59 protein-coding genes, 1 tRNA gene and 1 other RNA gene (2 of these 61 only partly in view) are annotated in these 54,257 nt (G+C 67.2%); 43 read left to right on the top strand and 18 right to left on the bottom strand.

The features are described from left to right. Positions 1 to 130, top strand: partial view of an FKBP-type peptidyl-prolyl cis-trans isomerase gene (locus OPU70_RS04010; protein WP_042541806.1) — the end only. It extends 239 nt beyond the left edge of the window; only the last 130 of its 369 coding nucleotides appear in the window; the start codon falls outside the window, past its left edge; it ends in the stop codon at positions 128 to 130. A gap of 181 nt (positions 131 to 311) precedes the next feature. Next, positions 312 to 866, top strand: coding sequence for a YceI family protein (locus OPU70_RS04005; RefSeq protein ID WP_042541805.1), 555 nt, complete (start codon positions 312 to 314; stop codon positions 864 to 866). 28 nt (positions 867 to 894) lie between these two features. Here OPU70_RS04005 and OPU70_RS04000 read toward each other — a convergent pair whose 3' ends face one another. Then, entirely contained in the window at positions 895 to 2,187 is a 1,293-nt protein-coding gene (locus OPU70_RS04000; protein ID WP_498557189.1) for an MFS transporter, read from the bottom strand. Between the two features lie 185 nt (positions 2,188 to 2,372). On the opposite strand from OPU70_RS04000, the gene rpsO reads away from it, so the two are divergent. The 3 genes from rpsO (at position 2,373) to OPU70_RS03985 (ending at position 3,976) form a co-directional block, all read left to right on the top strand. Next, positions 2,373 to 2,642 (top strand): 30S ribosomal protein S15, encoded by a 270-nt coding sequence (gene rpsO, locus OPU70_RS03995; protein ID WP_017203073.1) that lies wholly within the window; start codon positions 2,373 to 2,375, stop codon positions 2,640 to 2,642. A gap of 154 nt (positions 2,643 to 2,796) precedes the next feature. Next, the gene (locus OPU70_RS03990; protein ID WP_042541803.1) at positions 2,797 to 3,654 is read left to right on the top strand and encodes a hypothetical protein; all 858 of its coding nucleotides are present in this window, start codon (positions 2,797 to 2,799) and stop codon (positions 3,652 to 3,654) included. Then, positions 3,647 to 3,976, top strand: a complete 330-nt coding sequence (locus tag OPU70_RS03985; RefSeq protein ID WP_042541802.1) for a transcriptional regulator — start codon at positions 3,647 to 3,649, stop codon at positions 3,974 to 3,976. Before OPU70_RS03990 ends, OPU70_RS03985 begins: the two co-directional genes overlap by 8 nt. A 7-nt stretch (positions 3,977 to 3,983) precedes the next feature. Here the strand turns inward: OPU70_RS03985 and OPU70_RS03980 are convergent, their stop codons facing one another. Continuing rightward, positions 3,984 to 4,988, bottom strand: a complete 1,005-nt coding sequence (locus OPU70_RS03980; protein WP_498557188.1) for an isopenicillin N synthase family dioxygenase — start codon at positions 4,986 to 4,988, stop codon at positions 3,984 to 3,986. Between the two features lie 158 nt (positions 4,989 to 5,146). Between OPU70_RS03980 and efeU the strand changes: the two genes are divergently transcribed. From efeU to efeB, 3 genes are read left to right on the top strand one after another with little or no spacing between them, the layout of a single operon-like run. Then, on the top strand, positions 5,147 to 6,097 hold the full coding sequence (efeU, locus tag OPU70_RS03975) for an iron uptake transporter permease EfeU (RefSeq protein WP_311879294.1): 951 nt from the start codon (positions 5,147 to 5,149) through the stop codon (positions 6,095 to 6,097). Then, positions 6,094 to 7,326 carry an iron uptake system protein EfeO gene (efeO, locus tag OPU70_RS03970; RefSeq protein ID WP_498557187.1) on the top strand — a complete coding sequence of 411 codons (1,233 nt, stop codon included), beginning with the start codon at positions 6,094 to 6,096 and terminating at the stop codon, positions 7,324 to 7,326. The genes efeU and efeO overlap by 4 nt, the downstream gene beginning before the upstream one ends. Positions 7,327 to 7,348: 22 nt before the next feature. Then, a complete protein-coding gene (gene efeB, locus OPU70_RS03965; RefSeq protein WP_498557186.1) occupies positions 7,349 to 8,662 on the top strand; it encodes an iron uptake transporter deferrochelatase/peroxidase subunit in 1,314 nt (437 codons plus the stop codon). Positions 8,663 to 8,678: 16 nt separating this feature from the next. On the opposite strand, the gene OPU70_RS03960 is transcribed toward efeB, so the two are convergent. Both OPU70_RS03960 and OPU70_RS03955 read right to left on the bottom strand, forming a co-directional pair. Then, positions 8,679 to 9,542, bottom strand: a complete 864-nt coding sequence (locus tag OPU70_RS03960) for a serine hydrolase domain-containing protein (RefSeq protein ID WP_498557185.1) — start codon at positions 9,540 to 9,542, stop codon at positions 8,679 to 8,681. Beyond that, positions 9,539 to 10,696: an acyltransferase family protein gene (locus OPU70_RS03955; protein WP_079112672.1), complete on the bottom strand. Its 1,158-nt coding sequence runs from the start codon at positions 10,694 to 10,696 to the stop codon at positions 9,539 to 9,541. Before OPU70_RS03955 ends, OPU70_RS03960 begins: the two co-directional genes overlap by 4 nt. A 109-nt stretch (positions 10,697 to 10,805) precedes the next feature. Between OPU70_RS03955 and OPU70_RS03950 the strand changes: the two genes are divergently transcribed. The 3 genes from OPU70_RS03950 to OPU70_RS03940 all read left to right on the top strand — a co-directional run bounded on the left by OPU70_RS03950 (position 10,806) and on the right by OPU70_RS03940 (position 14,109). Continuing rightward, on the top strand, positions 10,806 to 12,029 hold the full coding sequence (locus OPU70_RS03950; protein ID WP_498557184.1) for an LLM class flavin-dependent oxidoreductase: 1,224 nt from the start codon (positions 10,806 to 10,808) through the stop codon (positions 12,027 to 12,029). Position 12,030: 1 nt separating this feature from the next. Next, the gene (locus OPU70_RS03945; RefSeq protein ID WP_042541795.1) at positions 12,031 to 12,675 is read left to right on the top strand and encodes an FMN reductase; all 645 of its coding nucleotides are present in this window, start codon (positions 12,031 to 12,033) and stop codon (positions 12,673 to 12,675) included. Positions 12,676 to 12,756: 81 nt separating this feature from the next. Then, positions 12,757 to 14,109, top strand: a complete 1,353-nt coding sequence (locus OPU70_RS03940) for an FAD-binding oxidoreductase (protein WP_498557183.1) — start codon at positions 12,757 to 12,759, stop codon at positions 14,107 to 14,109. A gap of 70 nt (positions 14,110 to 14,179) precedes the next feature. On the opposite strand, the gene OPU70_RS03935 is transcribed toward OPU70_RS03940, so the two are convergent. Then, the gene (locus OPU70_RS03935) at positions 14,180 to 14,875 is read right to left on the bottom strand and encodes a response regulator (RefSeq protein WP_042541793.1); all 696 of its coding nucleotides are present in this window, start codon (positions 14,873 to 14,875) and stop codon (positions 14,180 to 14,182) included. Beyond that, the gene (locus OPU70_RS03930) at positions 14,872 to 16,152 is read right to left on the bottom strand and encodes a sensor histidine kinase (protein ID WP_079112674.1); all 1,281 of its coding nucleotides are present in this window, start codon (positions 16,150 to 16,152) and stop codon (positions 14,872 to 14,874) included. The genes OPU70_RS03935 and OPU70_RS03930 overlap by 4 nt, the downstream gene beginning before the upstream one ends. 160 nt (positions 16,153 to 16,312) lie before the next feature. Between OPU70_RS03930 and OPU70_RS03925 the strand changes: the two genes are divergently transcribed. Next, entirely contained in the window at positions 16,313 to 17,752 is a 1,440-nt protein-coding gene (locus OPU70_RS03925; RefSeq protein WP_042542145.1) for a cation:dicarboxylate symporter family transporter, read from the top strand. 60 nt (positions 17,753 to 17,812) lie between these two features. On the opposite strand, the gene OPU70_RS03920 is transcribed toward OPU70_RS03925, so the two are convergent. Both OPU70_RS03920 and OPU70_RS03915 read right to left on the bottom strand, forming a co-directional pair. Further along, the gene (locus OPU70_RS03920) at positions 17,813 to 17,989 is read right to left on the bottom strand and encodes a DUF5302 domain-containing protein (protein WP_091232420.1); all 177 of its coding nucleotides are present in this window, start codon (positions 17,987 to 17,989) and stop codon (positions 17,813 to 17,815) included. Between the two features lie 39 nt (positions 17,990 to 18,028). After that, positions 18,029 to 18,601 carry a DedA family protein gene (locus OPU70_RS03915; protein ID WP_311879281.1) on the bottom strand — a complete coding sequence of 191 codons (573 nt, stop codon included), beginning with the start codon at positions 18,599 to 18,601 and terminating at the stop codon, positions 18,029 to 18,031. Positions 18,602 to 18,755: 154 nt separating this feature from the next. Here OPU70_RS03915 and OPU70_RS03910 point away from each other — a divergent pair, with 154 nt between their 5' ends. The 6 genes from OPU70_RS03910 to OPU70_RS03885 all read left to right on the top strand — a co-directional run bounded on the left by OPU70_RS03910 (position 18,756) and on the right by OPU70_RS03885 (position 26,424). Beyond that, positions 18,756 to 20,681: a GDSL-type esterase/lipase family protein gene (locus OPU70_RS03910; protein ID WP_498557182.1), complete on the top strand. Its 1,926-nt coding sequence runs from the start codon at positions 18,756 to 18,758 to the stop codon at positions 20,679 to 20,681. 305 nt (positions 20,682 to 20,986) lie between these two features. Further along, positions 20,987 to 23,263 (top strand): polyribonucleotide nucleotidyltransferase, encoded by a 2,277-nt coding sequence (locus OPU70_RS03905; RefSeq protein WP_042541790.1) that lies wholly within the window; start codon positions 20,987 to 20,989, stop codon positions 23,261 to 23,263. Between the two features lie 215 nt (positions 23,264 to 23,478). Beyond that, positions 23,479 to 24,507: an aldo/keto reductase gene (locus tag OPU70_RS03900; protein ID WP_498557181.1), complete on the top strand. Its 1,029-nt coding sequence runs from the start codon at positions 23,479 to 23,481 to the stop codon at positions 24,505 to 24,507. A gap of 80 nt (positions 24,508 to 24,587) precedes the next feature. Beyond that, positions 24,588 to 25,190, top strand: coding sequence for a histidine phosphatase family protein (locus OPU70_RS03895; RefSeq protein WP_042541788.1), 603 nt, complete (start codon positions 24,588 to 24,590; stop codon positions 25,188 to 25,190). 59 nt (positions 25,191 to 25,249) lie between these two features. Beyond that, entirely contained in the window at positions 25,250 to 25,990 is a 741-nt protein-coding gene (dapB, locus tag OPU70_RS03890) for a 4-hydroxy-tetrahydrodipicolinate reductase (RefSeq protein WP_042541787.1), read from the top strand. Beyond that, positions 25,990 to 26,424, top strand: coding sequence for a hypothetical protein (locus OPU70_RS03885; protein ID WP_052493003.1), 435 nt, complete (start codon positions 25,990 to 25,992; stop codon positions 26,422 to 26,424). Before dapB ends, OPU70_RS03885 begins: the two co-directional genes overlap by 1 nt. Before the next feature lie 6 nt (positions 26,425 to 26,430). Here OPU70_RS03885 and OPU70_RS03880 read toward each other — a convergent pair whose 3' ends face one another. The 3 genes from OPU70_RS03880 to OPU70_RS03870 all read right to left on the bottom strand — a co-directional run bounded on the left by OPU70_RS03880 (position 26,431) and on the right by OPU70_RS03870 (position 27,945). Then, positions 26,431 to 26,856 (bottom strand): OsmC family peroxiredoxin, encoded by a 426-nt coding sequence (locus tag OPU70_RS03880; RefSeq protein ID WP_042541785.1) that lies wholly within the window; start codon positions 26,854 to 26,856, stop codon positions 26,431 to 26,433. A gap of 89 nt (positions 26,857 to 26,945) precedes the next feature. Beyond that, positions 26,946 to 27,509 (bottom strand): DUF4395 domain-containing protein, encoded by a 564-nt coding sequence (locus tag OPU70_RS03875; RefSeq protein ID WP_042541784.1) that lies wholly within the window; start codon positions 27,507 to 27,509, stop codon positions 26,946 to 26,948. Positions 27,510 to 27,531: 22 nt separating this feature from the next. Next, positions 27,532 to 27,945, bottom strand: a complete 414-nt coding sequence (locus OPU70_RS03870) for a thioredoxin family protein (protein ID WP_042541783.1) — start codon at positions 27,943 to 27,945, stop codon at positions 27,532 to 27,534. A gap of 95 nt (positions 27,946 to 28,040) precedes the next feature. Between OPU70_RS03870 and OPU70_RS03865 the strand changes: the two genes are divergently transcribed. The 3 genes from OPU70_RS03865 to OPU70_RS03855 are packed head-to-tail and all read left to right on the top strand — an operon-like array spanning position 28,041 to position 30,084. Next, the gene (locus tag OPU70_RS03865; RefSeq protein WP_042541782.1) at positions 28,041 to 28,850 is read left to right on the top strand and encodes a thymidylate synthase; all 810 of its coding nucleotides are present in this window, start codon (positions 28,041 to 28,043) and stop codon (positions 28,848 to 28,850) included. Continuing rightward, complete coding sequence (locus tag OPU70_RS03860) at positions 28,847 to 29,323, top strand: dihydrofolate reductase (RefSeq protein ID WP_042541781.1); 477 nt, start codon at positions 28,847 to 28,849, stop codon at positions 29,321 to 29,323. The genes OPU70_RS03865 and OPU70_RS03860 overlap by 4 nt, the downstream gene beginning before the upstream one ends. Further along, complete coding sequence (locus OPU70_RS03855; RefSeq protein ID WP_498557180.1) at positions 29,323 to 30,084, top strand: SDR family NAD(P)-dependent oxidoreductase; 762 nt, start codon at positions 29,323 to 29,325, stop codon at positions 30,082 to 30,084. Before OPU70_RS03860 ends, OPU70_RS03855 begins: the two co-directional genes overlap by 1 nt. A 44-nt stretch (positions 30,085 to 30,128) precedes the next feature. On the opposite strand, the gene OPU70_RS03850 is transcribed toward OPU70_RS03855, so the two are convergent. After that, positions 30,129 to 30,668 (bottom strand): NUDIX domain-containing protein, encoded by a 540-nt coding sequence (locus OPU70_RS03850; RefSeq protein ID WP_498557179.1) that lies wholly within the window; start codon positions 30,666 to 30,668, stop codon positions 30,129 to 30,131. Positions 30,669 to 30,704: 36 nt separating this feature from the next. On the opposite strand from OPU70_RS03850, the gene OPU70_RS03845 reads away from it, so the two are divergent. The 17 genes from OPU70_RS03845 (at position 30,705) to OPU70_RS03765 (ending at position 46,412) form a co-directional block, all read left to right on the top strand. Then, a complete protein-coding gene (locus OPU70_RS03845; RefSeq protein WP_082508924.1) occupies positions 30,705 to 31,151 on the top strand; it encodes an EF-Tu/IF-2/RF-3 family GTPase in 447 nt (148 codons plus the stop codon). A 28-nt stretch (positions 31,152 to 31,179) separates the two neighbouring features. Then, complete coding sequence (gene dapA / locus OPU70_RS03840; protein ID WP_042541778.1) at positions 31,180 to 32,157, top strand: 4-hydroxy-tetrahydrodipicolinate synthase; 978 nt, start codon at positions 31,180 to 31,182, stop codon at positions 32,155 to 32,157. Positions 32,158 to 32,225: 68 nt separating this feature from the next. After that, on the top strand, positions 32,226 to 33,902 hold the full coding sequence (locus OPU70_RS03835) for a ribonuclease J (protein WP_042541777.1): 1,677 nt from the start codon (positions 32,226 to 32,228) through the stop codon (positions 33,900 to 33,902). A gap of 73 nt (positions 33,903 to 33,975) precedes the next feature. After that, positions 33,976 to 34,470, top strand: coding sequence for a GNAT family N-acetyltransferase (locus tag OPU70_RS03830; protein ID WP_042541776.1), 495 nt, complete (start codon positions 33,976 to 33,978; stop codon positions 34,468 to 34,470). Positions 34,471 to 34,552: 82 nt separating this feature from the next. After that, entirely contained in the window at positions 34,553 to 37,291 is a 2,739-nt protein-coding gene (locus OPU70_RS03825) for an FtsK/SpoIIIE family DNA translocase (RefSeq protein WP_079112685.1), read from the top strand. After that, the gene (pgsA, locus tag OPU70_RS03820) at positions 37,291 to 37,866 is read left to right on the top strand and encodes a CDP-diacylglycerol--glycerol-3-phosphate 3-phosphatidyltransferase (protein WP_056376621.1); all 576 of its coding nucleotides are present in this window, start codon (positions 37,291 to 37,293) and stop codon (positions 37,864 to 37,866) included. The genes OPU70_RS03825 and pgsA overlap by 1 nt, the downstream gene beginning before the upstream one ends. After that, positions 37,863 to 38,351 carry a CinA family protein gene (locus tag OPU70_RS03815; RefSeq protein WP_042541773.1) on the top strand — a complete coding sequence of 163 codons (489 nt, stop codon included), beginning with the start codon at positions 37,863 to 37,865 and terminating at the stop codon, positions 38,349 to 38,351. Before pgsA ends, OPU70_RS03815 begins: the two co-directional genes overlap by 4 nt. A 141-nt stretch (positions 38,352 to 38,492) precedes the next feature. After that, positions 38,493 to 38,801, top strand: coding sequence for a helix-turn-helix domain-containing protein (locus tag OPU70_RS03810; protein WP_042541772.1), 309 nt, complete (start codon positions 38,493 to 38,495; stop codon positions 38,799 to 38,801). Positions 38,802 to 38,825: 24 nt separating this feature from the next. Then, positions 38,826 to 39,050 (top strand): DUF3046 domain-containing protein, encoded by a 225-nt coding sequence (locus OPU70_RS03805; protein WP_042541771.1) that lies wholly within the window; start codon positions 38,826 to 38,828, stop codon positions 39,048 to 39,050. A 267-nt stretch (positions 39,051 to 39,317) separates the two neighbouring features. Further along, complete coding sequence (recA, locus tag OPU70_RS03800) at positions 39,318 to 40,361, top strand: recombinase RecA (protein WP_042541770.1); 1,044 nt, start codon at positions 39,318 to 39,320, stop codon at positions 40,359 to 40,361. Between the two features lie 309 nt (positions 40,362 to 40,670). Beyond that, positions 40,671 to 41,240 (top strand): regulatory protein RecX, encoded by a 570-nt coding sequence (locus OPU70_RS03795; protein WP_498557178.1) that lies wholly within the window; start codon positions 40,671 to 40,673, stop codon positions 41,238 to 41,240. A 70-nt stretch (positions 41,241 to 41,310) separates the two neighbouring features. Then, the gene (gene miaB, locus OPU70_RS03790; RefSeq protein WP_498557177.1) at positions 41,311 to 42,858 is read left to right on the top strand and encodes a tRNA (N6-isopentenyl adenosine(37)-C2)-methylthiotransferase MiaB; all 1,548 of its coding nucleotides are present in this window, start codon (positions 41,311 to 41,313) and stop codon (positions 42,856 to 42,858) included. 14 nt (positions 42,859 to 42,872) lie between these two features. Continuing rightward, on the top strand, positions 42,873 to 43,811 hold the full coding sequence (gene miaA / locus OPU70_RS03785; RefSeq protein WP_042541767.1) for a tRNA (adenosine(37)-N6)-dimethylallyltransferase MiaA: 939 nt from the start codon (positions 42,873 to 42,875) through the stop codon (positions 43,809 to 43,811). A 59-nt stretch (positions 43,812 to 43,870) separates the two neighbouring features. Beyond that, on the top strand, positions 43,871 to 44,398 hold the full coding sequence (locus OPU70_RS03780) for a dihydrofolate reductase family protein (protein ID WP_042541766.1): 528 nt from the start codon (positions 43,871 to 43,873) through the stop codon (positions 44,396 to 44,398). After that, entirely contained in the window at positions 44,391 to 44,864 is a 474-nt protein-coding gene (locus tag OPU70_RS03775) for a GNAT family acetyltransferase (protein WP_079112690.1), read from the top strand. Before OPU70_RS03780 ends, OPU70_RS03775 begins: the two co-directional genes overlap by 8 nt. A gap of 22 nt (positions 44,865 to 44,886) precedes the next feature. Further along, positions 44,887 to 45,759, top strand: a complete 873-nt coding sequence (gene dapF / locus OPU70_RS03770) for a diaminopimelate epimerase (protein WP_079112691.1) — start codon at positions 44,887 to 44,889, stop codon at positions 45,757 to 45,759. Then, positions 45,759 to 46,412 (top strand): HAD family hydrolase, encoded by a 654-nt coding sequence (locus tag OPU70_RS03765; protein ID WP_498557176.1) that lies wholly within the window; start codon positions 45,759 to 45,761, stop codon positions 46,410 to 46,412. Before dapF ends, OPU70_RS03765 begins: the two co-directional genes overlap by 1 nt. A gap of 18 nt (positions 46,413 to 46,430) precedes the next feature. Here the strand turns inward: OPU70_RS03765 and OPU70_RS03760 are convergent, their stop codons facing one another. Next, complete coding sequence (locus tag OPU70_RS03760; protein WP_042541762.1) at positions 46,431 to 47,072, bottom strand: class I SAM-dependent methyltransferase; 642 nt, start codon at positions 47,070 to 47,072, stop codon at positions 46,431 to 46,433. A 68-nt stretch (positions 47,073 to 47,140) separates the two neighbouring features. On the opposite strand from OPU70_RS03760, the gene hflX reads away from it, so the two are divergent. Then, entirely contained in the window at positions 47,141 to 48,652 is a 1,512-nt protein-coding gene (gene hflX / locus OPU70_RS03755; RefSeq protein ID WP_498557175.1) for a GTPase HflX, read from the top strand. A 9-nt stretch (positions 48,653 to 48,661) separates the two neighbouring features. Here hflX and OPU70_RS03750 read toward each other — a convergent pair whose 3' ends face one another. After that, complete coding sequence (locus OPU70_RS03750; protein WP_079112693.1) at positions 48,662 to 49,330, bottom strand: SIMPL domain-containing protein; 669 nt, start codon at positions 49,328 to 49,330, stop codon at positions 48,662 to 48,664. A 142-nt stretch (positions 49,331 to 49,472) separates the two neighbouring features. Between OPU70_RS03750 and ssrA the strand changes: the two genes are divergently transcribed. After that, positions 49,473 to 49,842, top strand: a transfer-messenger RNA (tmRNA) gene (gene ssrA / locus OPU70_RS03745). Positions 49,843 to 49,936: 94 nt separating this feature from the next. On the opposite strand, the gene OPU70_RS03740 is transcribed toward ssrA, so the two are convergent. Together OPU70_RS03740 and OPU70_RS03735 are read right to left on the bottom strand one after the other, a co-directional pair. Continuing rightward, positions 49,937 to 51,112, bottom strand: a complete 1,176-nt coding sequence (locus OPU70_RS03740) for a GmrSD restriction endonuclease domain-containing protein (protein WP_498557174.1) — start codon at positions 51,110 to 51,112, stop codon at positions 49,937 to 49,939. Between the two features lie 125 nt (positions 51,113 to 51,237). Continuing rightward, complete coding sequence (locus OPU70_RS03735) at positions 51,238 to 52,092, bottom strand: transposase (protein WP_498557173.1); 855 nt, start codon at positions 52,090 to 52,092, stop codon at positions 51,238 to 51,240. 87 nt (positions 52,093 to 52,179) lie between these two features. Between OPU70_RS03735 and OPU70_RS03730 the strand changes: the two genes are divergently transcribed. Next, positions 52,180 to 52,494 carry a DUF7882 family protein gene (locus OPU70_RS03730; RefSeq protein ID WP_056376632.1) on the top strand — a complete coding sequence of 105 codons (315 nt, stop codon included), beginning with the start codon at positions 52,180 to 52,182 and terminating at the stop codon, positions 52,492 to 52,494. Between the two features lie 30 nt (positions 52,495 to 52,524). Here the strand turns inward: OPU70_RS03730 and OPU70_RS03725 are convergent, their stop codons facing one another. Then, on the bottom strand, positions 52,525 to 53,088 hold the full coding sequence (locus OPU70_RS03725; protein ID WP_475123582.1) for a hypothetical protein: 564 nt from the start codon (positions 53,086 to 53,088) through the stop codon (positions 52,525 to 52,527). A gap of 21 nt (positions 53,089 to 53,109) precedes the next feature. Further along, complete coding sequence (locus tag OPU70_RS03720) at positions 53,110 to 53,907, bottom strand: inositol monophosphatase family protein (RefSeq protein WP_056376633.1); 798 nt, start codon at positions 53,905 to 53,907, stop codon at positions 53,110 to 53,112. Between the two features lie 147 nt (positions 53,908 to 54,054). On the opposite strand from OPU70_RS03720, the gene OPU70_RS03715 reads away from it, so the two are divergent. Further along, positions 54,055 to 54,127, top strand: a tRNA-Lys gene (locus OPU70_RS03715). 106 nt (positions 54,128 to 54,233) lie between these two features. Continuing rightward, a protein-coding gene (locus OPU70_RS03710; RefSeq protein ID WP_498557172.1) for a hypothetical protein crosses the window boundary here: on the top strand, positions 54,234 to 54,257 show its start. The gene runs 390 nt beyond the window's last position; the window shows 24 of its 414 coding nt (coding positions 1-24); it begins with the start codon at positions 54,234 to 54,236; its stop codon lies beyond the right edge, outside the window.

Raw genomic sequence — 54,257 nt, 5'->3', positions numbered from 1 at the left:
CGGTATGAAGGAGGGCGGACGGCGTGAGCTCGTCATTCCGCCGCACCTGGCATACGGCCCCGTCGGCGGAGGCCACTTCCTCTCGGGAAAGACCCTCATCTTCATCATCGATCTCGTCGCCGTAGGCTGACCCGATCAAAGCCGGAAGGCGCCGAGACCCTCGTGGGTCCGGCGCCTTCTCCGTTGCAGGAGGTGAATCTGCGTGTTCGGGGAATACATGCATGTGCATGTAAGTTGTAACGCGTGACGCCGTGAACACGGCCCCTCATCCGTTGCCGCGTACTGCGGCTGATGTCTCCCGAGGAGAAACCATGACCAGCATCGACATTCCCGGTTACCGTCCCGGCACCTGGGTGCTCGACCCGTCGCACAGCGAGGTCACCTTCAGCGTGCGCCACATGATGATCTCGAAGGTGCGGGGCACCTTCGGCGTCAAGAGCGCGACCCTGATCGCCCCCGAGAACCCCCTCGAGGCCCGCGTCGAGGCGAGCGTCGACGTCACGTCGATCGACACGAAGGACGAGGGGCGCGACACGCACCTCCGTTCCGGCGACTTCTTCGACACCGAGAACTTCCCGACGATGGAGTTCGTGTCGACCGGTGCGCGCGCCGAGGGCGGCGAGCTCTTCGTCGACGGCGACCTCACCATCCGCGGCATCACCAAGCCCGTCAGCTTCGAGCTCGACTTCGGCGGTTTCGGCTCCGACCCGTGGGGCAACTACAAGGCCGGCGCTTCGGCCAAGACGGTCATCAACCGCGAGGACTTCGGCCTGACGTGGAACGCAGCACTCGAGACCGGCGGAGTGCTGGTCGGCAAGGACGTCACGATCAGCCTCGACCTGCAGGGCGCTCTGCAGCAGGACTGACCGCCTGATCTCGAGAACCCCGGGCCCATCAGGGCTCGGGGTTCTCTGCGTCGTACGCACGGAACCCCGGGCTGCGCCGTGCGAGCAGCGCGACCAGAGCGATCACGAGCAATCCGCCGAGCAGCGGGGGGAACCAGAGAGTGGTGAGGGTCGCGAGCGTGCCGGCGTAGAGGGCGCCGATGCGAGGGCCACCGGCGACGACGATGATGAAGACGCCCTGCAGGCGGCCGCGCATCGCGTCTGGCACCGCCGCCTGCATCATGGTGTTGCGGTAGATCGAGCTCACGTTGTCGGATGCGCCCGAGAGGGCGAGTGCCACGCACGCCGCGACGATCAGCCACACATTCGGAGCCTGTTCGGTCGCCCCGCCGGAGAGGGCCCCGGCCGCCAGGACCGCGCCGAGCAAAAGGATGGATGCGCCGTAGGCCTCGACCGCCCGCTCGATGCCGCGCCCGTGCCAGCGATACTGCACGACCCGTCCGGAGAAGAGGCTCGAAGCGAACGTGCCCGCTGCGACGGCTGCGGTGAGGATGCCGGTCGTCACCGCTCCTCCGCCGAGGAGGACCGTCCCGAGAGCCGGGAACAGCACGAGCGGCTGCCCGAAAGTCATGGCGATGATGTCGACGACGTATTGCATCCGGATGTTGCTCGCTCGGCGCAGGAATCGCCACCCGTCCACGAGCGACGCGAAGCCCGGCCTCACGATCTCACCCTCGGGGCGAAGCGGAGGCAGGCTCCACAGTCCGAGAAACATCGACAGCATCAGGATCACATCGAGGGTGTACGTCCATCCGTACCCGGTGAGTGCGACGAGGATTCCCGCGATGGCGGGTCCGGCCATCACCGTGAGTCCGAATGCCACTCCGTTGAGGGCGGAAGCGGCGGCGAGCTTGTCGCGGGGGATGAGCCGCGGCACGATCGCCGTGCGGGTGGCCATGCCGACCGAATTCGCCGCGGAGTTGACGATGCTCAGCACATAGAGCCACCAGATGGTCTCCGCGCCGCTCCAGGTGAGCGCCGCGAGCAGCGCGGTGGAGGCGAAGGTCACCGTGGCGGCGATCAACGCCACCCTGCGACGGTCGAAGGCGTCGGCGAGCATCCCGCCGTACAGCCCGGCGAGGACCATCGGCACGAGCCCGGCCACGGCGATCATCGAGACTGCGAAGGTGCTCCCGGTGAGCGCGAACACGTGCAGCATCACCGTGACGATCGTCAGTTGCCCGCCGATCCCTGCGAGGACCGAGCCGATCCACATCCGCGCGAACGCCGGGCTGGCCTTGAGGGGGCTGAGGTCGATCAGATGGCTGCGTGCGTCGCTCACGCCGGGTGTCCGTCATGCATGATTCGAGAGTATCCGAGGCGCCATCGCGCGAGCGCAGTCGCGGTCCTCCAGCGGCATCGAGTCCTGGTAGACTCTTCAGGTTGCCGTTTGATCGGCCGCGGATAAAGAGAGCTCACGCATCAGGCGTCGGGCACCGCGCAACAAGCAGAGAGGGGATCGAATCTATGGCACTGGAAGCAGACGTCAAGAAGGCGATCATCGAAGAGTACGCGACGCACCCCGGTGACACCGGATCCCCCGAGGTGCAGGCCGCGATGCTGACGCAGCGCATCAAGGACCTCACTGAGCACCTGAAGGAGCACAAGCACGACCACCACTCGCGTCGTGGCCTGTTCCTGCTCGTGGGTCAGCGCCGTCGTCTGCTCGGCTACCTCCAGAGCGTCGACATCGAGCGTTACCGCTCGCTGATCGCTCGCCTGGGTCTCCGCCGATAACGCAGAGCGCTCCAGCGTACAATCGCGCAGAACATTCTTGAGAAGGCCGCCCCAGGTGTGGGGCGGCCTTCGTCATGTTCCAGGGGTTGACCTCGCGCCAGCTTTCCCGTAGGAAAGTAAGAAGCTTTCCAAATGGAAAGCGCGAGGGGGCATCATGGAGCAGAAACCTGTCGACGGCTACGAGGTGCTCGCGCCTCCCAGTGCCGACATCGCTCAGAGATATCTCGATGAGGCGGCAGCGGTCGCCACGCGTCGCGAACGCAAGGTGGACCGTCGAGCACTGGCATGGCTGCAGATCGTCAATGCCGTGGCGACAGCGGCGTATCTGGCGGTGTTGGCGTTCGCCCTCCGGGCCGACAGCGTGCTCGCGTCACAGACCATCGTCTTCAGCTTCCTCCTGTGGGTTCAGCTCGCGAGTGGCATGGCGCAGCGCAGCGGCATGCAGCGCCGCCCCTCGTGGTCGAAGTGGCCGGCGCTGCTCGCGGGCGGTCTGCTCGTCGCCACGGCGCTCGTCGTCTTCGGCTTCGCCGTCTGGGCGCCGGGCTTCCCAGCCATCGGGGTGCTGATCCCACCCGCACTCGTCCTGGTGGGCTTGGGCGGCTACGGAGCCGTGCAGCTCGCTCGTGCGTCCGGCGACGTCCGTCCGCCGCGCTCGCACCCACAGCCACTTTCGCGCGTCATTCGTTGGGGGACGATCCTCGTCGGCGTCGCGCTCGGGGTGCTCATGACGCTCGCGTCGGCGCCGGACGGAGTGCTCGCGAGTGTTCTGGTCATGCTCGTCCTGCTGATGCTGTTCATCTGGATGTTCGCGTTCAGCAGCGATCTCGGGCTTCCTGCGATCGGCGCATCCTGGCGATGGCCGCACCTGGCGATCTTCGCGGTCGCGGTGTCGGCGCTCTCCGGAGCCGTGCTGCTTCCCGTTCCCCTCGACGCGGGAGCGCTGGCGGGGGCCGCCGTGATCATCCTGTTCGTCGCCGTCTCCTTCGTCCCCGGGCGGGCTCTCCGTGACTGAGTCGCCGCCGGCGCCGCATCCCCGTACCCGGCTCGACGACAACTTCGCGTCACCGATCCGCTTCTCGCTGATGGCCTCGCTCGGGGAGGGCATCGAATTGGACTTCGCGACACTCCGCGAGATCCTCCAGTGCGGAGACTCTCCGCTGAGCAAGGCCATCACGCACCTGCAGGCGGCGGGTTATGTCGTCGCCCGCAAGGGCAGTCTCGGCAGTCGTCCGCGCACCTGGGTGTATTCGACCGCGACGGGGCGAGCGGCCTTCGCCGGCCACCTCCAGGCGCTGCGCGAGATCGTCGCGCTCGGAGGCGGCCCGGCGCTGTAGTCGGTGGTCAGGCCTTCGTGGCGACCAGGTCCGGGTGGTGGATCGCAGCGACGTCGGGGTGGGCGCGCAGCCGTGACTTCATGGCGTTCTCCCCGTACGTCGCGTGGATCGGATTGCTCGGGTCCTCGGTGATGCCGGTCGCCTCTGCAGCGAGATCGGCTGGAAGGTCGAGGAGCGGCAGCTGCTGGTCGAGCGCCGGATTGAAGAAGAACGGGATCGAGATGCGCTCCTCCGGTGCCCTGGGGGAGATCACGCGGTGGTTGGTCGCCTTGAGATAGCCACCGGTCGCGTACTCCAGCAGTTCCCCGATGTTGACGACGAACGCGCCGGGAACGGGCGGAGCCGACACCCACTCGCCGTTCCGCTCCACCTGCAGTCCACCCTTGCCCGGCTCGACCCAGAGCAGCGTGAGCACGCCGGAGTCCTTGTGGGCGCCGACGCCCTGCTGGGGCTCCGGCTCATGAGTGCCCGGGTAGCGGACGATCTTGATGAGCGTCGAGGGGTCACGGAAGGGCTCGTCGAAGTACGACTCCTCCGCTCCGAGCGTCACAGCCCAGGCGCGCAGCAGCTTGTGCGCGACCTCGGTCAGAGTGTCGTGCCATTCGGTGACGACCGTCTTGAGCTCGGGCTGGGCCTCGGGCCAGAGGTTCGGGCCGGTGAGGCGGTTGAAAGCGGGTCCGCCCTCGACGGGTTCGCGCTCGGGGCCGATGTCGATCTGCTCGCGCCAGTCGATCTTGCCCTGCGTGCGTTCGCCGCCGACACGGGTGTATCCGCGAAAGTGGGGGCTGTTGACGTTCTCGATCGCGAGCTTGTCCTGTTCGGGCAGCGCGAAGAAGTCGAGCGCGGCCCGGTGCAGGCGAGCTTCGAGCTCGGGGGAGACCCCCGTGCCCGTCAGGTAGAAGAAGCCCACATCGTGTGTCGCTGCACGCAGTTCGTCCCGGAACAGTGCCGCGGCCTCGGGGCCGGCATCGAGCTGGGACAGGTCGAGGATGGGAAGCGAGAGATCAGCCATGCATCGAGCGTAAATCGGTCGCGAGGTGCGCGGTCGAGTGTTGCGTCGCATTACTCCCGCCGGTTCGAGCACGTGAATGAGGCGACCACGATCTGGTGATAACCTCTCTGAGGTAAGGGATGCCTTACCTCAGTCTTTTCTCAGAGAGTCTCCATTCCGTGCTCGCAACGTTCCTGATCGGTCTTCGCGAAGGCCTCGAGGCCGCTCTCGTCGTCGGCATCCTCGTCGCCTACCTCCGCCGTCTCGGGCGCAGCGACGCTCTGCCGAGGCTCTGGGCCGGTGTGGGGCTGGCGATCGCCCTCGCTCTGGGCATCGGCGCGGTCCTCACCTTCGGTGCCTACTCGCTCACCTTCGAGGCGCAGGAGCTCATCGGCGGCCTTCTCTCGCTGCTCGCGGTGGGCATGGTCACCTGGATGATCTTCTGGATGCAGAAGGCCGGGCGCACCATGAAGGCGACCCTCGAAGGCGGACTCGATCGTGCTCTCACGAACGGAGGCCTGTGGGCGCTGATCGCGATCGGCTTCGTCTCCGTGGCCAGGGAGGGGATCGAGACGACCCTGCTCCTGTGGTCGATGGTCCAGTCCTTCGGAGACGCCCCCTCCGCCCTGCTCGGGGCGATGCTCGGTCTCGTCGCCGCCGTCGTGATCGGATGGCTGCTCGCCCGCGGTGCCGTCCGACTCGACCTCCGCCGGTTCTTCACCTGGACGAGTGGCTTCCTCGTGATCGTCGCGGCAGGCGTCCTGGCATACGCGATCATGGACCTGCAGGAGGCAGGTGCCCTGCCCGGCCCCTTCACCTCGGCGGCTCCCATCGACGCCGTCACCGGCGCCGTGGCGCTCGGCTGGGCGGCGTTCCCGTTCGGATGGGCGTTCGACGTGACGAACGTGATCGCCCCGGACGGAGCATGGGCCACCATCCTGCAGGCGACCGTCGGCTTCATGCCGCGGATGACGTGGCTTCAGGTGACGGCCTGGGCCGCCTACCTCGTCGTCGTCGGATTCTTCTTCGTCCGCGGGCTGCGTTCCCGTCGGCCGACCACGCCTCGCTCGTCCACGTCCGCAGACCGCGACGTCTCGACTCCCACTCTCACCCAGCAAGGAGCAGCATGACCACCTCTCGCCGAATCCTCGGTGCTGTCGCCGCAGCCGGCGCGGCAGCACTCGTTCTCAGCGGCTGCGTCGCCAAGACCGATGTCGCAGCAGGCGCCGCGTTCGACGTCTCGTCGACCGACTCCGAGTGCGCGGTCTCTGCGACGACTGCCGAGAGCGGCACCCTCACGTTCGACGTGACGAACGACAGCGGCCAGACCTCGGAGTTCTACCTGCTCGCCGACGACGGACTGCGCATCGTGGGCGAGGTCGAGAACATCGCGCCGTCCGCCTCCCGCACACTCACCGTGGTGGCGCAGCCGGGCAAGTACTTCACCCTGTGCAAGCCGGGGATGATCGGCGAGGGCGTCGGCAAGTCGGAGTTCACGGTGACCGGAGACCGCGTCGCGGTCGAGGGTGAGGATGCCGACCAGAAGCAGCAGGCCGTCGACCTGTACGCGGCGTTCGTGAAGGACCAGGTCGGACAGCTCGTGCCGTCCGTCGACGAGTTCGTCGCCGCCTACGAGTCGGGCGACGACGAGACCGCTCGCGCGCTCTTCCCGCAGACTCGGGCCTTCTACGAGCGCATCGAGCCCGTCGCCGAGGCTCTCGGCACCCTCGATCCTCGCATCGACTACCGAGAGGTCGATGCTGTGGCGGAGGGGCTCGACTGGACCGGCTTCCACCGCATCGAGAAGGACCTCTGGGTGCCGGCGCAGGACGCCCTCAACGCCGACGGCGAGACGCCCGCCTGGCAGGACTGGGCGCCCTCGACGACCGAGGAGCGCGCCGGTTACGGTGACCAGCTGCTCGCAGACGTTCAGGAGCTCTACGACTACGTGCACTCCGACGACTTCACGACCGCTCTGGACGACCAGGGGATCGGCGGGATCTCGAACGGTGCGATCGCGCTGCTCGACGAGGTCGCGACCGGCAAGATCTCCGGAGAAGAGGACTGGTGGTCGGGAACCGACCTCTACGACTTCGCGGCCAACGTCGAGGGCTCCAAGATGGCCTTCTCCCTCGTGCAGGACTTCGCCACCGCGCAGGGCGATGACGGCGCCGCGCTCGTCACCGAGATCCAGGACGGATACGCGGCTCTCGACGAGTCGCTGGCAGCGCACGGTTCGCTCGAGGCGGGCTTCGTCGGTTACGCGGAGCTGACCGACGCCGACAAGCGCGAGTTCACCGACCTCATCAACGCTCTCGCCGAGCCGCTGTCGCAGCTCACCGGCACAGTCCTCGACTGATTCGAAGGGGACGATCCCGCCCGTGAACGAACGCGCGAACGATGCTGCGACTGCCGACTCCGCGCCGGAGTCGGCAGCCACGGCATCCCCATCAGCAGGCCTCAGCCGACGCGGGCTCCTCGGCCTCGCGATCGGCGGGGGAGTCGCCTCCCTCGCGGTGGGGGTGGGCGGCGGACTGGCCGGCGGCGTGGCCCTCGGCCGCGCCAGAGCCGAGGCGGATGCGCAGATCGCCTACGAGTTCTTCGGCGCGCACCAGGCGGGGATCACGACTCCGGTGCAGGAGCATCTGCACTTCGCGTCGTTCGACATGATGCCGCGGACCGATCGTGACGACCTGATCACGTTGCTGCAGGACTGGACGTATGCGGCGTCGCGAATGACCAAGGGCCTCGAGGTGAGCGCCACGGGCGCAGTCGGGGGCGACGCCGAGGTGCCGCCCGATGACACCGGTGAAGCTCTCGGCCTCCCTGCCGCCGGTCTCACGATCACGTTCGGCTTCGGGCCCAGCCTGTTCGAGAACGAGGACGGCGACCGCTTCGGAATCGCCGCACGCCGCCCGCAGAAGCTCGAGAGGCTGCCCGCTTTCCTGGGCGACGACCTCGACCCGCAGGCCTCGCACGGCGATCTCTGCATCCAGGCCTGCGCAGATGACCCGCAGGTCGCGGTGCACGCGATCCGCAACCTCAGTCGCATCGCCTTCGGGCGTGCTCGGCTGCGCTGGTCGCAGCTCGGTTTCGGCAAGACCTCCCGCACCACCTCCGCCCAGGCGACCCCGCGCAACCTGTTCGGATTCAAGGACGGCACGGCCAACATCCTCGCCGACGACGCCGCCGCGCTCGACGCGAACGTGTGGGTCGGCGAATCGGATGAGCCCGCATGGATGACGGGAGGCTCGTATCTCGTCGCGCGGAAGATCGCGATGCTGATCGAGACCTGGGATCGGGTGCGGCTCTCGGAGCAGAACACGATCGTGGGTCGTGACAAGGGCGAGGGGGCGCCGCTGTCGGGCGGCGACGAGTTCACCGCACCGGACTTCGGCTCGTCTGCGATAGACCGGAACGCGCACGTGCGGCTCGCGCATCCGGATCAGAACGACGGCATCCGCATCCTTCGCCGCGGGTTCAACTACGTCAACGGCAACAATGATCTCGGCCGCCTCGACGCGGGACTCTTCTTCCTGTCGTATCAGCGCGATCCGTCGCAGTTCATCTCTCTGCAGCGACACCTGTCGACCGACCGCATGAACGAGTACATCAGGCACGTCGGCTCGGGCATCTGGGCGATCCCGGCCGGGGCGAAGCCCGGATCGTACGTCGGCGCCGGGCTCTTCGCCTGACGGACGCGGAACGCGGTCAGGCGCTGAGAGTCTCAGCCACGAACGCCGACATGGCGTCTGCGCCGAAGTGGTCGTCAGCGGTGATGGTCACGACGGCATCGCCGTAGAAGATCAGCAGCTGCCCGTAGGCGCCGTGCAGGCGCCAGGCCGCGCCCGGGCCGTCCCATCCCGACAGCGCGTAGCGCTCGTAGCCGGGGTTCTGGCCCGCCGTCACCCAATCGGCGTGCATCGCGTCGATGACGGCGGCGGAGACGAGGCGCCGCCCCTCCCATTCGCCGCGATCGCGGATCAGTCGGCCCAGGCGTGCCGTTTCCTCGGTGCGCAGGGCGATGCCGCTGCCGCCGACGATTCGGCCGCGCGGGCACCGCTCCCACTCGAGGTCGTCGATGCCGAGAGGCGCGAGCAGCCGCGGTCGCAGGTAGTCGACGATGTCGCCGACTCGTGTCGCGAGCACGGCCATGGCCGTGTAGGTGCTCGCGTTCGAGTACTGGAAGACGTGACCACGCGACGGGCGCGAGAGGAACTCGCGCGCGAGGTCGGGCCAGTCGGTCATCATGGTCTCCGACCAGGGAAGGTCGATTCCGCTCGACATCGAGAGCAGGCGTCGGAGCGTGATCCGATCGACGCCGTCTCCGAGCGGGAGATCCGGGACGTACTCGGCGATCGGAGCGTCGAGCGACACGAGACCCTCGTCGGCGGCGATCCCGGCCGCGAGGACGCATACGCCCTTCGCCACCGAGTGGATCTCCTCGCGGACGTCAGCGGTCCACCGGTGCTCTGCGACGTCGGCTCCCACCAGAACGTGAAGCCCGTGGGCTCCGAATCCCGAGGCATCCGCGTGGTCCACCAGGCGGTCGCGGATCATCTCGGCTCTGGTCACTCCTTCAGGCTAGCCGCTGCCCCCTGGCGCGGCCGACGAGACCCGGTCGGGTCGCTGCGGTGGCCTTCGCGTCGAGCGAGCTCAGGATCGCGGAAGAGCCACTGCGGGCGGGGCTCGACCAGAGGACGGAAGAGCCAGCGCACCGGCTTCGTCGCGAGAGCGAGGGCAAGGACCACAGACAACAGGGTCACGAGCGGCAGCCACAGCCACGTCGGATCGAGATCGCGCAGCACGCCGGACTCGCGGAACGGGTAGAGCACGAACGAGTGAAGCAGGAACACGTACATCGTGTACTGGCCGAATCTCGTCCACCAGTATGTGCGTCGGGGGATCAGGGTGAAGAACGCGGCGCTCAGGAGCACCGCCAGCAGCATCAGCGCGATGCGCACGCCGCCGGCCCACCACTGCTCTCCGCCGAGGTCCGCGTACGCATCCTCGTAGAACAGCCAGTGGCGCAGGTCGATCTCTTTCCAGAGGTCTATCCAATGCCAGGCGGCGAAGCCGGCCGCGCCGAGCAGGGCGACACTGGCGACGCGGGTCCACCAGGGACGCGTCTCGAGCAGACGGAGGCGTGCGACCACGTCGCGCTCGCGCAGCCACCATCCGAAAGCGAAGAAGGGCAGCAGGCCGAGTGTGCGCGACAGCGAGAACGTGCTGTCGACGTTGGGGAGGTAGCCGACCCCGACTGAGATGATCACCGTCCACATCAGCGGCCAGCGCAGCAGCGCGAGGTAAGGGAGCACGAGGCGGAAGATGCCGAGTGCGAGCAGGAACCACAGCGTCCACGAGGGCTTTGTGAGGTTCGGGTCGGCCTGACCCTCGACCAGCCACTTCGTCAGAGTCCACAGGAGTTCGAAGATGACATAGGGGAGCAGGATGTCGGTGATCACGCGCGCCATCTGGACTCGCGTCGGCGACCCTGACTTCGAGAAGTAGCCGGAGATGATCGCGAACGCGGGCATGTGGAAGGCGTAGAGCGCGAGATACGCCGCCAGCGCGATGTCCGAATCGTACGTGAGACGCTGGATGGCGTGACCGAGGACGACCAGGACGATGCACGCGTAGCGGGCGTTGTCCCAGAACGGGACGCGCTTGCGAGGCTTCTGGACGGATCCGGTGGCGGGGTTCGTCGTGGCGGCTCCGTCGCTGTGCATCCTCTGAGGCTACTCGGGGAATAAAGTTGTCCGCATCGCGTTGACTCAGATACATTCAAATGAATAGAAACGGATGCAGGGCACCCGATTCGGAGAAGACGGAGCAATCATGAGCGAGCAGGCAGGCGTCCCGGTGCAGTTCGGCATCATGTCGGTCAGCGACATCACCCGCGACCCGACCACCGGTGAGACGCCGAGTGAGCAGGAGCGGATCAAGGCGACCCTGGCGATCGCCAAGCACAGCGAAGAGGTCGGTCTCGACGTCTTCGCGATCGGCGAGCACCACAACCCGCCCTTCTGGTCGTCGAGTCCCACGACCTTCCTCGCCGCACTCGCGGCGCAGACGGAGCGTCTGATCGTCTCGACGTCGACCACGCTCATCACGACCAACGACCCCGTGCGCATCGCCGAGGAGTACGCGATGCTGCAGCACGTCTCCGACGGCCGCATGGACCTCATGCTCGGCCGCGGCAACACCGGACCGGTCTACCCCTGGTTCGGCCAGGACATCAGGCAGGGTCTCCCGCTCGCGATCGAGAACTACGCCCTGCTGCACAAGCTGTGGCGTGAGGACGTCGCGAACTGGGAGGGCAAGTTCCGCACCCCGCTGCAGGGCTTCACCTCGACGCCGCGACCCCTCGACGGGGTCGCACCGTTCGTGTGGCACGGATCGATCCGCACACCGGAGATCGCGGAGCAGGCGGCGTATTACGGAGATGGCTTCTTCGCGAACAACATCTTCTGGCCCAAGGAGCACTACCAGCGTCTGATCGAGCTGTACCGTCAGCGCTACGCGCACTACGGCCACGGCACGCCTGAGCAGGCGATCGTCGGCCTCGGCGGCCAGGTCTTCATGGCGGCGAAGTCGCAGGACGCGGTGAACCAGTTCCGCCCGTACTTCGACAACGCCCCCGTGTACGGTCACGGACCGAGCATGGAGGACTTCACCGAGATGACTCCGCTGACGGTGGGTTCGCCTCAGCAGGTCATCGACCGCTATGCCGCGATGCGCGAGCACTACGGCGACTACCAGCGCCAGCTGTTCCTCATCGACCACGCGGGCCTTCCGCTCAAGACGGTGCTCGAGCAGCTCGACATCCTCGGCTCCGAGGTCGTGCCCGTGCTCCGCAAGGAGATGGCGAAGGACCGCCCGGCCGGCGTGCCGGATGCTCCCACGCACGCGGCACGGGTGAAGGCGGAGTTCGGCGACGGTCCGACGCGTCAGGCACGGCCCGGCGCCAACCGCGGCGACAACCTGACGGGTGACTCGCCCTATCAGGACTCTCCCGCTCCTGCGGGGGTAGCGTTCGGACTCAGCCGGAAGGGGGCCTGAGATGAGCACTCGTCGCATCGCAGTCGTATCCGCCGGGCTCTCGAATCCGTCCTCCACGCGGATGCTCGCGGATCGTCTGGCGGCGGAGACCGTGAAGTCCCTCGCCGGTCACGACATCCAGGCGAGCGTCGACGTGATCGAGCTGCGGGATTACGCGCACGACATCACGAACAACCTCCTCACCGGATTCGCGCCGCCCGCACTCGAGACCGCGATCAACACCGTGGTCTCGGCGGACGCGCTCATCGCCGTCACGCCGATCTTCTCGACGAGCTACAACGGTCTGTTCAAGTCGTTCATCGACGTGCTCGACCCTGATGCGCTCACGGGCAAGCCGGTGCTGATCGGAGCGAACGCCGGCACGGCTCGGCACTCGCTCGCGATCGACTACGCGATCCGACCGCTCTTCGCATACCTGCATGCCGACGCGGTCTCGACCGGCGTCTTCGCTGCATCCAGCGACTGGGGCGGGACTGGTGACGAGGTCGCTCCTCTCGCGAAGCGCGTCGAGAAGGGCGCGCGCGAGCTGGCCGAGGCGATCGCGAAGCGCGAGGTGGCTGCGACCGCCGACCCCTACGACCCTGCGACGTATCTCGGAGAGGGTCGATCCTTCGGTCACATGCTCGGCGGTCTCGCCGGAGAGTGACCCATCCCCGGCTCGACCGGGAAACGCGCACAGGGCCATGAGGCCGTAGACGATGTCCGTAGGGCGTCGTACGGTGACCTCATGGCCCTTCGCTCTGTGCTCGAATCCGCGCGGGATGCCCTGCGCGGCGATCTCATCCTTCCCGGCGACGAATCCTTCGAAGCCGCGCGCTGGCCCTGGAACCTGGCGATCGAACAGCATCCGGCGGCTGTTGCCGTGCCGGTCGATGTCGACGATCTGCGCACGCTTCTCCAAGCCGCCCGCGACGCGGGAGCGACGCTCTCGGTGCAGCCCACCGGTCACGGGGCCGACGGAGATCTGGCCGACGCCGTCGTCGTCCGCATGGCCGCCTTCGACGAGCTGTCGGTCGACCTGGGTTCCGGCGTGGTCCGGGTCGGCAGCGGAGTCCGTTGGGGGGCGGTGGTCGAGGCGCTCGAGGGCACCGGCTGGGCGGCTCCTGCCGGTACGAGCCCCGTCGTCGCCGTCGCGGGGTACACCCTGGGCGGCGGCCATTCCTGGTTCAGCCGCACGGCAGGGCTGGGGTCCGACAACCTCAGGGCCGCGTGGGTGCTGCGCAGCGACGGGACCCACGAGCGTGTCGATGACGACAGCGACCCCGAGCTGATGTGGGCGCTTCGCGGGGCCGGCGGCATCGTCGGAATCGTGACGGCACTCGAGATCGACCTGGTTCCCACCCCGGCGCTGTGGGGCACCGAGCTCACATTCGAGGCCGCAGACGCCGGGTCGGTGATGCGGGCTGTCCGAGACCTGTCCGCAGAGGCCCCGGCGTCACTCAACGTGTTCGTGAGCTCGATGCGCATGCCCGACGCTCCCCAGCTTCCCGAGGAGATCCGAGGACGCAGCTTCCTCACCGTGCAGGCGCTGTCCACCGCCGGAGCCGCCGACGACCTGATCGAGCGCGTTCGGGGAGCCGGCACTGTTCGCCGTGAGGTGTCAGGGGCCACGACGCCGAAGACCGTCGCCGCGTCGAGCGGGGAGCCCACCGAGCCGACGCCCGGCAAGGGCGTGTCGGCAGCGCTCTCGTCGCTGGACGACGCGACGATCGACGACCTCTTCCGCTTCCGCGGGCTGCCGGAGCAGTGGCCGATCATGGGCATCGACATCCGGATGCTCGGTGGCGCCCTGAATGAACCTCGACGCGCCGGGTTCGCGACGCTTCAGGGGGTCGGCTGGCTCCTCCACGCCCTCGTACCCGTCTTCCCGGGGGTGCCGAGCGAACCCGGTGAGGCGAGCATGGCCGGCTTCCGGGACGTGCTGGCGAGGGCCGCCGCACCGCAGACGGTCCCGACCTTCCTCGGTCCGGGGGAGACTCTCGAGCGGTGCGGTGATCCGGCGTCGATCGATCGTCTCCGCGACGTCAGGGCTGCCGCGGATCCCGAGTCGCTGATCCACGAGGGGCGGCTCCCGCGCTGACCGCGGTCCGTGCTCGCGGACGGATTCACGACCGACAGCGCGAGCGCCCGAGAACGGCGCCGGATCGACGTCAGTCCGCGTCGGTGCGGCGGATCCAGCGGTACTCCGTCTCGGGGCGGCCTCGCGCGCCGTAGCGGGCGCTGCGCGAGATGATGCCCGAATCCGTGAGATGCTCCAGATATCGCCGCACGGACACGCGCGACATCCCGAGCCGTGCGGCCGCCTCGCTCGCCGACACCGGGGCACCCGAGGAACGCAGCTCGGAGGTCACCTTCTGCAGCGTGGCCGCTGAGAGGCCCTTGGGAATCGGGATGGTCCCGGTGGTGCGTCCGAGAAGCGCATCGATCTCGGCCTGGGTCGCCTCGCCGGCCGTCGAACGCGCCTGCTCCCGATACGTTCGATAGGCGGTGAGGCGCTCGTGGAACACCGCGAACGGGAACGGCTTCACGAGATACTGGTATACCCCGAGGGCGGCCATCTGTCGCACGGTCGCGGCGTCGCGCACACCGGTGATGGCGATCACATCCACCGCCGCCGCACGGGCGCGGAGTCCGCGGAGCACGTCGATGCCCGAGCCGTCGGGCATCGTGATGTCGAGGAGCACGAGATCGAAGGGCTCGTCCGGTGGCTGTTCGAGCACTGCCGTGAGCGCGGCACGGGCTCCGGTGCACTCGCCGCCGACGACGAAGCCGTCGATCCTCTCGAGATAGGAGCGATGGAGTTCGAGGGTCAGAGCGTCGTCGTCGACGATCAGGGTCCGGATCACGGTGTCCTCCGTCCTCGTGCCGGCGGGAGGACGACGGTGAAAGTGGTCGGATGAGAGGTGAGATCCACGGAGCCGCCGGCCCCGACGACGACCGCCTCCACGAGGGCGAGCCCGACGCCCCGTCCTTGCGCTCCCGTCGGTTTCGTCGAGTACCCGTGGGTGAAGACCCGCTCGTGCAGCGCCGAGGGGATGCCGTCACCGCCGTCCGACACCTCTAGGACGATTCCTCCCTCCGTGGACGGCCGCAGCACGACCTCGACCCAGCGCTCGGTGCCCGCCGCTGCGGCATCCATGGCGTTGTCGATCAGGTTTCCGAGCACGGCGACGCTGTCGACGGGCGAGAGGGGCGACGCGGGGGTGTCCGGGTCGATGTGGACACGCCAGTCGATCCCGCGCTCCCTGGCCTGCGACGCCTTGCCGAGCAGCAGCGCGCCCACGGCAGGATCGCCCGCCTGCCGTGCGGTCACCTGGTCGACGAGCGACTGGCTCTGGCGTGAGGTCTCGGTCAGGATCTCGATCGCCTCGTCGCTGCGTCCGAGCTCGAGAAGCGCGACGGCGGTGTGCATCCGATTGCCGTGCTCGTGCGTCTGGGCGCGCAGAGCGTCTCCGAGTGTGCGCAGCGATTCGTACGACGAGACGGCGTCGCGCACCTTTCCCGGTGGCAGATCGCCGGCGATGCCTCGGGTGAATCGACGTGCGATCCAGGCGCCGAGGCCGCCCAGGGCGACCAGCCCGGCCGTGATGCCGATCGAGAGGGGCAGGCGCCGGATCAGGGTCTCGGAGATCGACTCGATCGTCACTCCCGACGACACCCATCCGACCAGTTCGTCGTCGGCGGCGAGCACCGGCACGATGGTTCTCACAGACGGGCCGAGCGTGCCGGTGAAGACCTCGGTGAGCGTCCGTGGCGAATCCGGGATGGTGCCGAGGTAGTCACCGCCTATCTGGTCGAGATCAGGGTGGGTGAGTCGGAGGCCATCCGGCGTCATGATCGTCACGAAGTCCAGATCGGCGTTGGCGATCACGTCGAGTGCGTAGGGCTCGAGCACCCGGGTCGCTGCGTCCGGCTCCTGGGTCGCGAGTGCATCGATGACGAGGGGTGACGAGGCGAGCGACACCGATGTGGCCGCCGTCACACGCTCCGCTTCCGCGTGTGCACTGCGCTGCGCGTCGACGACGAGGAACACCGCAACCAGTGCGCCGACCACGACGGCGGACGCGAGGAGCACCAGGAAGACCCGGGAAGCGATGCTCCTGGAGTCGCGGGCGGGTCTCATCGCGTCCTTCCGATCGTCGGTGATCGCGGAGCCGGCATATCGGTGGTGACCAATACGACCACAAATGGCGCTGCCGTGTGAAGTCCGCGACGGTGAGCTTACCGAAGGCGAGGGCGCCAGAGGGCATGAGACGAAGACGTTCATGATCAAGGAGGAAAACATGGCCATCACGACAGGGTTCTCGCTTCCCGGATTCCACTGGCGGCGCGGCAAGCAGGCGTGGGACAGGCACACATGGCTGTATGTCTCGGTGATCATCGCGGTCGTGCTCGGAGCGGCGGTCGGCCTCATCTGGCCCGAGGTCGGTCAGAGTCTCGAACCGATCGGCAAGGGCTTCGTATCGCTCATCAAGATGATGATCGCGCCGATCATCTTCTGCACGATCGTCGTGGGTGTCGGCTCGATCGCGAAGGCCGCGACCGTGGGCAAGATCGGCGGACTCGCGCTGCTCTACTTCATGGTGATGTCGACGTTCGCGCTGGCGATCGGACTCGTGGTCGGCAACATCATCCACCCGGGTGCGGGCCTCGACATGGCGAACTCCAGCTACGACGCGACCGAGACCGAGGCGAAGACCACCACGGAGTTCATCCTCGGCATCATCCCGACGACCTTCTTCTCCGCCTTCACCGGCGAGAGCGTGCTGCAGGTGCTCTTCATCGCGTTGCTGGTCGGCTTCGCCCTCCAGGGGCTCGGCGACAAGGGCGCCCCGATCATGGATGCGGTCAAGAACCTGCAGAAGCTGGTGTTCCGCATCCTCGGCATGATCCTGTGGCTGGCGCCGCTCGGCGCGTTCGGAGCGATCGCGGCGGTCGTCGGGAAGACGGGCATCGCCGCCATCTGGAGCCTCGGCGTGCTGATGGTCGCGTTCTACATCACCTGCATCCTGTTCATCGTGGTCGTTCTGGGGACGCTGCTCTATGCGGTGACCCGGGTGAACATCTTCAGCCTGGTGAAGTACCTCGCCCGCGAGTACCTGCTGATCGTGGGCACCTCGTCGTCGGAGTCCGCTCTTCCGCGTCTCATCGCGAAGATGGAGCACATCGGCGTCTCGAAGCCGGTCGTCGGGATCACGGTGCCCACCGGATACTCGTTCAACCTCGACGGCACGGCGATCTACCTGACCATGGCCTCGCTCTTCATCGCCACCGGTATGGGCCAGCCGATGACGATCGGCGAGCAGATCGGGCTGCTGGTGTTCATGATCATCGCGAGCAAGGGAGCCGCCGGTGTCACGGGGGCAGGACTCGCCACGCTCGCGGGCGGTCTGCAGGCGTACCGCCCTGATCTCGTCGACGGCGTCGGCGTGATCGTCGGCATCGACCGGTTCATGTCGGAGGGGCGCGCTCTGACCAACTTCACCGGCAACGCGGTCGCGACCCTGCTCATCGGCACCTGGACCCGCGAGATCGATCGCGAGCGGGTGCAGCGGGTGCTGAGCGGCGCGCTGCCGTTCGAAGAGTCGTCGCTCGACGGTGTGGACGACCACGGGATGGCAGATGAGAGCAAGGCCGTCGACATCCAGGGTCTCAAGGAGTCGGCGCTCGATGAGATGGCCGCGAAGGAGGAGCGAGCGCGGGCTCGAGCAGCGCGGAACTGAGCGGCGAGCGGGTGAGAGGGATGCGGGAGTCGACGCTGGTCGGCTCCCGCATCCGTGTGGTCAACCGCTCTTGCGTCGGAACTCGCGCCGCGTCTGCGGGGCGGGCGCGCCGTGGACGGCGGAGTCGCCATCCAGGTGGGCTTCGCCCTGCCGGTGGTGCGCGTTCTTCTTCTCGAGCGCTTCCTTGAACTTGCGCTTCATCTCCTCGCTGGAGGAGGCGCCTTCTTCGGTGCTCATGCTCGCCAGCCTAGGGCACGCTCCTGACCGGTGGGTGGATCACTTCCGGGACCGGCGGGACACCACGTCGATCACAGCACCGAGTCCCACCGCGATGGCGACCGACACCGCGATCGCGACGACAGGGCCGCCCGGCACCAGCGCGGCGACGACGGCACCGACGGACGCCTGGTACGCAGCCCATCCGAGAGCCGCCACTGCGACGAGCAGCAGGTATCGACCCGGGGCGATATGCGAGGCGCCGGCGACGAGATTGATCGCCAATCGCGCGAACGGCACGAACCGAGCGGTGAAGAGCACCGTCGCTGTCCCGCCTTCGAGGCGGCGTCGGGCCCAGTCGAGGGCCTGGCGCACACGCGGCGCACGCATCCATCGCCAGCGCTCGGTGCCGACGGTGCGACCGATGAGATAGCAGGCGGTGTCACCGACTGCGGCCGCCGCTGCCGCGCACACGATCACCGCCCAGAGCGGGGGAGCGCCCGTGGTCGACGCGATGGCCCCCAGGGCGGTCACAGCGATCTCTCCGGGGACGACGACGAAGAACGAGTCGCCGAGCACGAGAAGGCCCATGATCACGAGGGCCCACGGGCTGCTGAGCAGATCGGACGGCACGCCTCCACAGTGGTCGGCGCAGGTGAACGGGAACCAACGTCCGCATAGCCGGTGACCAGCGCGCCAGCATCCGGTGAACTTCTGGTGCCAGGGGTCGTTTCCCGCGTCTCGCGGCTGACGCTGGCAGCATCCTGAGGTTGTGAGAGTCGCGATCGTGACAGAGTCCTTCCTTCCGCACATGAACGGTGTCACCGGATCCGTGCTGCAGATCCTCGGCCACCTCGAACGCGCAGGCCATGACGCGCACGTGATCGCACCCGATGCGGTAGGCATGCCCGCTCGGGTCCACGGCGCCGCTGTCGAATCCATGCCCAGCCTCGCGCTCCCCGGCTACCGCAACGTGCGGGTGGGCACCTCGCCGGCACGCCAGGTCGCGGCATCGCTGCGCCGTTTCGGTCCGGATGTCGTTCATCTGGCCTCCCCCTTCGCCCTCGGCTGGCGAGGCGCGCTCGCCGCGGAGCACCTCGGCGTGGCATCGGTCGCCGCGTATCAGACCGATGTGGCGGCGTACACGCAGAGGTACCGCATCCCCGCGGCGACGGGCGTCGCGCAGTCGCACATCGCTCGGCTCCACCGGCGGGCGACCCTGACGCTGGCACCATCGGCTGATTCGGCGCAGCAGCTCGCCGAACTCGGTGTCGATCGCATTCGCCGGTGGGGCAGGGGCGTCGATGCTGAGCGTTTCCGACCCGACCGACGCAGCGTGACACTGCGCGCGGAGTGGGGGTCGGAGGTCGTGATCGGCTATGTGGGCCGACTCGCCCCGGAGAAGCAGGTCGAGGACCTGGGTGTGCTGCAGACGATCCCGGGGACGCGTCTCGTGATCGTCGGTGACGGCCCGAGCAGGCCCAGGCTCGAAGCGCTGCTGCCCGACGCTCTCTTCCTCGGGCACCTCGAGGGCGATGCACTCGCGGAAGCGATGGCATCGTTCGACGTGTTCGTGCACCCGGGGGAGAGCGAGACCTTCGGCCAGACCCTGCAGGAGGCGCACGCGAGCGGGGTGCCCGTCATCGCCACCGGACGCGGCGGTCCCCTCGGCCTCGTGCGCATGGGGATCGACGGATGGCTCTATCGGCCGGGCGATCTCGACGACCTGCGCATGCGCGTCGCCGATCTCACCGGAGACGCGCGCAAACGCCGGGCCTTCGGCGAAGCAGGAAGCGCGGCGGTGCAGGGGCGCAGCTGGTCGAGCATCTGCGATCAGCTGCTGGGACATTTCGTCGAGGCACGAGAGCTCCATGCTGTGGATGCCGAACTGCGCGCTCGCCGTCTGACGCGCCCGGAGCCCAGTGTCCCCGTCGACGCGCGTCGCTGGCAGCGATACGTGGCGTTGGGAGACTCGCTCACCGAGGGACTGTGCGACCCTGCACCGGACGGAGCGCTGCGCGGATGGGCCGACCGACTCGCGCTTCTGCTCGCCGCACGAGGGGGGCTCTACTACGCGAACCTCGCCATCAGGTCCAAGCGCGTGCGCGACGTGTGCGCCACGCAGCTTCCCCGGGCACTCGAACTCGAACCGGATCTCGTGTCGATCCTCATCGGGGCCAACGACCTCGTGAAGCCCCACGCCGACGTGGCGGCGCTCGCCGCAGAGCTCGAGGGTGCGGTCACGCGCCTCCGGAGCACCGGAGCGGATGTCCTCCTCGTCACTCCGTTCCTTCCCCGTCGGCGCGCGGCCGCGATGTACACGAAGCGGTTCGCGGCGTTCGCCACGGCACTCACGGGCGTCGCGGCACGCACCGGCGCGATCCTGATCGACACGGACCTGCACCCCTCGCTCCCCGACCGCCCGAACTGGGGTGAGGACCTCGTGCACCTGAGCAGCCGAGGACATAGATTCCTCGCGTACCGGGCGGGGGAGATGCTCGCCGTGCCGCATGCCGACGCCCTCGGAGCCCTGGACGCGGCTCTGCACGAGAACGAGCCGATCGGGGCGGGGCTCTGGTGGCGTCGGCACGCGTTGCCATGGGTATGGCGACGACTGCACGGACGCACGGCGGGAGACGGGCGGGTCGCGAAGCACGACGACTACGTCTATCTCGGGCGATCGAGCGCCCCGAGCGATGTCACGGTCGGCTGACTTCCGGGCTGTCGCGGCGTGGAAGGACAGCCGGAGCGAGGACTTTCAATGCCCCGCTGATAGGCTGGACGCGGTCGGCGTATGTCGACCGGACAATTTCATATCGACTCATGGAGCGATCGGCGGAGAGCTGGTCCCCTGTGGTGGGTTCCTCGGCGCGACGTCGGGTGGCTTTCTACTGGTGGCCAGCGCAGGTGAGATTCGCGGGAATGCCCGCGCGCCCATATCCGTCAGAACCCGCTCCTTCATGAATGCGCTCGCGCGTCACACGGACTCGCGAGTCTAAACAAAGAAGGAGAGACCTCTTGGAAGGTCCTGAAATCACCGCCACCGAGGCCGTTCTCGACAACGGCCGCTTCGGCACCCGCACCATCCGCTTCGAGACCGGCCGCCTCGCGCAGCAGGCTCAGGGCGCAGTCGCCGCGTACCTCGACGGCGAGACCATGCTCCTCTCGGCCACCAGCGCGGGCAAGCACCCCCGCGAGGGCTTCGACTTCTTCCCGCTGACGGTCGATGTCGAAGAGCGCTCGTACGCCGCTGGCAAGATCCCCGGTTCGTTCTTCCGTCGTGAGGGTCGCCCCTCCACCGAGGCGATCCTCGTCTGCCGTCTGATCGACCGTCCGCTGCGTCCGTCGTTCGTCGACGGTCTGCGCAACGAGGTCCAGGTCGTCATCACCGTGATGTCGATCGCTCCGGGAGAGTTCTACGACGCCCTCGCGATCAACGCCGCTTCGGCGTCGACGCAGATCTCGGGCCTTCCGTTCTCCGGTCCCGTCGCTGGTGTGCGCCTCGCGTTCATCCCCGGTCACGGCGAGCACGCCGACCAGTGGGTCGCGTTCCCGAACGCCGAGCAGGTGTCCGAGGCCGTGTTCGACCTGATCGTCGCCGGCCGCGTCGTCACCAAGTCCGACGGCACCGAAGACGTCGCGATCATGATGGTCGAGGCTGAGGCCACCGAGGGCAGCTGGAACCTGATCAAGGCCGGCGCCACGAAGCCCGACGAGACCATCGTCGCGCAGGGACTCGAGGCAGCGAAGCCGTTCATCGCTCAGCTCGTGAAGGCTCAGGCAGAGCTGGCAGCGACCTCGTCCAAGGAGCCGGGCGTCTACCCGGTCTTCCCGGCATACAGCCAGGAGGTCTACGACTTCGTCGCAGGCCGTTCCTACGACGACCTCGTCGGCGTCTACCAGATCGCCGACAAGGTCGAGCGTCAGACGTCGGACGACGCGATCAAGGACCGCGTCCGGGCCGAGCTCATCGAGGCGACCGAGGCGGGCAACCTTCCTGCCGCCGCGCCGCTCGAGTTCTCCGCGGCGTACAAGTCCGTCACGAAGAAGATCGTCCGCGGCCGCATCCTCACCGAGGGCGCGCGCATCGACGGTCGTGGCCTGGCGGACATCCGTCCGCTCGACGCCGAGGTGCAGGTCATCCCGCGCGTGCACGGTTCCGCGATCTTCCAGCGCGGCGAGACCCAGATCCTGGGTGTCACCACGCTGAACATGCTCAAGATGGAGCAGCAGATCGACTCGCTGTCGCCCGTCACGAGCAAGCGCTACATGCACCACTACAACTTCCCGCCGTACTCGACCGGTGAGACCGGCCGTGTCGGCTCGCCGAAGCGTCGCGAGATCGGGCACGGCTTCCTCGCCGAGCGCGCCCTCGTGCCGGTTCTGCCGAGCCGCGAGGAGTTCCCCTACGCGATCCGTCAGGTCTCCGAGGCGCTGAGCTCCAACGGCTCGACCTCGATGGGCTCTGTCTGCGCGTCGACCCTGTCGCTGCTGAACGCGGGAGTGCCGCTGCGTGCACCCGTCGCCGGCATCGCCATGGGTCTCGTCTCCGATGAGGTCGACGGTGAGACCCGCTACGCGGCGTTGACCGACATCCTCGGTGCGGAAGACGCTCTCGGTGACATGGACTTCAAGGTCGCGGGCACCGGTGAGTTCATCACCGCCATCCAGCTCGACACGAAGCTCGACGGCATCCCGACGTCGGTCCTCGCAGGTGCGCTCACGCAGGCCCGCGACGCTCGTCTGACGATCCTCAACGTCCTGAACGCCGCGATCGACGCTCCCGACGAGATGGCGCCGACCGCGCCTCGCGTCATCAGCGTGCAGATCCCGGTCGACAAGATCGGCGAGCTGATCGGCCCGAAGGGCAAGACGATCAACGCGATCCAGGACGAGACCGGTGCGCAGATCTCCATCGAGGAGGACGGCACCGTCTACATCGGCGCGACCGACGGCCCCTCGGCCGAGGCCGCCCGTGCCCAGGTCAACGCGATCGCCAACCCGACCAACCCCGAGGTGGGCGAGCAGTTCCTCGGAACCGTCGTCAAGATCGCGACGTTCGGTGCATTCGTCTCGCTGCTTCCTGGCAAGGACGGCCTGCTGCACGTCACCGAGGTGCGCAAGCTCGCCGGTGGCAAGCGCGTCGAGAACGTCGACGACGTGCTCTCGGTCGGCCAGAAGATCCTCGTGAAGATCACGAAGATCGACGACCGCGGCAAGCTGTCGCTCGAGCCCGTGCTCGATGACGCTCCCGCAGCGGACGCAGCTTCGGGCGAAGAGGCCGCAGCCGAGTAATCGACGGCGCTTCTTGACGAAGCCCGGGTCGTCCTCGCGGACGGCTCGGGCTTCGTCGTATCCGATGTGACCAAACCGTTATCGGAAGTTCTCGCGCCGTTCCCTGGATTGGTCAGCGCGTTCGCGGATCTCGCTTACTCTCGAAAGTACGCACCGGGGGGTGCATTCGAGGCAGTGACGTAGGTCGGTACGCACCGATCGACGGGGGTGAGGATATGCGGTTGTTCGGCGTAGGCGCAGGAGCGTCGGTGGAGCGCGCGCAGCAGGGCACGGCAGAGCACCCCTCCGCGCCCATACCCATCGTCGGCCCGGGAATAGGAGAGAGCATCCGCGTACCTCTCGGCGAGACCGGACTCGAGACCTTCCCGCTGATGCTCGGCGCGGCCGAGTTCGGCTGGAACGTCGATCTCGAGACGAGCCACGGGATCCTCGACCGCTACGTCGAGTTCGGCGGCAACGCGATCCACACGGCAGACGGGTTCTCCGGCGGACGCAGCGAGCACATCATCGGCCAGTGGCTGCAGTCCAGGGGGCGACGTGATCGTGCCCTGTTGAGTGTGCGGATCGGCGCCCACGCAGACAACCCGGGTCTCGGCTCGGTTAATCTCGTGCGCGCGGTCGAAGGCTCGCTCACGCGTCTGGGCGTCGACCGTATCGACGTGCTGTATCTTGACGCGACGCTCGACCGGACGACGAACCTCGAAGACACCCTCGCGACCGTCGAGTGGATGATCGACGCAGGCAAGATCGGCGCCCTCGGGGCGTATGGATTCGCACCCGAGCGGCTCGTCGAGGCGCGCATCCTCGCATCCGCGGGGTACCCGCGCATCGAGGTGATCGATTCCCCGTACAACCTCATCCGTCGTCAGCCGTTCGAGGGCGATCTGCGTCTCGTCGCCGGCGCACAGAGCCTTGCAGTCACGCCGTCGCACGCTCTCGAGCACGGCTTCCTGTCCGGCAGGCACCGCAGCAAGGCGCTCACCTCGCAGGGCGTGCGCGGAGAGCAGCTGCGTGGTCACCTCAACCGTCGTGGCACGAAGGTCCTGCGCGCTCTCGACCAGGTGGCGATCGAACTCGAGGTTCCGGTGGCAGCCGTGTCGATCGCCTGGCTGCTCGCGCAGCGCACCATCGCGGCACCGATCGTCAACGCCTTCGCGAGCGACCATGTCGACGAGCTGATGCAGGGCGCCGGCGTCACGCTCTCGCGCGCACAGGTCGCCGAACTCACCCGCGCCGGCAACTGAGCGTCGTAACGCCTCTGTCACAGACCTGGCATAGGGTGGAGTGAATCCCGGCGGATGCTGTCGATGAAGCGAGCGAGTTTGTGACGCATTACATATATCTGGTCAGACACGGTGAACATCAGGACGCCGAACACGGTCTCGCCGACGGCCCCCTGTCGCCACGCGGCCAGCGTCAGGCCGAACTCATCGCCGACCGGCTCTCCGGACTTCCGCTCGATGCCGTGTGGCATTCGCCTCTCCTGCGCGCGAACGAGACGGCACGGGCGATCGCGCACCGACTCCCGTCGGTCGACCCCGAACCGACCGCGCTCCTCTTCGACTGCGTGCCCACGGGAATGACCGACGAGACGCCCGCAGCGTACGAGCCGTTCTTCGGCTCGGTCACCGAGGCCGAGCTCGACGCCGGCCGTGCCCAGATGTTCGACGCGGTCAACGAGTTCCTGGTGCGCAAGCCGGGCGACGTGCACGAGGTGCTCATCACCCACAACTTCGTGATCTCGTGGTTCGTGCGGGAGGTCCTCGGCGCACCGGAGTGGCGATGGATGACTCTCAATCAGGCGCATTGCGGGCTGACCGTGATCGCGCAGAAGCAGGGGCGTCCGTGGACGCTGCTCACCCACAACGACACCGGGCATCTTCCGTTCGAGCTGCGCACCGGCATCCCTGACGCGATGTCGGTCTGATTCCCGATACCCCGGCCCGCCGCGGCGGTCGTGGTGCCCCCGAGAAATAGACTGAACGCATGACCACGCAGGTAGCACTCGTCGGCGGAACCGGGAAGCTCGGATCGATCATCGGTGCGGTGATCGACGGGCTCGAGGGCTTCGAGGTGAGTCGCGTGCTCACCTCTCGGAGCGACCTCGCTGAACTCGACGGGGCGGATCTCGTGATCGACGCCACCACGCCTCAGGTGAGCGTCGATGTCGTGCGCGCTGCGGTGGAACGCCAGATCAACGTCCTGGTCGCGACCTCCGGGTGGTCCACGGAGCGCATCGCTCTGGTGCGTCCGCTGGTCGAGAACGCCGGAACCGGGGCTGTCTTCATCCCGAACTTCTCGCTGGGGTCGGTGCTGGGCTCAGCGCTGGCTGCGGCAGCTGCGCCGTTCTTCGGATCGGCGGAGATCGTCGAGGCTCATCACGCGGCGAAAGTCGACTCTCCGAGCGGCACCGCGGTGCGCACCGCGGAACTCATCGCCGCGGCTCGAGCCGAGCAGGGTCCCGTCAGTGCTCCGCATGCCGACCAGCGTGCGAGGGGGCAGCAGGTGGGCAGCGTGCCGATCCATTCGCTCCGGCGCCCTGGCGTCATCGCCAAGCAGGAGGTCATCCTCTCAGGGCCGGGCGAATCCCTGACGTTCACTCACGACACGGTAGAGCCGGCGCTCGCGTACGCTCCGGGCATCCGTCTGGCGGTCCCGTTCGCGGCTCAGGCGAACGGGGTCTTCGTCGGGCTGGAGAGCATGATCGATATCGGCATCCGCTCGTGATGTCGCGCATCGGCGTCGGTCTGATGGCCGCGGCGCTTCTGGTCTATCTGGCGGTCTCCGTGTGGCTGGCCGTGATGTTCTTCGCCGTCGGGACACCGGTGTCGATCGGCATGGGCGTGGCGTTGATCGTTCTCGCTCCGATCGGCGCCTGGGCGCTCGTCCGCGAGATGCAGTTCGGGTTCGCGGCCGATCGGCTGGGGCGCGCGCTCGATGCCGAAGGGGGAATGCCCGAGGCGGAGTCCGAACTCACTCCCAGCGGTCGGATCGCCCGAGCCGACGCCGACCCGCTGATCGCGAGGTATGCGGAGGAAGCGGACGCCGCGCCGACTGACTGGCGCGCGCGGTACCGACTCGGTGTGGTTCAGGATGCGGCGGGGCGCCGCAAGGACGCCCGCGCCAGCATCCGCGAGGCTATTCGCGTCGCTCGCGGCTGATCCGATTCAGGCGAGCGTGGCTTCGAGCGTGATCTCGATGCCGGCCAGCGCCTGGGAGACCGGGCAGCCGACCTTCGCCTCGGCGGCGATCCTCTGGAAGTCCTCGGGGGAGAGCCCCGGAACGACGGCGTTGACGTTCAGGTGGCTCCCGCTGATTCCGACCCCGGGCTTGAAAGTGACCGACGCGCTCGTGTTGACGCGCTCCGGCGGAGTGCCGTTCTCCGAGAGTGCGTGGGACAGCGCCATGCTGAAGCACGAGGCGTGAGCCGCGGCGATCAGCTCTTCAGGGGTGGTGGTGGTGTCGCTGCCCTCGCTGCGAGCCTTCCAGTTGATCGGGAAGGTGCCGAGCTTCGACGAGGAGAACGCGACTGTGCCCGAGCCCTCTGCGAGGGATCCGGTCCAGGTGGTGGTGGCTTCACTGGTGACGGGCATGATTCCTCCGTTGTCTCGCGCGCTGCTCGATGTGCGGGTCGCGTGTTCGGCCAGCCTATCGACCGGTCGCTCGCGGCGGAACCGCAGCCTCAGGCGGACGCAGCGCGGCCGATGACGCCTGCTCGTTGCAGCAGCAGATAGATCTGGCAGCCGAGGCAGAACGAGAACGCGGCATTGAGGAACGCCGCGATGAAGGCGGCAGCGGTCGAGATGGGCAGCGCCCAGGGCACGCCGGCGAGATGCAGCAGGAGACCGATCGTCACGACGAAGAGACCGACCCCCTGAGCGAAGCGGGGAGGGCGCGGGTCCTCGAGCTCGCTCGGAGGTGCCAGTCTCGGACGCACCAGCCTTCGGAAGAGCACACCCCAGGGCGCGGTCCTCGGCGACAGCACACCCCACAGGAACAGCACGGCGATCACGACGGTGAGGAGGAACGCCGGGTCCAGTGCGCGCTGTGCGAGCGTCGCCGAGCTGACAGCCCAGGTGTCCGAATCCAGGTCGGCTGACGCCAGCGGTTGATAGGCGAACCAGCCGAACGTCCTGGCGGTCGAGATGCCGATGAGCCCGAGGAACGTCGCGACGAGCAGCAGCACGGTCGTGATCGTCGCTGCGAAGCGCGGCCCTCGCGGGTCGATGCCTGCGGGTGTGGTCATCTGCGTTCCGTCCTCGCCTGTCTCATACGGCGGCCAGCGCTTCGCTCAGTGCGTGACGATGCGGCACTCCGTGGAATCGTGCGCGGACGGCGCCTGAACCGTCGACGACGAATGTCGTCGGTGTCTGCAGGACCCTGTAGCGGGCCGACAGATCCGGCCGATGCGTCAGATCGACCTCGACATGGTTCAGCCCGTCCGTCTCGGCGGCGTAGCCGCTCAGCATCCGCCGCACCTGAGGACAGCGAGTGCACATCTCCGTGCTGAACTGCACGAAGGTCGCTCGGGCGCCCAGCTGCGAGTCACCGGCATCGACGGGATCGAAACGCAGGTGACCGCCGCGGCGACGCCGTCCGTCGAGCAGACGCAGCACGACGCCGATGGCGACGGCGAGCACGAGCAGCGCTGCGGCGATACCGAGGGCCAGCACGGGAGACATGGCTCGACAATACGGCGATCTGAGAGCGTCGAGGGCGATGTGTCGCATCGTGACGATCCGACTCTTCCGTCCTCGGGGCGGGTAGTCTGGCACACATGAGCGCAGCCGTCCCGACGCCGTACGAAGACCTTCTCCGAGACGTGCTGGAGTCGGGCACCCACAAGTCGGATCGAACCGGCACCGGGACCACCAGCGTCTTCGGCAGGCAGATCCGCTTCGACCTCTCACAGGGGTTCCCCCTGATCACGACGAAGCGCGTGCACTTCAAGTCGATCGCGTACGAACTCCTGTGGTTCCTCAGGGGCGACTCGAACGTGAAATGGCTGCAGGACCACGGCGTCACGATCTGGGACGAGTGGGCCGATGCCTCGGGAGATCTGGGCCCCGTCTACGGAGTCCAGTGGCGAAGCTGGCCGACTCCCGACGGCGAGAGCATCGATCAGCTCGCGCAGGTGATCGAGCAGATCCGTCAGACTCCGGACTCGCGTCGACTCATCGTGTCTGCCTGGAACCCGGCGGACATCCCTGACATGGCGCTCGCTCCCTGCCATGCGCTCTTCCAGTTCTACGTCGCAGACGGCAAGCTCTCCTGCCAGCTCTATCAGCGCAGCGCCGATCTCTTCCTCGGCGTCCCCTTCAACATCGCGTCCTACGCCCTGCTCACACTCATGGTGGCGCAGCAGGTCGGACTCGAGCCAGGCGACTTCGTCTGGACGGGCGGCGACTGCCACATCTACGACAACCACCTCGAGCAGGTGAACGAGCAGCTGACTCGCGAGGCATACCCGTACCCGACGCTGCGGTTCGCTCGAAAGCCGGAGTCGATCCTCGACTACGGCTACGACGACTTCATCGTCGAGGACTACCAGCACCACGCTCCGATCCGGGCGGCGGTGGCGGTATGACGTGGGTCGGACTGATCTGGGCGGAGGCCCACGGCGGCGTCATCGGAGCAGAGGGCGGCATGCCCTGGAACGTCCCCGAGGATCTCGCGCATTTCAAGGAGATCACGCTCGGCGCGCCCGTGATCATGGGACGGAAGACCTGGGACTCGCTTCCGGAGCGTTTCCGTCCGCTCCCCGGACGCGAGAACATCGTCATCACCCGCCAGCAGGACTGGTCCGCGGAAGGTGCCCGTCGTGCGGCGGCCGTGACCGATGCGGTGCGAGGCCATGACAAGGTCTGGATCATCGGCGGAGCCGAGATCTTCCGACTCGTGATCGCCGACGCCGACCGCCTCGAGGTCACAGAGCTCGACATCGATGTCACCGGTGACGCCTACGCGCCGTCCAAGGCCGGGTGGCGGCTCGTCGACGAGGGGGAGTGGCAGACGTCCCGCTCCGGCATCCGCTACCGCTTCCTCGGATACGAGCGCTGATGCCCACCGCACTGATCACAGGTGCCAGCGCCGGACTCGGTGTCGAGTTCGCTCGTCAGCTCGCGCGTCGGCGCGCCGACCTCGTGCTCGTCGCGCGGTCGGCGGACGCTCTCGAGAGTGTCGCCGCCGAGCTGCGCAGCGAATACGGCATCGCAGTCGAGGTCCTCGTCGCGGATCTCGCCGAGGTCGCCGATGTGGACCGCGTGGCCGACCGTCTCCGCGACGCCTCCGATCCGGTGGATCTGCTGATCAACAATGCCGGATTCGGCCTGCCGCTGCAGTTCGCCGACAACGACATCGACGACGAGGTGCGTCATCTCCGCGTCCACGTCGAGGCGTCGATGCGTCTCATGCATGCGGCACTCGGGTCGATGCGCGGCCGCGGGGGCCGCATCATCAACGTCGCGTCCGTCGCCGGGTTCATCTCGCGCTCGACCTACTCGGCCTGCAAGAGCTGGCTCATCGGCTTCAGCCGCTGGGCGAACGTCGAGTACGCCTCCGACAAGGTCAGTGTGACCGCGGTGTGCCCCGGTTTCACGCATACGTCGTTCCACGAGCGGATGGGGCTCGCACCCGGGCACGAGGGTGTTCCTGCGTTCATGTGGCTCGACGCACGTGACGTGGTGCGCGAGGGGCTCCGGGACGCGGCGCGGGGCAGGGCGGTCTCGATTCCCTCGCTGCGCTACAAGGCGATCGTGGCGATCGCGAGTCTGCTGCCGAGCGCGCTGACCGCCGGCGTCGCGCGACGAGGCCGCGTCTGATCTGAAGGCCGACGGCATTCCGGCGCGAGCGATCGGTGCGTGGCTCAGCGGAATCTACCGAGGCGGATGCCGGCGTAGGCGATCGCTGCCACGGTCTCTCCATCGGTGATCCGGCCGTCCGCGATCATGCTGAGCGCCTCGGAGAAAGGCACCCAGGTGACGGCGTCGATGCCCTCCTCCGCTCGGGTGTGCGTCGAGTCATCCGCCCGTGTCATGGCGCGGGCGAGGAACACATGCTCGGGTGCGTGGGCGATCCCGTTGAGCGCGTTCATGGTCCCGAGCGACGTCCACTCGTCGGCGACGAACCCCGTCTCCTCGAGCAGCTCTCGCTGCGCGGCCACGAGCAGATCTTCGCCGTCGCTTCCCCCGGCAGGCACCTCGATCGAGATGCCTGTCGTGTAGCGCTCGAGGGAGACGAGGCAGACGCGGTCCTCGTCATCGAGCGCGACCACGAAGACCGCCGGATGCCGCATTGTCACCACGCCGTAGATCCCGTCGCCCGCGGGGCCCGTGACCTGGTCCTCGCGCACCTCGATCCACCGGTTCTCGTACACCGTCGACGACGCGCGTGTGACCCATGCCATGGAGTCGAGCCTATTCGGATCCCTAGTATCGACTGCATGGGATGGTTGTTCGGGCGCAAGCGCGACTCTGAGGATGCCAACGAGATGCTGCGCCGATACAACGAAGCGGAGGCCGCGCGACTCGCTGCGATGACCTCCGGCGTCGCGGGGGAGACGGCGACGGGCGACAGCACTCGCGTTCCGGCGCCCGCTTCGCTGTCGGTGCCCTCGGGGTCGACCGAGTTCCTGGTCGAGGACGTCTTCACCATCACCGGACGCGGAACAGTGGCGACGGGCACGGTCACGTCTGGCGTGCTGCGAGTGGATGACGACATCGTGGTGGTGCGCGACGGAGCTCTGCAGGCGCAGACGCGGATCACCGGCATCGAGATGTTCCGGAAGCACGTGAAAGAGGTGACGGTCGGAGAGCTGTCCGGTCTGGTGCTCCGCGAGAAGATCGAGATCGCCCGCGGAGACGTCATCCGCCCGGCCCCGTCTGGGTGAGCGGCACGCGAACCGATACGCTGGGGGCATGACGCACTCGGGCAACCCTTTCGGACAGGTTCTCGTCGCGCTCGTCACTCCGATGACGGCCGACGGTGAAGTCGATTGGCCCGCCGTCGAGAAGCACATCGATGACGTCATCACCGCCGGTGCTGACGGGATCGTCGTGACGGGAACGACCGGCGAGACCTCGACCCTGACGGACCCCGAGAAGCTCAAGCTCGTCGAGGTCGGGAAGTCGGTGTCCGCCGGCCGCGCCAAGATCATCACGGGCGGCGGATCCAACGAGACCGCGCACGCGATCGAGCTGTACAAGGCGAGTGAGAAGGCCGGCGCAGACGGCATCATGATCGTCACGCCGTATTACAACAAGCCGACGCAGGCCGGCATCCTGACCCACTTCCGGCTCGTGGCCGATGCCACCGATCTCCCGGTGATCCTCTACGACATCCCCGGTCGCACGGGCGTGCCGATCAAGTACGAGACCATCCTCCGGCTCGCGAAGCACCCGAACATCCTCGCCGTGAAGGACGCCAAGGGCGACTTCTCCGAGGTGAGCCGCGTCTTGAATCAGACCGACCTCATGTACTTCTCGGGTGACGATGCCAACGTGCTGCCGCACCTCGCGATCGGCGCGACCGGTCTGATCGGGGTGACCGCGAATGTCGCGGCAGCGCCGTACCGGACCATCATCGATGCCGTCAACCGCGGCGACCTCACGACCGCGACCGCTGAGCACAAGCGGCTCGAGCCTCTCGTGCGCGCCGTCATGACGCACGTGCCGGGCACCGTCGCGGCGAAGTACATCCTGCACGGGCTCGGCCGTATCTCGAGCCCTCGCGTCCGTCTGCCGCTCGTCGGTCCCGAAGAGTGGGAGGCCGCTCTCATCGAGGACGAGCTCGATCTCGTGAAGGACGTCCCCGGCGCAGACTTCTCCAACTTCCGCCCCGACCGCAACGCGGCCGCGGGCGGTGCCCTGCCGAAGGTGCACGGCACGACCCGCTGACACCGGGCGCGGCGAGCCGCGTCACAACGAACGAACGGACGCGTGGAGTGTCCGACTGAGGAGACAGCATGTCCACCCCGATCGCAGAACCCGCAGCACTCGACGAGGGGACGCTGCGGGTCACCCCACTCGGCGGCCTCGGCGAGATCGGTCGCAACATGACCATCTTCGAGTTCGACGGCAAGATCCTGATCGTCGATTGCGGCGTGCTCTTCCCTGAGGAGCACCAGCCGGGTGTCGACCTGATCCTGCCCGACTTCGAGCCGATCAAGGGCCGCCTCGACGACATCGTCGGCGTCGTCCTCACACACGGGCACGAAGACCACATCGGCGCGGTCCCGTATCTGCTCCGTCTGAAGAGCGACATCCCCGTGATCGGTTCCGGCCTCACCCTCGCGCTCGTCGAGGCGAAGCTCAAGGAACACCGCATCAAGGCGTACACGCTCACCGTGAAAGAGGGGCAGCGCGAGAAGGTCGGACCGTTCGACCTCGAGTTCGTCGCGGTCAACCACTCGATCCCCGATGCCCTCGCCGTCGCGATCCGCACCCCCGCCGGCCTCGTGCTGGCGACCGGCGACTTCAAGATGGATCAGCTGCCGCTCGACGGACGCATCACCGACCTCCGTGCCTTCGCCCGCCTGGGCGAGGAGGGAGTCGACCTCTTCCTCGTCGACTCGACCAACGCCGACGTGCCGGGCTTCACGCCCACCGAGCGCTCGATCGGACCCGTGCTCGACCAGGTCATCGGCAAGGCTCCCAGGCGCGTCATCGTCGCGAGCTTCTCCAGCCATGTGCACCGGGTGCAGCAGGTCCTCGACGCCGCAGCGGCGCACGGGCGCCGGGTGGCACTGCTGGGGCGCAGCATGCTGCGCAACATGACGATCGCCGAGGACCTGGGCTACCTGAAGGTGCCGAGCGGCCTGCTGATCGACTACAAGAAGGCGCGAGACCTTCCCGACGACAAGATCGTCTACATGTCGACCGGCTCGCAGGGCGAGCCCATGGCCGTCCTCAGCCGGATGGCCAACCTCGACCACGCGATCGAGCCCGGTGAGGGCGACACCGTGATCCTGGCCTCCAGCCTGATCCCCGGGAACGAGAACGCTGTGTACCGCGTGATCGACGGACTGACCAAGCTCGGCGCGAACGTCGTGCACAAGGCCAACGCCAAGGTGCACGTCTCGGGGCACGCCGCAGCCGGCGAGCTGATCTACTGCTACAACATCCTCAAGCCCAAGAACGTGCTTCCCGTCCACGGCGAGTACCGTCACCTGATCGCGAACGCGAAACTGGCTCAGGACACGGGGATCGACGCCGAGCGCACCATCATCGCCTCGAACGGCACCGTCATCGATCTGAAGGACGGCGACGCTCGCGTCGTCGGTCAGCTCGACCTCGGGTTCGTGTATGTCGACGGCTCGACTGTCGGCGCGATCACCGACGCCGACCTCAAGGACCGCCGGATCCTGGCTGAAGAGGGCTTCGTCTCGGTGATCGTCGTCGTCGACGCCGCGACGGGGCGCATCATCTCGGGACCCGAGATCCACGCGCGCGGCATCGCTGAAGACGATTCCGTCTTCGACGACGTGACGCCGAAGATCATCGCAGCGCTCAAGGAAGCCTCCGGCAACGGCGTGCGCGACACCCATGCGCTTTCGCAGGTCATCCGCCGCACGATCGGGCGCTGGGTCAACCAGAAGCTGCGTCGTCGTCCGATGATCGTCCCACTCGTCATCGAGGCGTGATCGGAGCTGCGTCGCCTGCGGGTTCACAGTCGACCGACACTCGGCTGTAACGCCGGCGGCGTACGCTCACCTCATGCCGGACGTCTTCTCGATCCGACCCGCCGTACAGGCGGACGGGAGCTTCCTCGGCGACATGGTCGTCGAGGCGGCGAATTGGCGTTCGGGCGGAGCACGACCACGCCACGAGATCCTCACCGCGGTCGAGCACCGGCGCTATGTGGCCGGATGGATGCGGCCGGCGGATGCGGGCTTCCTCGCCGTCGATGCCGACGGGCGCCCGATCGGCGCCGCGTGGTATCGCATGCTGTCGCCGGACGACGCGGGTTTCGGATTCGTCGGGACCGCCGTGCCGGAGCTCATCATCGGCGTGCAGCCGATCTGGCGTGCTCACGGAGTCGGTCGCACGCTGCTCCGACGTCTCGTGGTCCACGCTCGTGACCAAGGGCACCCTCGGCTCAGCCTCAGCGTGGAACGGGACAACTTCGCGCGGACCCTGTACCGATCGGAGGGCTTCGTGGTCACCGACGCAGGGAGCGTCCGCGACACGATGGTGTACCGCACGTCCTGAACCATCGCCGCCCGCCGGCGGAAGACCGCGGAATGCCGCGTCATTACGGGCCTATGTCGCCCTCTGGACGTAACGTGAGAGTATGGCCAGGAGTACCACGAAGTCAGCGCGCGCGTCCGAGAGCGCCACGCCTCGCCCGAAGAGGCAGGCTGCTCCGAAGGCTCAGGCAGCGCCCAAGAAGTACATCGACGAGATCGACAAGCCCCCGGTGGCGGTGCGGGCCTGGAACGGGCTCGCCCACGGTGTCGGCGGACTGTTCCGAGCCTTCGGACCCGAGACCCTCGAGAAGGACGATCGGCGCGACGGCTTCCCGTTCCTGCTCGTGCTGCTGGCGATCGCCGGTGCGGTCAACGAATGGTTCTTCATCGGCAACGAGGTCGCTGCCAACATCAGCGCCTACTCGGTAGGGCTTCTCGTCGGACGCGTGGCCTTCGTCATGCCGGTCCTGCTCCTGCTGCTCGCCGGCTGGCTGTTCCGGCATCCCTCGTCGGTTCACGACAACGGTCGAATCGGCATCGGGTTCGGACTTTTCATCCTCGCCCTCGCGGGCTTCTGCCATACCGCGGCCGGCCGCATCGATTCCGCGGGCCTGCTCGTGCGACCGCAGCCCAAGGACGGCATGCCCGCACTCAGCGAGGCAGGCGGGCTGTTCGGGTGGATGCTCGGGGAGCCGCTGTCGTACCTCACCCCGGTGGGCGCGTACATCGTGCTGTCGGTGGTCGCTGCTCTCAGCGTCCTGATCCTGACCAAGACTCCGCCGAACCGCATCGGTCAGCGGCTCGGGGATCTCTATGCGTGGATGTTCGACGCCGAGCGGCCTGAGAAGCCCGCGAAGGATGCCGCTGCGATCGACGAGGCAGACAAGGTCGACGATCCTGATGTCCTGCCATGGTGGCGACGCAACAAGACCGGCCGCGAGGAGGACCCCGACGAGGGCACTCTCGGATCCGACGACATCACCGCTCTGCTCACCACCTCGGAGCCGACTCCTGCATACGACCAGGCCGTCGTCGTGGAGAACGCCTCGGATGCCGCGACGGAGGTGCTGTCCGACGTGCGCTCGGTGACCGAGTCGTTGGCCGGGCAGCAGACCACGGCGCTCCTCGACGACGAGTCCGACACGGGCGAGATGCCCGAGCTGCCGGGACTCGACGGCTTCGGAACCCCGGGGCCGGGGGAGAAGGGGCCGCAGGCGCCCGTGACCCCCTACGTGCTTCCCTCGCCGGGGCTGCTGGTCGAAGGACCGCCGCCGGTCATGCGTTCTGAAGCGACCGACAAGGTGATCGAACAGATCACGAGCGTGCTGACCCAGTTCAAGGTCGACGCGAAGGTCACCGGATTCTCTCGTGGCCCGACAGTCACCCAGTACGAGGTGGAGGTCGGCCACGGTGTCAAGGTCGAGAAGATCCTCCAGCTGAGCAACAACTTCGCCTACGCGGTCGCGTCCAACGATGTGCGTATCCTCTCGCCGATCCCGGGCAAGAGCGCGATCGGCATCGAGATCCCCAACGCCGACAAGGAGATGGTCGCGCTCGGCGATGTGCTGCGGTCGCCCGCGGCGCACAAGAGCACGCATCCGATGACGATCGGCGTCGGAAAAGACGTCGGCGGCAACATCGTCATCGCGAACCTCGCGAAGATGCCGCACCTCCTGGTCGCCGGTTCCACAGGGTCGGGTAAGTCCAGCTTCGTCAACTCGATGATCACGAGCCTGCTCATGCGCGCTCGGCCCACGGACGTGCGGATGGTCCTGATCGACCCGAAGCGGGTGGAGCTGACGAGCTATGCGGGCGTTCCGCACCTGATCACGCCCATCATCACGAATCCCAAGAAGGCCGCCGAGGCGCTGCAGTGGGTCGTGAAGGAGATGGACATGCGGTACGACGACCTCGCGTCGTTCGGATTCCGCCACATCGACGACTTCAACCGGGCGGTGCGCGCCGGTGAGGTCGAGCTCCCTGTCGGCAGCGAACGCGTGCTCAAGCCGTACCCGTACCTGCTGGTGGTCGTCGACGAGCTCGCAGACCTGATGATGGTCGCCCCGCGCGATGTGGAGGATTCGATCGTCCGCATCACCCAGCTCGCGCGAGCATCCGGCATCCACCTGGTGCTCGCCACCCAGCGCCCCAGCGTCGACGTCGTGACCGGTCTGATCAAGGCCAACGTCCCGTCGCGCCTCGCGTTCGCGGTGACGAGCGTCACAGACAGCCGAGTGATCCTCGACAGCCCCGGTGCCGACAAGCTCATCGGCCAGGGCGACGCGCTGTTCTCGCCGATGGGATCATCCAAGCCGTTCCGTCTGCAGGGAGCGTGGGTCGACGAGAAGGAGATCGACGCGGTCGTCAAGCACGTCACCCGTCAGGCTCGTCCCGACTACCGCGCGGACGTGCAGGAAGCACTCGAGCCCACGAAGAAGAAGGAGGTCGACGAGGACATCGGGGACGATCTCGAGCTTCTCCTCGCGGCCGCCGAACTCATCGTGTCGTCGCAGTTCGGATCGACATCCATGCTGCAGCGCAAGCTGCGCGTCGGATTCGCCAAGGCGGGTCGCCTGATGGACCTCCTCGAGTCGCGAGAGATCGTCGGCCCGTCTGAGGGCTCCAAGGCGCGTGACGTGCTGGCGACGGCCGAGCAGCTGCCCCAGGTCATGGCGAAACTGCGCGGCGACGACGCTCCACCGAAGCCGGCCGCTCCCACTTCTGCCGCAACCGCGGCCGGAGCACCGCACGACCCGGTCGAGGCCCAGTTCCAGGGGCTGCCGGTGGTCGAAGCTGAAGACGACGGCGACGAAGACGCCTGGGGACTGACAGGACGAGACTGATGGCTATTCCACGGCAGCTCCCCAACGCGATCACCATCGCGCGTATACCGCTTGCGGTGATCTTCTTCATCCTGCTCCTGATGGGCGGTACCTACGGGCTCGATGACATCGTCATCCGTTGGGTTGCGGCGATCCTGTTCGTCGTGGGCATCTCCACCGACTGGGTCGACGGCTACCTCGCGCGTCGCCACAACATCGTCACCGACTTCGGCAAGCTGTGGGATCCGATCGCTGACAAGCTGCTCACGGGAGCGGGCTTCATCGGACTCGCCGTGCTCGGGGAGCTCAACTGGTGGGTCGTGATCGTGATCCTGATCCGCGAGTGGGGCATCACGATCCACCGCCTCATGGTCGCGAAGGAGCACGTCGTGGCGGCCGCGTGGATGGGCAAGATCAAGACCGCGGTTCAGGCCGTGGCTCTTTCCTGGGCGTTGCTCCCGCTGCACGTGGTGATAGGACCCCAGCTGTGGGTGGTCGGAACGGCGATCCTGATGATCCTGGCGCTGATCCTCACCGTCGCGAGTGGCATCGACTACATCGTGGCGCAGGTGCGAGGGGCACGGCAGCCGTCGTGACGTCGGCGTCGGCGTCGGAGGTGCTCGCCGCGCTGATCGAGCGTGGCTGGACCCTCGGTATCGCGGAGTCGCTGTCGGGCGGGGCTCTCGCTGCGGAATTCGTCTCGGTGCCAGGCGCGTCGGCGTCGCTGCGCGGAGCGATCGTCGCCTACGCCACCCCTGTGAAGCACACGCTTCTGGGGGTCGACGACGGCCTGCTCGATGCGCACGGGCCCGTGCACCCCGACGTGGCGCTGCAGATGGCGGCTGGGGCGCGTCGCGCGCTGCAGGTCTCCGGAGTCCCTGCTGACGTCGGCGTCTCGACCACGGGGATCGCGGGACCGGATTCACCCGACGGTCAGCCCGTCGGCACGGTGCACATCGCCGTGGTGACCCCGTACACGTCCGTGAGCGAGGCATTCAGGTTCGACGGCGATCGCGCCCAGGTCCGCGCTCAGACGGTCGATGCGGCCGTGGCCATGCTCGCGCGGATCCTGCGGGAATAGCTGATGCGCGGGTTCCGTTATGTCCTTTGTGCTCACACCGAAAGCACAGCGTGCGAAGGTAGATTTTGTGAAGGTCGGTAGGACTAGACTGGCGGTCTCCTCGAGGGAGACCTCGAGAAGGCGATCTGGGAGGAGGTTCCGATGATTCTTGTGCGACAGGAAATCGGCGATGTGCTGAGGGACTTCCGCCTGCAGAAGGGGCGTACGCTCCGGCAGGTTGCAAGCAAGGCATCCGTGGCCCTGGGCTATCTCAGTGAGGTCGAGCGGGGCCAGAAAGAGGCGTCGAGCGAGATTCTCGCCTCGGTGGCCGATGCTCTGGATGTTCCCATCTCGATCATCATGCGAGAGGTCGGCGACCGCATCTCCGTCCTCGAGGGCATCCAGGTCTTCCCCGATGTCGTTCCCGATGACCTCGTGGCTTCCGTCGAGCCAGAGCTTTCGCTTCACTGAGCGTCGGATTCTCTTCGTTCTCTGATGCGTCGCAGTGAGTTCCTCCGCGCAGTCGACGCGGAATTCGGTGGTCGAGGGTCGTCGCTCGTCAGTGACCTCATTCTGACCCAGCTCGCCGGACGCACTGCGGACCAGGCTCTGGACGCGGGCGTTCCACCGCGTGACATCTGGCTGGCGCTGTGCGCCGAGACCGATGTGCCTCAGGAGCGGCGGCACGGCGCCGGGCGCCTCGAGCCGCGCAAGCGATGACCCTCCGACGCATACGACGAGCGTTCGACTAACGACATGCCGTGACGGCGTGTCGTCGAATATGTGTTCGAAACGGGCGTAGTCTTCTGCACAAGTGGTTCGGAGACGGTGTTCTCCCTGATTCGCGGAGCTGACGACGCAATGTCCGAGGCCCCTCGTACGGTGAACAGCAAGCCGAAGAGCCATACGCCTTGTCGGAGAGTTCCGCCCAGCCGGGAGGACCGCGACAGCCTACAGGCGGCACCACGCGAGCATAAGGAGCACGTCATGCCATCACCCGCTGACCGCGAGAAGTCCCTCGAGACTGCACTTGCCCAGATCGACCGTCAGTTCGGAAAGGGCTCGGTCATGCGACTGGGCAGCGACGAGCGCGCACCCGTCGCCGTCATTCCGACCGGTTCGATCGCTCTCGATGTCGCCCTCGGCGTCGGAGGGCTCCCGCGTGGACGAATCGTCGAGATCTACGGCCCCGAGTCCTCGGGTAAGACGACGCTCACGCTGCACGCGATTGCAAACGCCCAGCGTGCCGGCGGGATCGCCGCCTTCATCGATGCCGAGCATGCGCTCGACCCCGACTACGCCGCGAAGCTCGGTGTCGACATCGACGCTCTTCTCGTCTCGCAGCCCGATACGGGTGAGCAGGCGCTCGAGATCGCGGACATGCTCGTCCGCTCCGGCGCCATCGATCTGATCGTCATCGACTCCGTCGCGGCTCTCGTGCCTCGGGCTGAGATCGAGGGCGAGATGGGTGACTCCCACGTGGGTCTGCAGGCTCGACTGATGTCGCAGGCACTGCGAAAGCTCACGGGTGGACTCAACCAGACGAACACCACGATGATCTTCATCAACCAGCTGCGCGAGAAGATCGGCGTCTTCTTCGGATCGCCCGAGACCACCGCGGGTGGAAAGGCGCTGAAGTTCTACGCGTCGGTTCGCATGGACATCCGCCGCATCGAGACGCTGAAGGACGGCACCGATGCAGTCGGAAACCGCACCAGGGTCAAGGTGGTGAAGAACAAGATGGCACCGCCGTTCAAGCAGGCGGAGTTCGACATCCTGTATGGCGTCGGCATCTCGCGCGAGGGCAGCCTGATCGACTTCGGTGTCGAGCACGCCATCGTGAAGAAGTCCGGATCGTGGTACACCTACGACGGCGACCAGCTGGGCCAGGGCAAGGAGAACGCGCGGACGTTCCTCCTCAAGAACCCCGATGTCGCGCTTGCGATCGAGACGCAGATCAAGCAGAAGCTCGGCATCGGAGGAGCCACCGAGGCGCCTGCTGACGAGCTCGCCGAGCGTCGTCCGGCATGAGCGTGATGGTTCGCGGTTGGGGAACACCCGGAGTGAACCATGAGTGATGGCGGGGGCGGGCCTGAGCAGCTCGCCCCCATCATCCCCCTTTTCGGTCGTGACGACACACGCGCGAAGTCGGTCGACCGGGAAGGTCCGGAGGTTGAAAGTGCGACAGCTCGTTCGGCGCCCGACGCCGGGGTGTGGCAGTCGACAGGGGGCGTCTCGAGCCGCGATTCGAATCCCGTCGCGCCCATCGACTCTCGTGGGCCCAGTGAGCGACATCCTGCTCGCGGCGCAGCGGCTCGGTCCGCACCGCGTCTGCGCGCGTTGCAGTCGCAGGATCTGGGATTCGACGATGTCCCGGGCGTCGACCCCTCCCAATTGCGTGCCGACGCAGAAGAGCTCCTCGTTCGCAAGCTGCGGACTCGTTCGCTCTCTCTGTCGGAAGCGCGGATGGTGCTGAGGGGCTATGAGAAGAACGCCGTGCGGCTCGATGCGGGTGCGATCGATGATGTGATCGATGATTTCTGTCGACGAGGGTACCTCGACGACACGCTCCTCGCCGGCCAGCTGGTGACATCCGGGATCGAGCGCAAGGGGCAGGGGCGAGTTGCGCTGTCGAGGGCGCTCTCGCAACGGGGCATCCCTCGCGATGTGATCGATGCGGCGCTTGACGACGTTCCCGACGATGACGCCGAGCGCGCACTCGAGTACGCACGCTCGAAAGCACGAGCCATGTCTCGTCTCGACGGCGACACAGCGCTGCGACGTCTGGTCGGTCAGCTGTCCCGCCGTGGCTACAACGGCTCGGTCGCGATGACAGCCGCCAAGTCTGCCCTTGCTGAGGCCTCTTTCGGCTCGTCTTCATCCGGGGTTCGATTCGTCGACTCGGACTGACTGAGGCGAGGGGCTCGAGCCCCTCACCTCAGCGGCGGTGTCGCGCAACCGCTCGTAGAATGGGGGGATCATGAATATCCCTCGCAGTGAGCCGACGATCATCGCGTCATCGTCCGCAGCAATCGATCTTGATGGACGCCAGCGCTCCTACGAGGTCCGCACCTTCGGCTGCCAGATGAACGTCCACGATTCCGAGCGACTTTCTGGCTCGCTCGAGAGCGCAGGATATGTCCGCGTGACTGACGGTGCCGAGGCCGACGTGGTGATCATCAACACGTGCGCGGTGCGCGACAATGCCGCAGGCAAGCTCTACGGAACCCTGGGCCAGCTCGCCTCGGTGAAGCGACGCAAGGACGGGATGCAGATCGCCGTGGGCGGCTGCCTGGCGCAGATGGACAAGCAGGCCGTGCTGGAGAAAGCGCCGTGGGTCGACGTCGTCTTCGGCACGCACAACATGGGTTCGCTTCCCGGCCTTCTCGAGCGCGCGCGCCACAACGGTGACGCCGAGCTCGAGATCCTGGAGTCGCTCGAGGTGTTCCCCTCGACGCTTCCGACGAAGCGCGATTCTGCGCACAGCGGTTGGGTGTCGATCTCGGTCGGGTGCAACAACACGTGCACCTTCTGCATCGTTCCGAGTCTTCGGGGCAAGGAGAAAGACCGCCGCCCGGGCGACATCCTCAATGAGATCCGCCTGCTCGTCGAAGACGGCGCCATCGAAGTCACTCTGCTCGGACAGAACGTCAACTCCTACGGCGTGGAGTTCGGGGATCGCCAGGCTTTCGGCAAGCTGATCCGCGCCGCAGGCGAGATCGACGGGCTCGAGCGGATCCGCTTCACGAGTCCTCACCCCGCCGCCTTCACCGACGATGTGATCGACGCGATGGCAGAGACTCCCAACGTGATGCCGCAGCTTCACATGCCGCTCCAGTCCGGCAGCGACCGCATCCTGAAGGCCATGCGCCGGTCGTACCGCAGCGAGAGATTCCTCGGGATCCTCGATCGCGTCCGTGATCGTATTCCGCACGCCGCGATCACCACCGACATCATCGTCGGATTCCCCGGTGAGACGGAGGAGGACTTCGAAGACACGATGCGGGTGGTCGAACAGGCCCGGTTCTCGAGTGCGTTCACGTTCCAGTACTCGATCCGTGAGGGCACACCCGCCGCGACCATGGAGGACCAGATTCCCAAGGCTGTGGTGCAGGAGCGCTACAACCGGCTCATGGCGCTTCAGGAGCGTATCTCCCTCGAGGAGAACCAGAAGCAGGTCGGACGCCAGGTCGATGTCCTCGTGTCGACGGGCGAAGGCAAGAAGGATGCCGAGACCCACCGTCTGACCGGACGCGCCGAGGACAACCGACTCGTCCACTTCGAGGTCACTCCCGGTTCCGCTGTCCCACGGCCCGGTGATGTCGTCTCGGTGACGATCACCCATGCGGCGCCCTTCCACCTGCTCGCAGACGACCCGACAGGCCTCCCGTTGCAGATCCGTCGCACGCGTGGCGGGGACGCCTGGGACCGAGGACAGGCAGAGTCCTGTGCAGTGCCGGCACCGACGTCCGGCGATGGCACGCGTGCCGTATCCCTCGGTCTGCCGACGCTCCGCGTCGGCAGGTGACCACTGCTCGAGGAATGACCGATCCGGCGTCGAGCGACGCGGACAGGGTTCCGCGGCTCTGGGCGATCGTGGGCGCGACAGGAACGGGCAAGAGCGATCTCGCCCTCGATCTCGCTGAGGTGCTGCGCAGCCGAGGCAACGCCGCCGAGATCGTGAACGCCGACGCCATGCAGCTCTACCGCGGAATGGACATCGGCACGGCGAAACTGGCCCCGGACGATCGCAGGGGGATTCCCCACCACCTGTTCGACGTGCGGGAGGTGCAGGAGGAAGCCGCCGTCGCCTGGTACCAGCCGCTGGCGCGGTCCGTGATCACCGGCATCCAGCGACGCGGGGCCGACGCCATCCTCGTGGGCGGATCGGGTCTGTACGTGTCCAGCGTCGTGTTCGACTTCGCCTTCCCGCCGCGTGATCCGGTGATCCGGGAGCGGCTCGAACGCGAGCTCGAAAGCGAGGGTGTCGGTGGCATGCTCGACCGGCTGCGAAAGCTCGATCCCGCGACGGCCTCCCGCGTCGACCCCAAGAATGCCAGACGCGTGATCCGTGCGCTCGAAGTCCTCGAGCAGGGCAGCGTCACGCACGGCGCGTCTCTGCCGGAACAGCCCGCGCTCTGGCAGGCCGACACGCGTCTCATCGGCCTGCACGTCGACCGCGGAGCCCTGGTCGAGAGGCTGGACGCTCGCGTCGAGCGCATGTGGCAAGCGGGCCTGGTCGACGAGGTGCAGGGGCTCCGTCGCGAGGGGCTCGAGAACGGCGTGACAGCTCGGCGCGCCATCGGCTACAGCCAGGCGCTCGCGCAGATCGATGGCCGTCTCACTCAGGCCGAGGCGATCGCCGAGACACAGGCGCTCACCCGCCGCTACGCCCGCCGCCAGGTGTCGTGGTTCAAGCGCTATCCCGGCCTCACGTGGCACGAACCACCGGTGGACGCCGCTTCGCTCGTCGCCCCCTGAGCCCGCAGACTCACCGATCTCGGTGGCTGGATGTCGGTGCCTGGTGAGATGGTTGATCAATGGCCACCCACTTCTACACCGCGAGCAGCATCGACGGTTTTATCGCGACTGATCAGCACTCCCTCGACTGGCTCCTGAAGCAGGACATCGACGAAGAAGGACCCATGTCGTACGCCGGCTTCGAGAAGACGATCGGTGCTCTGGCGATGGGAGCATCGACATACGAATGGGTCATGCGCCACGAGGAAGGGCGATGGGGGTACGAGCAGCCGACATGGGTCTTCGCCCACCGACCGCTCGAGCTTCCGGCCGGCGCTGACATTCGCGCGGCGCAGGGTGACGTCGCCGCCGTGCACTCCGAGATGGTCGCCGCCGCCGGGGGCAAGGATCTGTGGGTCGTCGGCGGTGGCGACCTGGCCGGGCAGTTCGCCGATGCCGGGCTTCTCGACGAGGTGTGGGTGCAGTACGCGCCGGTGACACTCGGCTCGGGGGCGCCGTTGCTGCCGAGAGCACTGGACCTCGAGCTTCTCGAGGTCGCACGCAACCGCAACTTCATGTGCGGCCGTTACCGTGTGCTGCATGGCTGAGTCGTCGACTCCTGTGAGCTCGGGCGAGACCTGGGAGGTCCGCGCATTCGATCGTGCGGACACGGAGTCTGTGGTGGCTCTCTGGACCGAGGCTGGCCTCACGCGGCCGTGGAACGACCCCCGGCTCGACATCGAGCGCAAGCTCACGGTGCAGCCCGAGCTGTTCCTGGTCGTCGAGGACGAGGAACGGTCGACATCAGCGCGGATCATCGGCACCGTGATGGCGGGTTACGACGGGCACAGGGGATGGCTGTACTACCTGGCCACCGCCCGGTCGCACCGTCATCAGGGGATCGCGCGCTCTCTCGTGCGCGAAGCCGAGCGACTTCTTCTGGAAATGGGCTGCCCGAAGGTGCAGCTCATGGTCAGAGAGGGCAACGAGGAAGCGCTGGGCTTCTACGACGACCTCGGATACGAGCGATTCTCGGTGTCGAACACGGGCAGGCGTCTGATCGTCGACGCATAGCCGCGATCTCTAGACTGGGTGGATGGTCGCATTCACCAAAGGACACGGCACCGGCAACGACTTCGTCATCATCGCCGACCCCGACGGCGCTCTCGAACTGAGCGCCGAGCAGGTCGCCGTCCTCTGCGATCGACACCGAGGCATCGGCGCCGACGGCATCCTTCGTGTGGTGCGCTCTGCGGCGATCGCAGACGGGCAGGCTGCTCTCGCGGAGGAGCCCGCCGCCGAGTGGTTCATGGACTACCGCAATGCAGACGGGTCCATCGCTGAGATGTGCGGCAACGGCATCCGCGTCTTCGTGCATTACCTCGTGCGCTCCGGCCTCGCCACGATCGAGCCCGGTTCCACACTCCCGATCGGAACGCGTGCGGGTGTCCGCGACGTGACGCGCAGCGAGACGGGGTACCAGGTGGATCTCGGCCTGTGGAAGCTCTCCGGCGATGACCCGCTCGTCACTGCCGACGGGCTCCCTGTCACGAGACCCGGTCTGGGCATCGACGTCGGAAATCCGCATGTCGTGGTCGCACTCGCCTCCGAGGCGGAGCTGTCGTCTCTCGAGCTGCACCGCGCTCCCGTGCTCGATCCCGCCCCTCCCGCGGGGGCGAACGTCGAGTTCGTCGTCCCGGGGGAGCCGCTGGTGAGGGACGGCATCGGACACGTCTCGATGCGCGTCTCAGAGCGCGGCGTGGGGGAGACCCTGAGCTGCGGCACGGGTGTCGCGGCCACGGCTCTGGCCGTGCGCTACTGGGCCGGCTCGAAGGCACCCGACAACTGGCGCGTGGAGGTCCCGGGCGGCACTCTCGGTGTGCGCATGTTCCCTGCAGAGGACGGTGAGCACGTCGCCCTCTCCGGGCCGGCCCAGCTCGTCTTCAGCGGCGAGGTCGACCTGATCTGATGTCGACGACCGGCCAGATCGACCTGGTCATCTTCGACTGTGATGGAGTGCTCGTAGACAGCGAGAGGCTGTCGATCGAGGTGGATCGCAGGGTTCTCGCAGACCTCGGGTGGTCTCTCTCCCGCGACGAGATCCTGCACCGGTTAGTCGGACGCTCCTCCGCGCACTTCCGCGCTGAGGTCGAAGCACACCGGGGACGACCGCTTCCCGACGACTGGGAGGCGCCCTACCAGCCGTGGTACCTCGACGCATTCGCGCGCGAGCTGACGGCGGTGGATGGGGTCGAGGCAGCGCTGGACGAGATCACGACGGCCACGTGCGTCGCCTCGAGTGGCACCCATGCGAAGATCCGGCGGACGCTCGGCCAGACGGGGCTCCTGCCGCGATTCGACGGACGGATCTTCAGCGCAGACGACGTCGCGAACGGCAAGCCTGCCCCTGATCTCTTCCTGCACGCGGCTGAGCGGCTCGGAGTCGACCCTGAACGCTGCGTGGTGGTCGAGGACAGTCGATTCGGAGTCCAGGCCGCCCGCGCCGCGGGCATGCGTGTTCTCGGCTATGCCGGCGGACTCACCCCAGCTGACTGGCTGGAGCGCGAGGGCGCCATCGTGTTCACGGACATGCGCGATCTTCCCGAACTCGCGGGTCGGTGACGTCGTCGCTGCGAAGGCTCAGACGAGCGTGATCGGCTCGGTCGGAGGGGTTCCGTGCTTGCGCACCTTCAGGATGCGGTACCCCTTGGACGTGGCGGTCCGATGGACGCTGAAACCAGGGTGGAACGTCGAGCCGATCCACCGTTGCAGCGAATCCGCGCCGAGGTTGCGCTGCACGACGAGCCAGGCGTCGCTGCGCTCGTCGAGCCGGGGGATCCACTTCTCGAGCAGTCCGTGAAGTTCGTTCTTGCCCACTCTGATCGGCGGGTTCGAACGGATCGAGCGGAATGTGACGTCGGCGGGAACATCTTCGGGCAAGGAGGCGTTGATGTTCTTGAGACCATGAGCCGCGGCGTTGCGTCGCACGAGATCGAGAGCCCGCTCATTCACGTCGACGGCCCACACGGTCGCGTGGGGCGCAGCCAGCGCCATCGACAGCGTGATGGGCCCCCACCCGCTTCCGAGGTCGAGAAGATGGCCTCCCGGCGGAACCGGGGGCATGTTTGCGAGAAGGACGGCTGTACCGGCATCCAGCCGATCCGGGCTGAAGACGCCGCCAGCAGTGGTGACGTCCAGCTCTCGGCCTGCGAGCGTCACACGGATCGATCGCAGGTTCTCGGGGCTTGCCGGGGCCGCGGTGAAGTAATGGTCGGACCCCATACCGTGAGCGTAGCGGACAGCGCGGGCTAAGGTTAAGGCTCGCAACAAAACCCAGAGATTAGGGACGGATGACGGAGACCACCACACACTCCACAGGTGACGAAGCAGTCAATCGCGTACTCGCGAATGCGGAGAAGCGGACGGAGGCTCGTGTCTTCGGCGCCGCGCAGGCGCTGCAAGACCAGTCGACGGCCTCGCACGCCTCGTCGGACGGCGACCAGTGGGACCTCGAGGATCGTCATGCGCTGCGGCGCGTCGGCGGTCTCTCCACCGAACTAGAAGATGTCACAGAGGTCGAGTACCGGCAGCTGCGCCTCGAGAACGTGGTGCTGGTCGGCGTGTACCCGCAGGGGGCCCAGGACGATGCGGAGAACTCGCTTCGTGAGCTGGCGGCCCTCGCTGAGACCGCAGGCGCGGTCGTGCTCGACGGCGTTCTGCAGCGACGACCGCATCCGGATGCCGCGACCTACATCGGCCGAGGCAAGGCGCAGGAGCTGAAGGGCATCGTCGCAGCCACCGGCGCCGACACCGTGATCGCCGACACCGAACTCGCCCCCAGCCAGCGACGAGCCCTCGAGGACGTCGTCAAGGTCAAGGTCATCGATCGCACCACCGTGATCCTCGACATCTTCAGTCAGCACGCCAAGAGCCGCGAGGGCAAGGCGCAGGTCGAACTGGCGCAGCTCGAATACCTGCTGCCGCGTCTGCGCGGCTGGGGTGACTCGATGAGCCGCCAGGCGGGTGGCCAGGTCGGTGCAGGCGGCGCCGGTATGGGCTCGCGCGGCCCCGGTGAGACGAAGATCGAGCTCGACCGTCGCCGGATCCGCACCAAGATGGCGCTGCTGCGCCGACAGATCCGCGACTACGGCCCGGCGCGAGAGGCGAAGCGGGCCGAGCGCAAGCGCAACACGATTCCGTCCGTCGCGATCGCGGGCTACACCAACGCCGGCAAGTCGAGCCTGCTCAACGCTCTGACGAGCGCCGGGGTGCTCGTGGAGAACGCGCTGTTCGCGACGCTGGACGCGACGGTGCGCCGGTCGGAGACCTCAGACGGACGTGTGTACACGCTGACCGACACCGTCGGGTTCGTTCGCAACCTTCCGCACCAGCTCGTGGAGGCGTTCCGTTCGACGCTCGAAGAGGTCGGCGAGGCGGATGTCGTGCTGCACGTGGTCGACGGATCGCACCCCGATCCCGCCGGTCAGCTGCAGACCGTGCGTGACGTGATGGGCGACGTCGGCGTGCGTGACATGCCGGAGATCGTCGTCTTCAACAAGGCGGATCTCATCGCCGACGATGAGCGTCTCGTGCTGCAGGGCCTCGAGCCCAAAGCGCATTTCGTCTCGTCGCGTTCGGGTGAGGGCATCGAGGAGCTTCGAGCAGCCATCGAAGAGGCGCTTCCGAAGCCCGCTGTCGAGGTTCACGCGGTGGTTCCGTATGACCGCGGCGATCTGGTCGCGGCGATCCACGAGACGGGGATGCTCCTGTCGGTGGACCACAGCGAGCAGGGCACGGTCGTGCATGCGCGTGTGTCGGAGCGGCTCGCGGCCGATCTCGCACCGTTCGCCGTGAGCGCCTGACGGCCCGGATCAGCGAGCGAGGAAGCGCGCTTCCACGGTGGCCGAGATGACGATCTCGTCAGGCTCGTACTCCATCGACGCACCGCCTGTGTCGGATTCCTGCATCATGGCGCCGCGCACCTTCGCCATGCCGGAGAACGGCTGGACGGGTGTCGGCGCGATCAGCCCGACATCGGCGATCTCCACAGGCACGACGGTGCCGAGTCCGAGCGCCGTCGCGTACGCCTGCGCGCGTGTGACAGCCACTCCGACTGCCGCTGCCGCGACCTCGCGCTCGATCCGGGAGCGCGTCTCGGTCGTGAGATGCCAGTCGACCCATCCGACCTCGACTCCGTCCCACGGCGAGACGTCCGATACCCAGAGCGAGAGCTCGGACGCCTCGGCGAAGGTCGCAGTCAGATCGATGCTGGCGTAGTGCACGGGGGCGAGACGCTTGCCTTCGTTGTTCCACGGACGTTCGGCGCGCACGGACAGTCGCTTGCTCGACCAGTCGACGACGACACCGGTGTCATGTCGTGCGACGATGCTCTCGCGCACAGGCTCGGTGAGACGCATGACGCGGTCGACGACTGCTGCTCGCTCGGCGCCTTCGGCGCGGACGCTGACGCGGATGGTGGCGCGCTCGGGCGCGATCCGCGCCTCATGCTCGCCCCGGACGGTGACGGTGACTTCGCTCATGTCGCGACTCTACGCCAGCGCACTGAGGAGCCCAGGAATGGCGCAGCCGCTGCGAACGTTGTAGTCTATGAGGCTCGGGGACTCCGGTTCCCGAGGTGAAAAATCAACAGTGTGACAGCGGCTCCTTCGAGAGAAGGACCACGGGGCTGATCGGTTTCGACAGCGCCTGTGAATCCACGAGAAGCGGGCCGAGGATGCAGAGTTATCTCGTAAACGCTCTCTGCAAAACAATAGTTGCCGAAACCAAGCGCAACGACTTCGCCCTCGCTGCATAAGCGAGCCCGATAGTCCGTCAGGCCGTATGTGATTCCGATACGGATCCTGGCGTCATCTAGGAATCTTGCTGCGTGATGGCGTCTGGACGTCACGTGGGACTCTTCCCAGGCTGGGCTCGTCGACTTAGGTGTCTGTGACAAAGGTCGGAGCCGAGTAGAACGTCTTCACAGACTGCGCCCGGAGAAGGCGTGGAGACTCAGCGTTGGACGGGGGTTCGATTCCCCCCAGCTCCACCACGTCGCTGTCACAAGCAAGAAGGCCCGCCTCCCTGGTGATCAACCAGGGAGGCGGGCCTTCTTTGCGCGACCGTGAGCGCGGCCGCTCTGGTCGCTACTCATGAGGGTTGGGGACACCCGAGGACGGCACACGGAACTCATCGCCCTCGTGCGACCACACCCTCCACCACTTGGCGAGGACCGCGTCGCGTTCTGCTGCGTCGGCGGTGTAGAAGTGGTGGGCCGCGGAGCTCGACCAGAATCGTGCCACCGGAACAGTGTCAGGCTGAGCGGAGTTCGCCGGGTACACGTAGTAGGCGACCCCTTCGTCCTTCCAGATGCTCGGCCACTTGGCGATCACCGCGGCGCGCTCTGCCGGGTCTGCGGTGTAGAAGTGCCCCGAATACTGAGTGCTCCAGAATCGGTACAGCGGAATGGTGCCTGCGACCTGGGTCGTGAACGCGGTGTATCGCTGCCCCTCATATGTCCACACACCGGGCCAGCGCGCGATGATCTGATCGCGCTCTGTCGGGTCAGTGGTGAAGAAGTGACCCTGGTAGACGGGACTCCAGAATCGGTAGACGGCGCGGGGTTCCGGCAACGGCGGCGCGGATGGCCGCCCCACAGCGGGAACAGCCGGGAGGGGGGTGTCCCGCCAGCTGCAATCAGTGAGGAGCGTCTGGATGGCGTTCTTCTCGGCGGGGTCGACGGACAGGTTCCAACGCCATTTCACCGCGACCCACTCGGAGACGTAAGTGCACCGCATGGGACCGTAGGAGGGCAGCCAGGACGCAGGATCCTTGTCGGCTTTCGCGGTGTTGACGGCCGCGGTGACCATTGTCAGCGTGCGGTAGTCGTCGACATCGTTGGAGTATCCCTGTCGCTGTGCGTCGGTCCATGCCCACGCTCCGGACACCCACGCTTCCTTGAGCGCGACGAGGTGATCCATTTCGACTGCGGCGGGGTCGATGTGTATGACGTTGTCATAGTAGGAGAACCATTGACCCGCGGTGACGGTGCACACGCCGGTGACGGTCGCGGGGATGTCCGTCTCCTCGAGGAGAACCTCCTGACGGGTGCGGCAGCCGTCCCCGTCGAGGTCTGCGCCTTCGAAGAACTGGTCGCGGTTGTACTTGACGGTGGAAGGAGCCTCGACACGCAACTGATCCAGCAGCGTGGCCACGGGTACCCATTCCGCCGACGTCGGAGGCGCTGCCAGTGCCACCGATGGTGTGAGCGCTGCGGTGACGATGGCGGTGACGAGAGCGGCCACGAGAACCCGATTGCGCATGCCACTCCTTGTGAATTCGGCTCCGCCGGTGGAGTCCCGCGCTCAGGATACACACAGAATATCGGTTGACTGACGAGCGGGCTCCGCGTCGCGTGTTTCCGCCGGGGGGCTCTCAGAGGCTGACGTCAGGCGTTGGCGAGCCCGTCGAGGGCTTCCCGTGCGGCGCGGAGATCGTCCTCCGCGTCTCGTACGCGCTGCGCGAGTGCTTCCTGCTCGGTCTCCGCCTTCTCGGCCTCACCTCTCGCACGTTTCGCATCGCGCCGCACCTTCGCCAGTTCTGCCTCGAGTTCCTGCTCGCGATGTGTGAGCTCGTCGACACGCACGGATGCATCCCTGAGTGCCCGGTCCGTTGTGGCCGCCTCGCGGACCACGCGATCGTGCGTCCTCTCCGCTTCTCTGACAGTCCGTTCTGCGTCCCGTCGCTCTCTGCGCGCCTTGACCTCATCGAGGGGCTTGGCGATGACCGCGGGGGCATCGGGAACGCCCCCGCCGACGATGCTGTCGGCGATGTCTGCGAACGTGCCGGCGGGTTCCAACTCCCGCACCAACCGAGCGGACGAGACGGCGGCGGCCGCGGTCGGATCGAAGAAGGCGGCGCTGATGGTCTGCTGCACCGCCTCTCTCGTCGACGCCGTGATGCGCTGTCCGCGCGCTTCGGCGAGTTCGGCGGCGTCCGCGGCGAGCCTGTTGGTGAGGGCGCGCCGGTCGCGTCCGAGCTGTGCGAGAGCGCGAGCGTCCAGATCCGCCTGCGCTTCGCGCAGTTCTTCGGCGAGTAGCAACGCCTCTCCGAGTTGCGAGCTGCGTTCGTGCGCGAAGACGTTCACCACCCAGGCCGCGACCGACGGCTTCTTCAAGGCCCGGATTCGGGCCGCGAGAGCGGGGTCGTCGGTGTCGGCGGCGCGGGCGTTTCGTGCGGTGGTGAACTCGGCCGGCGAACCGGTGTAGAGCGTCACCGCGATGTCAGCGAGCTCCGAATCCATGCGAGCGACGATACACCGCTCATGATCGGCTCTTCGGGGCCGCGGCGCGTGCGCACCAATCGCCGTCCGATCAGTATTCTGGTTGGCATGGCAACGCTGTTCTATGGCGCGTCCGACGTTCCGATCCACATCGAAGATCGAGCACTCGCGCATCTGAAGATCGTCATCGCGACCAAGCTCCGCCGACAGGAGAGCTTCACGCTGTCGTGGCGCCACCCCGAGGGAGAGCCCGGCGGGCGGTCCACCATCTGGATCCACCCGTCGATCCCGCTGCGATTCACCTTCGACGAGCCGGAGCAGCCGCAGCTGAACCCACGCTGGATCGACGATCTCATGCAGTCGGTGAACTCCACCGGCGGCATTCTCCTGGTGGACGAGGTGATTGACGCGCCGGTGCGATGAGCGCACCGAAACGGGTGGACTGGAGTGCCGTCAGCTGGCCCATTCGATCAGGATCAGACCCTGGCGGGTATCCGCGAACTTGACCCATCCGTCGCCGAACAGATAGGTCATGCCGTATCCGTCTTCGTCGGTCCCCATCGCGAACTGCGGGTTCTCGGTGATGTAGATGCCGTCGGGGCCGTCTTCTCGGGTCCAGCCTTCTGCCAGCAGGGAGGACTGCGCGGAGGCGGCATCCTCTGCGCTGATCGTCGACCATCCGTAGAGCTGGCCATGGTCGGAGGCGACGCTGTAGTCGGCCCAGAAGCAGAGGAGACCATCGGCGAGCGTCACGCCGCCGACCACGAATTCCTTCTCCTCGAACGTCCACCCCTGATCGGTGAGCACCTTCACCGTGCCGGCCGACACGATCGTGTCGCAGGTGGGCTCCGCCGCGGATGTGGGGGTCGGAGACGCCACGGGCTCGGCTGTGGCTGAGGGGGAGGGTTTCGGCGCGTCCGGAGTGGGCGAGGCGGATCCCTCCGGAGTCCCGGCACAGGAGGTGAGCGCGACAGCGAGCAGCAGAGCGCCCAGTGCGGCGGAGGTGAAGCGGTTCATCGCGCGAGCCTTCATCGGGGGTCAGTCGTGCAGGAGATCGAGGAAGGCCTCGTGGAGGATGCCGTTGGTGGCGAGTGTCGAGAGATCCGAGATCGTCTCCGCACCGTCGAACCCGGTCATCCGACCGCCGGCCTCCCGCACGATCGGCACAGCGGCGGCGACGTCGTACTCCTTGACGCCGAACTCTGCGACCATGTCGATTCGCCCCTCGGCGAGGAGCATGTATGCGTAGATGTCACCGTACGCACGATCGCGCCACACGCGATCCGCGAGCGTCAGCAGCTGGTCGATGTGCCCGGACTCAGCCCACTGGGCGATGCTCTGGAAGCTGACGCTGGCGTCGTCGAGAGACGACACGGCGGACGCTCGGATGCGGCGCGGCTCGGCGTCCGTGGCGGTCCACGCTCCCGAACCTGCAGCGGCCCACCAGCGGCGTCCGATGGCAGGCATGCTGACGACGCCGACCTGCGGGATTCCGTCGACCGCGAGCGCGATCATGGTGCCCCACAGCGGCACTCCGCGGAGGAAGTTGGCGGTGCCGTCGATCGGGTCGATGATCCACTGCCGGTGGGTGCTGCCCTCGGCGCCGAACTCCTCGCCGAAGATGCCGTCGTCCGGCCGCTCGGTCGCCAGGAGCGAGCGGATCGCCCGCTCGGTCGCGAGGTCGGCGTCTGTGACATGCGAGTTGTCGGCCTTGGTCGAGACCTCGAGGTCGGGACTGTCGAACCGGGGGAGGGATTGCGCGTCGGCGGCATCGGCGAGTCGGAGGGCGAGTGCGAGGTCGCGAGAGAAGTCGTCGACGCGGGGGGAGGCGGTCACGAATCCAGGATAACCGCCAGAACAAGGGAGTCTGAGAGGGCTTGACATGGGGCGACACGCGCGGCGGACGCGGACGACCCTGCTCGATTTCGTCCGGCGGCGATCCGCTGGTAATGTAATTCCTCGGCCGGGGAATTCCCGGGCCACGCACCTCTAGCTCAATCGGCAGAGCAACTGACTCTTAATCAGTGGGTTCTCGGTTCAAGTCCGAGGGGGTGCACGGATCAGCCTCGATGACTCTCGCCAGTCATCGAGGCTTTTCTGCACCCACGGAGATGCCGGGAATCATGCACTCGGTGCGCTAGCGTGATGCAAACGCTAGGGGGATGGCCATGGGCAGACTGGTGAAG

The organism is Microbacterium sp. SWDP-B6, assembly GCF_059803615.1.
This window is presented reverse-complemented; position numbering and strand designations above follow the sequence as displayed.

Bases quoted from the DNA above. Each gene is read 5' to 3' on its own strand.
- hflX (WP_498557175.1), top strand. From the start codon at position 47,141: ATGACGGAGACCACCACACACTCCACAGGTGACGAAGCAGTCAATCGC.
- OPU70_RS03870 (WP_042541783.1), bottom strand. From the start codon at position 27,945: ATGTCTCCCGTGCTGGCCCTCGGTATCGCCGCAGCGCTGCTCGTGCTC.
- OPU70_RS03775 (WP_079112690.1), top strand. From the start codon at position 44,391: ATGGCTGAGTCGTCGACTCCTGTGAGCTCGGGCGAGACCTGGGAGGTC.
- OPU70_RS03845 (WP_082508924.1), top strand. From the start codon at position 30,705: ATGGGATGGTTGTTCGGGCGCAAGCGCGACTCTGAGGATGCCAACGAG.
- OPU70_RS03850 (WP_498557179.1), bottom strand. From the start codon at position 30,668: ATGGCATGGGTCACACGCGCGTCGTCGACGGTGTACGAGAACCGGTGG.
- OPU70_RS03740 (WP_498557174.1), bottom strand. From the start codon at position 51,112: ATGCGCAATCGGGTTCTCGTGGCCGCTCTCGTCACCGCCATCGTCACC.
- OPU70_RS03930 (WP_079112674.1), bottom strand. From the start codon at position 16,152: ATGAGACCCGCCCGCGACTCCAGGAGCATCGCTTCCCGGGTCTTCCTG.
- OPU70_RS03955 (WP_079112672.1), bottom strand. From the start codon at position 10,696: ATGCACAGCGACGGAGCCGCCACGACGAACCCCGCCACCGGATCCGTC.
- OPU70_RS03760 (WP_042541762.1), bottom strand. From the start codon at position 47,072: ATGGGGTCCGACCATTACTTCACCGCGGCCCCGGCAAGCCCCGAGAAC.
- recA (WP_042541770.1), top strand. From the start codon at position 39,318: ATGCCATCACCCGCTGACCGCGAGAAGTCCCTCGAGACTGCACTTGCC.
- miaA (WP_042541767.1), top strand. From the start codon at position 42,873: ATGACCGATCCGGCGTCGAGCGACGCGGACAGGGTTCCGCGGCTCTGG.
- pgsA (WP_056376621.1), top strand. From the start codon at position 37,291: ATGGCTATTCCACGGCAGCTCCCCAACGCGATCACCATCGCGCGTATA.
- OPU70_RS03875 (WP_042541784.1), bottom strand. From the start codon at position 27,509: ATGACCACACCCGCAGGCATCGACCCGCGAGGGCCGCGCTTCGCAGCG.
- OPU70_RS03750 (WP_079112693.1), bottom strand. From the start codon at position 49,330: ATGAGCGAAGTCACCGTCACCGTCCGGGGCGAGCATGAGGCGCGGATC.
- miaB (WP_498557177.1), top strand. From the start codon at position 41,311: ATGAATATCCCTCGCAGTGAGCCGACGATCATCGCGTCATCGTCCGCA.
- OPU70_RS03865 (WP_042541782.1), top strand. From the start codon at position 28,041: ATGAGCGCAGCCGTCCCGACGCCGTACGAAGACCTTCTCCGAGACGTG.
- OPU70_RS03830 (WP_042541776.1), top strand. From the start codon at position 33,976: ATGCCGGACGTCTTCTCGATCCGACCCGCCGTACAGGCGGACGGGAGC.
- OPU70_RS03990 (WP_042541803.1), top strand. From the start codon at position 2,797: ATGGAGCAGAAACCTGTCGACGGCTACGAGGTGCTCGCGCCTCCCAGT.
- OPU70_RS03900 (WP_498557181.1), top strand. From the start codon at position 23,479: ATGCGGTTGTTCGGCGTAGGCGCAGGAGCGTCGGTGGAGCGCGCGCAG.
- OPU70_RS03765 (WP_498557176.1), top strand. From the start codon at position 45,759: ATGTCGACGACCGGCCAGATCGACCTGGTCATCTTCGACTGTGATGGA.
- OPU70_RS03945 (WP_042541795.1), top strand. From the start codon at position 12,031: ATGAGCACTCGTCGCATCGCAGTCGTATCCGCCGGGCTCTCGAATCCG.
- OPU70_RS03925 (WP_042542145.1), top strand. From the start codon at position 16,313: ATGGCCATCACGACAGGGTTCTCGCTTCCCGGATTCCACTGGCGGCGC.
- OPU70_RS03780 (WP_042541766.1), top strand. From the start codon at position 43,871: ATGGCCACCCACTTCTACACCGCGAGCAGCATCGACGGTTTTATCGCG.
- dapF (WP_079112691.1), top strand. From the start codon at position 44,887: ATGGTCGCATTCACCAAAGGACACGGCACCGGCAACGACTTCGTCATC.
- OPU70_RS04005 (WP_042541805.1), top strand. From the start codon at position 312: ATGACCAGCATCGACATTCCCGGTTACCGTCCCGGCACCTGGGTGCTC.
- dapB (WP_042541787.1), top strand. From the start codon at position 25,250: ATGACCACGCAGGTAGCACTCGTCGGCGGAACCGGGAAGCTCGGATCG.
- OPU70_RS03810 (WP_042541772.1), top strand. From the start codon at position 38,493: ATGATTCTTGTGCGACAGGAAATCGGCGATGTGCTGAGGGACTTCCGC.
- OPU70_RS03880 (WP_042541785.1), bottom strand. From the start codon at position 26,856: ATGCCCGTCACCAGTGAAGCCACCACCACCTGGACCGGATCCCTCGCA.
- OPU70_RS03725 (WP_475123582.1), bottom strand. From the start codon at position 53,088: ATGAACCGCTTCACCTCCGCCGCACTGGGCGCTCTGCTGCTCGCTGTC.
- OPU70_RS03860 (WP_042541781.1), top strand. From the start codon at position 28,847: ATGACGTGGGTCGGACTGATCTGGGCGGAGGCCCACGGCGGCGTCATC.
- OPU70_RS03855 (WP_498557180.1), top strand. From the start codon at position 29,323: ATGCCCACCGCACTGATCACAGGTGCCAGCGCCGGACTCGGTGTCGAG.
- OPU70_RS03920 (WP_091232420.1), bottom strand. From the start codon at position 17,989: ATGAGCACCGAAGAAGGCGCCTCCTCCAGCGAGGAGATGAAGCGCAAG.
- rpsO (WP_017203073.1), top strand. From the start codon at position 2,373: ATGGCACTGGAAGCAGACGTCAAGAAGGCGATCATCGAAGAGTACGCG.
- OPU70_RS03835 (WP_042541777.1), top strand. From the start codon at position 32,226: ATGTCCACCCCGATCGCAGAACCCGCAGCACTCGACGAGGGGACGCTG.
- efeO (WP_498557187.1), top strand. From the start codon at position 6,094: ATGACCACCTCTCGCCGAATCCTCGGTGCTGTCGCCGCAGCCGGCGCG.
- OPU70_RS03805 (WP_042541771.1), top strand. From the start codon at position 38,826: ATGCGTCGCAGTGAGTTCCTCCGCGCAGTCGACGCGGAATTCGGTGGT.
- OPU70_RS03940 (WP_498557183.1), top strand. From the start codon at position 12,757: ATGGCCCTTCGCTCTGTGCTCGAATCCGCGCGGGATGCCCTGCGCGGC.
- dapA (WP_042541778.1), top strand. From the start codon at position 31,180: ATGACGCACTCGGGCAACCCTTTCGGACAGGTTCTCGTCGCGCTCGTC.
- OPU70_RS03980 (WP_498557188.1), bottom strand. From the start codon at position 4,988: ATGGCTGATCTCTCGCTTCCCATCCTCGACCTGTCCCAGCTCGATGCC.
- OPU70_RS03885 (WP_052493003.1), top strand. From the start codon at position 25,990: ATGTCGCGCATCGGCGTCGGTCTGATGGCCGCGGCGCTTCTGGTCTAT.
- OPU70_RS03950 (WP_498557184.1), top strand. From the start codon at position 10,806: ATGAGCGAGCAGGCAGGCGTCCCGGTGCAGTTCGGCATCATGTCGGTC.
- OPU70_RS03735 (WP_498557173.1), bottom strand. From the start codon at position 52,092: ATGGATTCGGAGCTCGCTGACATCGCGGTGACGCTCTACACCGGTTCG.
- OPU70_RS03825 (WP_079112685.1), top strand. From the start codon at position 34,553: ATGGCCAGGAGTACCACGAAGTCAGCGCGCGCGTCCGAGAGCGCCACG.
- OPU70_RS03730 (WP_056376632.1), top strand. From the start codon at position 52,180: ATGGCAACGCTGTTCTATGGCGCGTCCGACGTTCCGATCCACATCGAA.